Consider the following 55,320-nt stretch of genomic DNA (forward strand, 5'->3'; position numbering starts at 1 on the left):
GGGCGGTGGCGGTGCCGGACGGGCCGCAGGTGGCGGCGTAGGTGGCGGCGGAGCTGCTGGGCGCGGCGGTGCGGCAGCCGGCGGAGGTGCCGCGGGCGGATGGGGCGGTGCAGCTGCGGGCGGCGGTGCGGCCGGGCGCGCGGGCGCCGCAGGCGGCGCGGCCGCTGGCGGTCCCTTCGGCGGCTGCTTCGGTTTTCCGTCAGGGCCGGTCTCTTGTGGCTGCGCCTGCGCGACGACGAGCGGCGGCGCGCCTTGTGCATGCGATGCGGAGCTTGCGAATTGCATCGCGGTCAGAGCCGTGGTGGCAAGCAGCACGAAACGAAGGTTGGTCATGTGGTGAACTTCCCCGGAAGGTTCTTTGACGAAGTGTTGGGATGAACAGCTACGCGTTAGGCCGGATTGTGGCGGACGAAGCGGGCGCGGCCCGATTTATTTCTGCACGCAAATCACCTCACTATGGTGACGTTCATTGCGCATTCAGACGCAGGTTGCAATTGCCTCGGATGTGATGCGTCGCCTCATGCGCGATCCCGCGGCGGACTTGCATCCGTCGCGGGATTCGGCGTGAGCGGTCCGTTCGGTCCGCGTGATGGAATCTCTTCAGGCATGCGGCCCGGCAATTCGTCGGGCGGCGCTGGCGAGCCGGGCTCGCGCACTGGCGGCGCGATTTCAGGCTGCGGATTGCCCGGCGGAATCCCCGGCGGCGGCTCGGTGGGTGTGCCCGGCGTCGACGGCGGAATCTCGGGCGGCTCAATCGGCATTACATCGAGACCTTGCGGTTGTCGCCGAGATCGGGCCGCGTGTTGGTCACTGCCGCGGCCGCCATCTTCACATAGGAGATCACGGTGCCGGGCGAGTCCCAGAACTCGGCATCGTCGGGCGTGACCTTGAGCACGCGGATGTTGGGATCTTCCGCAGAGTCCCACCATGCCTTGGCCGGTGTCGAGAACAGCTCCTTGATCTTCGCACGGTCGTTGGAGACGACGGCGGTACCCGTCAGCGAGACGTATTTCTGGCTGCCCGCATCCGCGAACGACAGGTTGATGGACGGATTGCGCGCGATCTCCTCGTCCTTGTGACGCCGCGCGTCGGTGAGGAAATAAATCGTGTCCGCGTTGCGGTCGAGATAGGCGCTCATCGGCCGCGCGCGGAGCTTGTCGCCATCGCGCGTCACCAGCATCGCGAATCCGATCGTCTTCATCAGATCCCATACGCGATCGACGTCGCGGGCATTGTCGTTGGCCATGTCGTGCTCCTTCTTGCAAGGGACGACAACGGCGCGCGCGGAACGAGGTTCCGGCCGGAAGATGGAACTTATCTATTCCGGCGCATGGCAAACCGCCTCGATGTTGTGTCCATCAGGGTCGAGCACGAAAGCGCCGTAATAGGTCGGATGGTAATGCGCCCGAATGCCGGGCGGCCCGTTGTCGCGCCCACCCGCCGCGATCGCCGCCTTGTAGAACGCATCCACCGTGGCGCGGTCCTTTGCCAGGATCGCGACATGCACCGGCTTGTTCAGCGCGTCCTCGCCGCCGATCCAGAAATCCGGCTTGCCGTCGGCGCCGAAGCCGGCGGCCGGATCGTGTCCGGTCTGCTCCTGCGTGACCTCCATGATCAGGCTGTAGCCGAGCGGGGCCAATGCCTTGGCGTAGAACGCCTTGGCGCCCTCATAGTCGGAGACCGGGAATCCCATATGGTCGATCATCGTAACCTCGTCGTTCGTCGTCAACGCGACAGGAACGTATTGCTCCGCGTCTTGCGCGCAACCACAAAACCGCGCGCGACCATGTCAGCGATACAATCCTCCCGCCATTCCTTGCGTGACAAATGCTCGATCACCACCGCGCGCGGCCATAGCGATTGCGGCGCGTCGCGGAAGAAGCCGATCAGCACGCGATCCTCGAACCCCTCGACGTCGATCTTCAACGCGTCCACCTTGGTGACGCCGGCTTCGTCGAGAATGCGCGTCAACCGCAGCGAGGGCACTTTGATCGCCTCCGCGCTGGCCGTGCCGGTGACGACATGCGTAGCGCCGAGATTGCCGCCCCCGCTCTCGATCATCAGCTCGCCGTCGCTGTCGCCGGCGGCCGCCTGCACCAGGCGCACCTGCGTCGCTTTCGACGCGGCCTGGTTGAACGAGAGCCGTCCAAACGTCATCGGATGCGGCTCGATCGCGACCACTTTCCCCGATGGCCCGACCTGTCGCGCCATCACCAGTGCAAAGGTGCCGACATTGGCGCCGACGTCGACGAACACGCCGCCCGCCGGGGTGTGCTGGCGCAGGAAATCGAGCTCGTCGAGATTGTAATCGGGATTGAACAGCGCGCCGCGCTCGGTCGCGCTGCCCTGGTGATAGAAGCGGAACGATGCGCCTTGGTACTCCACGTCGACGGGACCACCGCGCAGCAGGTTCACCAATCGCGACAACCAGGGCCGGAACGCGCCGCGCTTCAGCCGCGATTGTGTCGCGAGGCGAATGATCGCGGCCTGCGCCGCGTTCGGCGTAAACGCGCCGAACGGCGCGGACGAAGGGGCATTGTCGGTCGCCAAGTCAAAGTCCTCGTTGCAAGCGGCGCATGCATAGCCGGTTTTGCCGGGGACTCCAACGCTCGATCCGGACGACAATCGCCGGGACGACGAAGAAAAGAGACCGAACCTCACGCCGCCTTTTTCGGCGGCTTGCGCTGCCTCAGGAAGCGGCCGAGCAGCTTGCGCTTGCCCTTGCGCGGGATCAGCTCGATGTCGCTGACGAGCTTTGCGCCGCCCTTGCGGCGCTCCAGCACGATCTTGCGGCTGTGGAAGGCTTCCAGCTCGACGCGATGCGCGACGCTGACGATGGTGGCCTTCGGCAGCTCGTCGGTGATCATCTTCATCATCTTGTCCTGGCTCTTCTCGTCGAGCGCCGAGGTCGCCTCGTCGAGCACGACGATGTCAGGGCTGTGCAGCAACAGTCGCGCGAAGGCCAGGCGCTGCTTCTCGCCGCCGGACAGCGTCTGGTCCCACGGTGCTTCTTCCTCGATCTTCTCCTTGAGATGGTCGAGACCGACCTTGTGCAGGGCCTCGCCGATCTCCTCCACGGTCCAGTCGTCTTCCGCGCCGGGATAGGCGACCGCGCGGCGCAAGGAGCCTGACGGCACGTAAGGTCGCTGCGGCAGCATGAACAGCCGCCGGTCGGGATGGAAATTGACGCTGCCGCCGCCCCACGGCCAGAGCCCGGCGATGGCGCGCACCAGCGTGCTCTTGCCGGTGCCGGATTCGCCGGCCACCAGCAGCCGCTCGCCAGCCTCGACCACCACCTCGGTCTCGCCGACCACGGCGGTGCCGTCGTCGAGCGTGACGGAGAGATCGTTCAGCTCCAGCATGGCGTCGTTGCTGGTCTCGCCGCGCTTGATGCGGCCGATTCCGTCGCCCTGCTCGGCGCGCTCGAGACCGTCGAGCGACATCATCAGCGATGCGATGCGGCGAGCGCAGGCATTCCAGTCGGCGAGCCGCGGATAATTGTCGACCAGCCAACCGAACGCGCTCTGCACGATGGTGAAGGCGGAAGCCGCCTGCATCACCTGACCCAGCGTCATGCTGCCGTCGAGGAATTTTGGCGCGCAGAGCAGAAGAGGGACCACGGGAGCAACGAGGCTCGATCCCTGCGACACCAGCGTGGTGCGCATGTGCTGACCCGCCAGCCGCGCCCATTGCCGCAGCACGTTGGTGAAATTGCGGTCGATGCCGTCGCGCTCTTCCTCCTCGCCACCGAGCAGCGCGATGCTCTCGCCGTTCTCGCGCACGCGCGTCAGCGTGTAGCGAAAATCGGCCTCGGCCTGGTTCTTGTCCTCGGAGACCTGCACGAATTGGCGGCCGATCACCAGGATCGAGCCCGAGGCGATTCCCGCATAAAGCATCGCGGCGATCACCAGGAAGCCGGGAATGGTGACCGACGATCCCGCAAGCGTGACGGTGAGCGCACCGCCGATGGTCCAGAGCACGACGATGAAGGTCACGGCCGACAGCAGCGCAGACGTCACGCCGGCGAGAAAATCCACCGGCGAATCGGTCGCGACGCGCAGATCCTCCGCGATCCGGTATTCCGGATTCTTGTGGTCGCCGCTGACGAGATTGAGCTGGTAATAGCGGCCATTGCCGAGCCAGCGCGTCAGCACGCTTGCCGTCAGCCAGGCTCGCCAGCGCCGCTGGATGCCCATGCGCGCGAACACTTGTGCCACGCCGAGCACGATGCTGCCGATCGCGAGCGGGAAGAACACCGCGGTGAGATGGAAGACGGTGGACGCCTCGCGCTTCTCGATCGCGTCGAAGATCGCCCGATTCCAGACGTTGATGCCGTATTGGAAACCGACGGTCAGGACGATCAGCACGCCGAGGCCGATGGAGTAGAGCCATGCCAGCCGGTCGCCGTTGCGGCCCCAGAAGCCGCGCGCGCTGATCCAGAAGCGGGTGAGGAGATAGTCCTTGCGGGCCTGCTCGGCCTCTTCGGGCGACAGCGCCGGGTCGGGCTCGACCAGCTCGGGCGGCGGCGGAGCCACTTCCTCGCCGGTCTCGCCGACGATTTCGACAATGGGCGGCTTCTTGCCCGATTCGCGCTTTCCGGCTAGCTTTTGCATGGCCGGATAACGCGAGCTAAATCAAAAGGTTCCCGCGAGTTCCAGGTGTCGGTTCATTCGGCGGCGCCGTTGCGGACCCGGCGGCGGCGTGCGAGCCGGTGCAGCACGCGCGATAGCTGATCGATCGCGTAGGGCTTTTGCACGAGCTCGAAATCGACCTTGCCGTCCTGGGACAGCGCCTCGCTGTAGCCGGTGGTCAGCACCACCGGCACGCCGATGCCGCGGTCGCGGACCGCCTGCGCGAGATCGAGCCCGGTCATGCCGGGCATCACGATGTCCGAGAAGACGACATCGAAGCGATCGGCATCCATGACCAGCTCGGCGAGTGCGTCGGTTGCATTGTCGACCAGCGTGATGCTGTAGCCGAGCTCGGTGAGGCCGTCGGCCGCGAAATTGGCGAGCTCGATATTGTCCTCGACCAGCAGCACCGATATGCCGCTGCCGGCCACGGCCGGAGCCGTGTTCGGTGCCTGCCGCTGCGGCAGCAAATGCGGCGCCACGCGCGGCAGATAGAGCGCGAAGGTGCTGCCGTGGCCTACCTCGCTGGTGACTGTCACCTCGCCGCCGGACTGGCGGGCGAAGCCGAACACCTGCGACAGGCCGAGACCGGTGCCGTGGCCGACCTGCTTGGTGGTGAAGAACGGCTCGAAGATGCGCTCGAGCCGCGCAGCCGGAATGCCGATGCCGGTGTCACTGACGGCAATACCGACGAAGCCATGTTTGCCAGGAAGCCCATGGTGACCTGAAAGATCAGGGTTGCCCGAGACGGGAGCCCGCGTGTCCGCAACGGTCGCCGCGGCCTCGACCTCGAAAACGATCCTGCCCTTGCCGTGCATCGCATCGCGCGCATTGGTCGCCATGTTGATCAACGCCGTCTCGAACTGGCTTGCATCGGCATTGACGAGACAGGGCTCGGCCGGCAGCCGCATCGCGATTTCGATCGCGGGCCCGAGCAGCGTCGCGAGCATGTCGTGCAGTGACTGCAGCCGCGCGCCGACGTCGAACACTTCCGGCTTCAAGGTCTGGCGCCGCGCGAAGGCGAGCAGCTGCGAGGTCAGCTTTGCTGCGCGCCCGACCGCGTCCGCGATGGCAGTGATGTAGCGCTGGCGCCGCTCCTCGCTCAGTTGCGGCCGGTTCAGCAGATCGACCGAGGCGCGAATCACGGTCAGGAGGTTGTTGAAGTCGTGCGCGACGCCGCCGGTGAGCTGGCCGAGCGCCTCCAGGCGCTGGCTGTGCTTGAGCGCCTCCTCGGCTTCGCGCCGCGCGGCGGCCTCGGCCTGGAGATGCTGGGTGCGCCGGAACGCGAACGCCAGCAGCAGAAACAGCAGCGCGGTGGCGGGAATGCCGAACACCAGATGCTGGCCCATGGTGGCGAACCAGCGTGCGCGGATTGCCGAGGTCTCCAACCCCGCGCTGACATAGATCGGATATTCGGCGATGCGTCGGTAGCCGATGCGCCGCTCGACCTCGTCCGATGGCCAGGCGATGGTGATGAGGCCATGCTCGGGATGAGCTGCGATGCTCCGGCCGACCGGCCCGTTAGGATCGAGCCTGAGGTCGCGGTCCAGCCGTGGAAGATGCGCCAGCACCACGCCGTCGGTGCGTCCCATGGCGAGGAAGCTGCCGGCATCGGAGCCGATCCTGGCGTAAAAGCTCTCGAAATATTCCGGCAGGACGGAGGCCTGGATCACGCCGATGAAGCTGCCGTCGTCGGAGCCGCGGCGGCGGCTGACCCCGAAGAAGCGCGCGCCCTGATAGGGCTGACGCGGGGTCAGGGGAACACCGATGTAGCTGCCGATGGTCTGATCGACATGGGCGGCAAAGTAGTCACGGTCCGCAAAGCTCTGCGCCTTCGGCGGCGAGGCCAGGCTGTTGACCAGCGACTTTCCGTCCGCATCGAAGATCCAAGCCGATTTCAGCTGCGGCAGCGAATCGGTCAGCTGCTTCAGGCGGCGGTGCAGGGCCGGCTCGCGCGAGCGGATGATGTCGTCGGGCATGCCGCGCACCACCTCGTTGATCTCGGCGAGGCTGCGGTCGATCGTCTCGAAGACCTTGAGCGCGTGCTCATGCGCGACATCGAGGGTGCGCTCGATCTCGCGGTCTGCGATGGCTTTTGTCGAGGTGTAGGAGATCGAGGCGGCGATCGCGAACAGCGCAATCGGCAGCGCCAGGGACGCAGCCATCATCCACTGCAGCAATCTCAGCGAATTGCGTTGTGCGCCCTGCACGGTCGCTCCGGTCCCACACCGGAGAGCTTACTTGAATTTCGCGCCGGGAAGGAAGCGGCTTGTGGCGGGAACCAGAGGTTGCAACCTGCCGGCCTGCTCGTGCAGGGGCGGAGGCAAAATCTGCTCGAATACGCGCCCGCCGTAGAATGCCCCGGCCATTTCGGCCGGGGATCGCAGCATAAGTGACGCCTAGATCTGGCGCTCGACCATCTTGAGCTTGAGCTCGGCGATGGCTTCCGCCGGGTTGAGGCCCTTCGGGCAGGCCTTGGCGCAGTTCATGATGGTGTGGCAGCGATAGAGGCGGAACGGATCCTCGAGATTGTCGAGCCGCTCGCCGGTGGCTTCATCCCGCGAATCCGACACCCAGCGGTTGGCCTGCAGCAGCGCGGCAGGACCGAGATAGCGCTCGCTGTTCCACCAATAGCTCGGGCAAGAGGTCGAGCAGCAGGCGCAGAGGATGCACTCGTAGAGCCCGTCGAGCTTCTCGCGGTCCTCGTGGCTTTGCTTCCATTCCTTCTGCGGCGTCGGCGAGGTCGTCTTCAGCCACGGCTCGACCGAAGCGTACTGCGCATAGAAATTGGTGAGGTCGGGGATGAGGTCCTTCACGACGGGCTGGTGCGGCAGCGGATTGATCTTCACCGCGCCGTCCTTCACGTCGTGCATCGAGCGGGTGCAGGCCAATGTGTTCTGGCCGTCGATGTTCATCGCGCAGGAGCCGCAGACGCCTTCGCGGCAGGAGCGGCGGAAGGTCAGAGACGGGTCGATGTTGTTCTTGATCCAGATCAGGCCGTCCAGCACCATCGGCCCGCAATCATGGGTGTCGATGTAATAGGTGTCGACGCTGGGATTCTTGCCGTCGTCCGGGTTCCAGCGATAGACGCGGAATTCGCGAGTTTCAGTCGCGCCCGCGGGCTTCGGCCAGGTCTTGCCGCCTGAAATCTTGGAGTTCTTCGGAAGTGCGAATTCAACCATTTCGATAAAGCTTTCGCTGTTCGCTCAGTACACGCGCGCCGTTTAGTAAACGCGAGCTTTCGGCGGGATGTACTGGACGTCGTTGGTCATGGTGTAGTCGTGAACCGGGCGGTACTCGATCTTGACCTTGCCGGAATCTTCCAGCCAGGCGAGCGTGTGCTTCATCCAGTTCTTGTCGTCGCGCTCGGAGAAGTCCTCGCGGGCATGTGCGCCGCGGCTCTCGGTGCGGTTGGCGGCCGAGTTCATCGTCACCACCGCCTGCGCGATCAGATTGTCGAATTCGAGCGTCTCGATCAGGTCGGAATTCCACACCAGCGAGCGGTCGGACACGGCGATGTCGGTGATGCCGCTGTGGACCTTCTCGATCAAATTCTGGCCTTCGCTCAGGATGTCGCCGGTGCGGAACACCGCGCAATTGTTCTGCATCACGTGCTGCATGCCTTCACGCAGCTTCGCGGTCGGCGTGCCGCCGGAGGCGTAGCGGTAGTGGTCGAGCCGGCCGAGCGCCAGGTCGGACGAGTTCGCCGGCAATTCCGGCTGGCTGGCGTTCGGCGTGAGCTTCTCTGCGAGGCGCAGCGCAGCGGCGCGGCCGAACACGACGAGGTCGATCAGCGAGTTGGAGCCGAGGCGGTTGGCGCCGTGCACGGAGACGCAAGCGGCCTCGCCGATCGCCATCAGGCCCGGGATGATGGCGTTGTCGTCGCCGTCCTTCTTGGTCAGGACCTCGCCGTGATAGTTCGTCGGGATACCGCCCATGTTGTAGTGCACGGTCGGCACGATCGGGATCGGCTCGCGCGTCACGTCGACATTGGCGAAGATCTTTGCGGATTCCGAGATGCCCGGCAGGCGTTCGGCCAGCACCGCGGGATCGAGATGGTCGAGATGAAGGAAGATGTGGTCCTTCTTCTTGCCGACGCCGCGCCCCTCCCTGATCTCGATGGTCATCGCGCGCGAGACTACGTCACGCGAAGCCAGATCCTTGGCGGAGGGCGCATAGCGCTCCATGAAGCGCTCGCCCTCGGAGTTGACGAGATAACCGCCTTCGCCGCGCGCGCCTTCAGTGACGAGACAGCCCGAGCCGTAGATGCCGGTCGGGTGGAATTGCACGAACTCCATGTCCTGCATCGGCAGGCCGGCGCGCAGCACCATGCCGCCGCCATCGCCGGTGCAGGTGTGCGCCGAGGTGCAGGACGCATAGGCGCGGCCATAGCCGCCGGTCGCCAGGATAACGGTCTGGGCGCGGAAGCGGTGCAGCGTGCCGTCGTCGAGCTTGAGCGCGATGACGCCGCGGCAGGTGCCCTGGTCGTCCATGATCAGGTCGATGGCGAAGAACTCGATGAAGAACTCGGCCGCGTGGCGCAGCGACTGGCCGTACATCGTATGCAGCATGGCATGGCCGGTGCGGTCGGCGGCGGCGCAGGTGCGCTGCGCCTGGCCCTTGCCGTAGTCCATCGTCATGCCGCCGAAGGGGCGCTGGTAGATCTTGCCGTCTTCGGTGCGCGAGAACGGCACGCCCCAATGCTCGAGCTCGTAGACCGCCTCGGGCGCGTTGCGCACCATGTATTCGATCGCGTCCTGGTCGCCCAGCCAGTCCGACCCCTTCACGGTGTCGTACATGTGCCAGCGCCAGTCGTCCTTGTGCATGTTGCCGAGCGACGCCGAGATGCCGCCCTGCGCCGCGACGGTGTGCGAGCGGGTCGGAAACACTTTGGTGATGCAGGCGGTCCGAAGACCGGCTTCGCTGCAGCCGACCACGGCGCGCAGGCCCGCGCCGCCGGCGCCGACCACGACGACATCATAGGTGTGGTCTTCAATCGGATAGGCTTTGCCGTTGGTGGCGGGAGCGCCGTTGCCCTTGCCATTGGTCTCTGTGGCCATGGGTTAGACTCCGGAGGAAAGTTTCAGGATCGCGTAGGTCGAGGCGAGCGCCACGGCGAACGAGAAGAAGTTGTTGAGCATGATCGAGATGAGCTTGAGCTTCTCGTTATGGATGTAGTCCTCGATCACGACCTGCATGCCGATCTTCATGTGCCAGGCACTGGCGAAGATGAAGAGCAGCAGGATCACCGCGATCGGCAGCGAGCCGAGGATCTGCGCGGCGCCGGCCTGGTTGCGGCCGAGCAGCATCATCACGATCACGATCACGGGGATCATCAGCAGCGTCATGGCGACGCCGGTGATGCGCTGGCGCCAGAAATCGGACGTGCCCGAATGCGCAGCGCCAAGATTGCGCACGCGGCCGAGCGGGGTGCGCATGGAGGAGCCCTTCGGAGCGCCGTGGGATTCGTCGAAACTCATCGGCCGCCTCCGATCGCGTAGGCGATGATCCAGACGAGGACCGTGAGCACGATGCCGCCGATCAACGCGCCCCAGGTCAACGCTTCGCGCTCATTGGCCTTGAAGCCGTAGCCGAGGTCCCAGACGAAATGCCGGATGCCGCTGAGCATGTGGTGCATCAGCGCCCAAGTGTAGCCGAACACGATCAGCCGGCCGATGATGCTGCCGGTGAAGGCCTGGACGTGGCCATAGGCGGCAGGGCCGGAGGCCGCCGCAATCAGCCACCAGGCCAGCAGCAGCGTTCCGGCGTAGAGGGCAATTCCGGTGGCGCGATGGATGATGGAAAGCGCCATCGTCAGCGTCCAGCGGTAGACTTGCATGTGCGGCGAAAGCGGTCGTTCGATCCGTGCGGTCATGGGCTTCGATTGCTTTATTGCGGCCCAGCATGGGCGCGCGGGGATCGCGAAAGGTCGGCTCTATTTACGGAGTCGATTTCACCTGCGCAATCACCAAATCGCCATAGATCGAACTTGGGTTCAGCTCTAGGCCCTTGATGTAACAAGGCCAATCGGCGGCTTGGTATACCAGGGCCATGGCGCACCGGCTAAAGAACGAACAGAAATTCATGCCTTGCCGCAGAGCTGCGGCGCATTGAAATTACTATTGGAACGGCTCTAAGCCGCCGCAGGCCAACCAGGGTTCGAACCAGTCATCCAAGACGTTCGAACCGGCAGGGATGATCGGCGAGCAATCTTCAATTTCCGCGAAGCGCACCGATTTTTCGCGAGACGGGCGGATATGCGCAGCCTGCATCCCACCCCAGACCGCCGATGCGGCGGTCGACCCGGCAAATCAGATCGCCTAGAGCATTGCGGGCAACTGTCCGAGCGATGCATCGGAGAAGTTGCGACCCACCGCCGGGGGCAGGTCAGGGGTGATTGCAGGACTCGATATCAAGGAGGTCGTCGAGCTCGCGCTGTTGCTGATCGCAACCGGCGCGCTCTCCGGATTTCTGGCCGGCGTGTTCGGCATCGGCGGCGGCGCAATTCTGGTGCCGGTGTTCTACGAGTGCTTCCGCATCGCCGGTGTGCCGCTCGAGGTGCGCATGCCGCTCTGCATCGGCACTTCGCTCGCCGTGATCATCCCGACCTCGATCCGTTCGTTCCAGGCGCACTACAGACGCGGCGCCGTCGATCTTGCGATCCTTCGGGTCTGGTGGCTGCCGATCCTGGTCGGCGTCGTCGCCGGCAGCGTGGTTGCGCGCTACGCACCGGAGCGGCTGTTCAAGATCGTGTTCGTCGCCGTCGCCTGGTCGGCCGCGGTACGGCTGATCTTCGCGCGCGAGAGCTGGAAGCTCGGCGATGATTTGCCGAAGGGGCCGCTGATGCGATTCTACGGCTTCTGCGTCGGCATCTTGTCGACGCTGATGGGCATCGGCGGTGGATTGTTTTCGAATCTGCTGATGACGTTCTACGGCCGCCCGATCCATCAGGCCGTGGCGACATCGTCGGCGCTCGCGGTGCTGATCTCGATCCCCGGCGCGCTCGGCTACATCTATGCCGGCTGGCCTGCGGCCGCGCACTATCCCGGCGTTGCAGCCCTGCAAGTCCCATTCGCGCTTGGCTACGTCTCCCTGATCGGCGCCGTGCTGGTGATGCCGATGAGCCTTGTGACAGCACCGCTCGGTGTGAAGGCTGCGCATGCAATGTCGAAGCGGACGCTGGAAGTCGCGTTCGGGTGCTATCTGTTCATCGTCGGCAGCAGGTTTGTGATGAGTTTGTTAGGCGGACAGTGACCGCCCCAAACTCTGTCATTGCGAGCGAAGCGAAGCAATCCAGGGTCTTTCCGCGGCGGCACTCTGGATTGCTTCGTCGCAAGAGCTCCTCGCAATGACGACAAGAGTGCTGCGAACCACAGCCCCTATTTCTTCGCGTAAAGATCCTTGTACGTATCGCGCAGCACGTTCTTCTGCACCTTGCCCATGGTGTTGCGCGGCAGCTCGTCGACGACGAAGACGCGCTTGGGCATCTTGAACTTCGCCAGCCGGCCGTCGAGCGCCTTCAGCACCGCGGCCTCGGTCACATCCGCGCCCTTGTTGCAGACCAGCACGGCCGTGACGCCCTCGCCGAAATCGGCGTGGGGCACGCCGATCACGGCGGATTCGATCACGCCGGGCATGGCGTCGATCTCGCTCTCGATTTCCTTCGGGTAGACGTTGAAGCCGCCGGAGATCACGAGATCCTTGCCGCGGCCGAGAATGTGGACGTAACCCTTGGCGTCGATCTTGCCGAGGTCGCCGGTGATGAAGAAGCCGTCGTCGCGGAATTCCGCCTTGGTCTTCTCCGGCATGCGCCAATAGCCCTTGAACACGTTCGGGCCCTTGACCTCGATCATGCCGATTTCATCACGGGGCAGTTCCTTGGCCGTCTCGGGGTCGGTGACGCGCACGGAGACGCCGGGGAGCGGAAAGCCGACTGCGCCGGGCACGCGCTCGCCGTCATAGGGATTCGACGTGTTCATGTTGGTCTCGGTCATGCCGTAGCGCTCGAGCACGGCATGCCCCGTGCGCGCCGACCATTCGCGATGGGTTTCGGCGAGCAGCGGCGCCGAGCCCGAGATGAACAGCCGCATGTGTTGTGTGGTTTCGCGCGACAGCGCGGCGTTCTGGAGCAGGCGGGTGTAGAACGTCGGCACGCCCATCAGCACCGTGGCGCGCGCCATCAGCTTGATGATGAGATCCGGGTCGAGCTTCGGCAGGAAGATCATCGACGCGCGCGCAAACAGCGTCACGTTGGTCGCCACGAACAGGCCGTGGGTGTGGTAGATCGGCAGCGCGTGGATCAGCACGTCCTTGTCGGTGAAGCGCCAGAAGCCGACGAGCGAGAGCGAGTTCGACGCCAGATTGTCGTGGGTCAGCATCGCGCCCTTAGAGCGGCCGGTGGTGCCCGACGTGTAGAGGATCGCGGCGAGATCGTCGTTTGCGCGCGACACCGTGGTGAATTCGCTGCTCGCCTTGTCGGCGGCGTCCGTCAGCGAGCCCTTGCCGTCAGGCCCGAGCGTCTCGATTTTCGCCTTCACCTTGGCGGCGATCGGGGCAAGCCCGTCCGCCTTGGAGGGATCGCAGACCACCAGCGAGGGTTCGGCATCGCCGATGAAATAGTCGAGCTCATTCAGCGTATAGGCGGTGTTGAGCGGCAGGTAGACCGCGCCGGCCCGCACCGTGGCCAGATACAGCACGATGTTGGCCACGGATTTCTCGATCTGAACCGCAACGCGGTCGCCGGGCTTCACGCCGCGCGCGACCAGCACATTGGCCATTTGCCCGGCCCGGGCGATCAGATCGCCATAGCTGATGCGCCCTCCGTCATGCGTCTCGATGGCGAGGCGCTTCGGATCATCCAGGCCGTCGAACAGGCGGGAAAACAAATTGGCGTTGGCAGCTTGGTTCATGCAAGATTTCCTCGACCGCAAGGCTTGACCACAAGGCTCGTCAGACAAGGCCGGTCAAAACCGAGGGCTGGATTAGCAAAAACCGCCCCGATGAAGCAACGGAGACAGTTTGCATGACCAAAAACGGGAAACGCGTGGCCTGGGTGACAGGCGGGGGCAGCGGGATCGGAGAGGCCGGCGCCGAGGCGCTGGCGGCCGACGGCTGGACGGTGGTGGTCTCGGGCCGGCGCAAGGACGCCCTGGATACCGTGGTCGCGAAAATCACTGGGGCGGGCGGAGCCGCTGAAGCCATCGCGCTGGACGTGTCGGTCGCCGCCGAAGTCCAGAAGGTGGCCGATCAAATCGTCGCGAAGCACGGCCGGATCGACCTGCTGGTGAACAATGCCGGCATCAACGTCCCCAAGCGCAGCTGGAAGGACATGGAGCTGGAGGGCTGGGACCAGCTGGTCCAGGTCAATCTCAACGGCGTGCTCTATTGCATGCGCGCGGTGCTGCCGACGATGCGCAAGCAGCAGGACGGCTCCATCATCAACGTCTCGTCCTGGGCCGGCCGCCACGTCTCGAAAATGCCGGGCCCTGCCTACACCACGACCAAGCATGCGGTGCTGGCGCTGACCCATTCCTTCAACATGGACGAATGCGTCAACGGCCTGCGCGCCTGCTGCCTGATGCCGGGCGAGGTGGCGACCCCGATCCTGAAGCTGCGCCCGGTGGTGCCAAGCGAGGAGGAGCAGGCCAGGATGCTGCAATCCGAAGATCTCGGCCGCACCATCGCGTTCATCGCGAGTATGCCGGCGCGAGTGTGCATCAACGAACTGCTGATCAGCCCGACGCATAACCGCGGGTTCATTCAGACGCCGCACAACAGGGATTGAGCGGCAGGTAGATCGTCGAGGCTCGTCATTGCGAGCGAAGCGATGCAATCCAGCGGTGCATCCGCGGTGGCAGCCTGGATTGCTTCGTCGCTTCGCTCCTCGCAATGACGCCCCTCACGAACACACCCGCACTTAGTTTCACCCATCACAAAGAAGTTTTGTTCGAAACCGCTTCGCAAACCCTCCCGTAATTCGAGCCAACGACGTCGCTGCTGCTTCACGCTCACAGGTCGCAGCCACCGTTGTTGCCCAACTCGAACGCCGGCAATCGCCGGTCACAATCCAATCGGGAGACCCTCCATGTCGAAGCGTATTGCCTATCTCACCGCTGCAGCTTTCAGCGCGCTGGCCATCACCGCGACCGTCGTCGCGCCCGCCCGCGCCGAGGAAAAGACCGTCATGGTCGGCGGCGCCGCGATGTTCCCGTCCAAGAACATCGTCCAGAACGCCGTCAACTCGAAGGACCACACCACGCTGGTGGCGGCGGTGAAGGCAGCCGGCCTGGTGCCGACGCTGGAAGGCAAGGGCCCGTTCACCGTGTTCGCGCCGACCAACGCCGCCTTCGGCAAGCTGCCGGCCGGCACCGTCGACACCCTGGTCAAGCCCGAGAACAAGGCGACGCTGACCAAGATCCTCACCTATCATGTGGTGCCCGGCAAGCTCGAGGCTTCCGACCTCACCGACGGCAAGAAGATGAAGACCGCCGAAGGCGAGGAGCTGACGGTCAAGAAGCAGGACGGCAAGGTCTGGATCGTCGATGCCAAGGGCGGCACCTCGATGGTGACGATCTCCAACGTCAACCAGTCGAACGGGGTGATCCATGTGGTCGACACCGTGCTGATGCCGGCGACCTAACACCGCGCTGCCCGGCTTCATCCCCGAACCGGATGCGACGAAATGGCGAGCCGGGGGTCCCCGGCTCGCTTTATTGTGACCATGATAGCCCGCCGGTATCGATTCGATGCCGGGCAGGGCGTAACGAAAGCGGAAGCATCGGCGTATAATTGCTGTCAGACGATGTTCAGGACGGAACCGCCATGTCGAGCCTCACAGTCACCGACGAGCAGGTCAGCACCACCCCGGCCAAAGTGATCCAACCGGCCTGGGTCCGGGTCATGCACTGGGTCAACGCCCTCGCCATGATCCTGATGATCCTGTCGGGCTGGCAGATCTACAACGCCTCGCCGCTGTTCGGTTTCAGCTTTCCGCGCGACTACACGCTCGGCGGCTGGCTCGGTGGCGGCCTGCTCTGGCACTTTGCGGCGATGTGGCTGTTGATGATCAACGGCCTTGCCTATCTCGTCACCGGTTTTGCCACCGGCCGCTTCCGGAAAAAACTGCTGCCGATCACCCCGTCCGGCGTGCTCCACGATGTCAGGGCTGCGCTGACCTTCAAGCTCGGCCATGCCGATCTCACCGTCTACAATTACGTCCAGCGCGTGCTCTATGCCGGCATCATCCTGGTCGGCGTGATCATCGTGCTGTCGGGCCTTGGGATGTGGAAGCCGGTGCAATTGCACTGGCTCGTGAGCCTGTTCGGCGACTATCCGACCGCGCGCTACATCCATTTCTTCTGCATGGCCGCGATCTGCGCGTTCCTCGTCATTCACGTTTTACTCGCGCTGCTGGTGCCGAAGAGCCTGCGCGCGATGATCATCGGCCGCTAGAGCGGAGTAAGAACCATGGCCAAGCGCTCATTCCTGGTTCCCGGCGTCGACAAGCGGCTGCTGATCAAGGATTCCATCAAGACGATGCCCGAGGTCAGCCGCCGCCGCTTCATCGCGGGCGGCGCCAGCCTCGGCGCACTGACGCTGCTCACCGGCTGCGACGTGATCGACTCGTCCTCCGCCGAGGAGATGCTGAAGTCGGTTTCGAAATTCAACGATGCCGTGCAGGCCTTTATCTTCAATCCCGACGCACTGGCGCCGACGTTTCCCGAGAGTGCGATCACAAAACCGTTTCCGTTCAACGCCTATTACGATCTCGACGACGCGCCTGACGTCGATGGTGCCGACTGGAAGCTCGAAGTCCGCGGCCTCGTCGACAACAAGAAGTCGTGGACGCTTCCGGAATTGTACAAGCTGCCGCAGGTCACGCAGATCACCCGTCACATCTGCGTCGAGGGCTGGAGCGCGATCGGCAGCTGGACCGGCACGCGGATGCGCGACTTCCTCAAGCTGATCGGCGCCGACACCCGTGCAAAGTACGTCTGGTTCCAGTGCGCCGACAAGGACGGCTACAATTCTCCGCTCGACATGCGCACCGCGCTGCATCCGCAGACCCAGATGACGTTCAAATACGCCGGCGAAATCCTGCCGCGCGCGTATGGGTTTCCAATGAAGATCCGGGTGCCGACCAAGCTCGGCTTCAAGAATCCGAAATACGTGGTGTCGATGGAAGTCACCAACGACTACAAGGGCGGCTATTGGGAAGACCAGGGCTACAATTCGTTCAGCGGGAGCTAGCTGTTGTCGTCCCGGCGAAGGCCGGGACCCATACGGCGAGGTCTATCGATTTTCGCTAGATGCCAATTCCGAACGACCAGTCTTCACCAAAGTGCTCCCTGTGGTTATGGGTCCCGGCCTGCGCCGGGACGACATTTGTTATGACGCCGGCCCCACCTTCCGCTGGCACAGCGCCGCTACTGCGCCCAGCGCCAGCAGCGCTGCGGACACGTTCAGCGCGTAACTCAAGCTCCCCAGCGCGTCCGTGATCGCGCCCACCACGATCGGGCCGAGCGTCTGGCCGACGCCGAACGAGATCGTCATCGCCGCGATTGCGGTCGGCCACACCTCGGGCGGATAGTTGAAGCGCACGAAGGCGGTGGTCGAGCCGACCACGGCGAAGAAGGCGACGCCGAAAACGATTGCGGAGACCGCGAGCCATGCCGGCGAATGCCCGAGCATCGGCAGGGCGGCGCCGAGCGCGTTGGTGCCGAGGATGATGGCGGTGGCCAGTCCGCCGCGATCGAGCGCGAGCACGCGGCGCCAGGCCCACGGCGTGACGAAGGCGCTCAGGCCGATCAGGCTCCAGAACGCGGCCTGCGCCGCGGCCCCGCCGCCGCCGTCGCGCACATAGGCGATCATGAAAGTCATGTAGGCGATGTAGCCCGCGCCAAAGAGGAAGTAGCCTGCGAGATAGACCAGCACCGGAAGAATCGGGAAGGCGCCGTGGCTTCCTTGCGAGAAACGCACGCCGCTCTCGATGCGGACCAGGAACAGCGGCACGGTCATGACGACGGACAGCAGTGTCATCGCCCACCACACGATCCACCACGAGCCCGGCCCGAAATATTGCAGCGTGAACGGGGCGATCAGTCCCGAGGCGAGAATGCCGATGCCGGGTCCGGCATAGAACAGGCTGAGCAGGAAATTCGCCCGCTCCGGGCGCGACTGCGCAATGGAAGCAGCCAGCGCGCCGCCGGCGACGAAGCCGGCCGCGGCGCCGACGCCCAGCACGAGACGCGCCAGGCTCAGCGCGACGAAATTCCCGGTCAGCGCGCAAGTCGCGAGCGCGGCGACGCAGGCCAGGGTTCCGCCGCGGATCGCGGCCGACCAGCCGACGCGCTGGATCAGCCGGGACGCCACAAGGGCGCCCGCGAGGTAGCCGACGGCGTTGATGGTGTTCATGAAACCGGCCGCCGAGTAGGACCAGCCGAGGTCCTCCCGCATGTCGGGGAGCACCAGCGAATAGGCGAAGCGGCCGATACCCAGCCCAACTGTCGCAGCCAGCGACAGGGTCAGGATCAACCGTGCGGGGTGGGCATCGGGTGGAGGGCGGTCAGGTGCGTGCAAGGGGTACTCCGGCATGCGCAGTGTGGCAGGCCCTGCCCGCCTTGCACAGAACCGAAGCGGCAATGGTGTCTTGCCAAGCACGCATCGCCGCTCTAGCACTCCGGCCGAAATCGACCTCAGAGGAAACGACCATGGCGACCCACAAACTGCTGCTGCTTCCCGGCGACGGTATCGGCCCCGAGGTGATGGGCGAGGTGAAGCGGCTGATCGACTGGCTCAGTTCGGCGGGGATCGCCAAGTTCGAGACCGACACCGGCCTCGTTGGCGGTTCGGCCTATGACGCACACAAGGTGTCGATCTCGGAAGGCGACATGGCCAAGGCCAAGGATGCCGACGCGATCATCTTCGGCGCGGTCGGCGGTCCCAAATGGGACGCGGTGCCCTACGAGGTGCGCCCCGAAGCCGGCCTGCTGCGCCTGCGCAAGGATCTCGGTCTGTTCGCCAACCTCCGTCCCGCCGTCTGCTACCCGGCGCTCGCGGAGGCCTCCAGCCTCAAGCGCGAGGCGGTCGAGGGCCTCGACATCATGATCGTGCGCGAGCTCACCGGCGGCGTCTATTTCGGCGAGCCCAAGACCATCACCGATCTCGGCAACGGCCAGAAGCGTGCCATCGATACCCAGGTCTACGATACCTACGAGATCGAGCGCATCGGCCGCGTCGCCTTCGAGCTTGCGAAGAAGCGCAAGAACAAGGTGACCTCGATGGAGAAGCGCAACGTCATGAAGTCGGGCGTGCTCTGGAACGAGGTCATGACCCAGGTCCACAAGCGCGAATATCCCGACGTCACGCTCGAGCATCAGCTCGCCGATTCCGGCGGCATGATGCTGGTGAAATGGCCGAAGCAGTTCGACGTCATCGTCACCGACAATCTGTTCGGTGACATGCTGTCCGACATCGCTGCGATGCTGACGGGATCGCTCGGCATGCTGCCCTCGGCCTCGCTCGGCGAGGTCGACGTCAAGAGCAAGAAGCGCAAGGCGCTGTACGAGCCCGTGCACGGCTCGGCTCCTGATATCGCAGGCCAGGGCCTCGCCAATCCGATCGCGATGATCTCGTCGTTCGGCATGGCGCTCCGCTACTCCTTCGACATGGGCGCGCTCGCCGACAAGGTTGACGCCGCGATCGCCGCGGTGCTGGCCAGCGGCCTGCGCACCGCCGACATCAAGTCGGAAGGCACCATTGCCGCCTCGACCACGCAGATGGGCGAAGCGATCCTGAAGGAATTGCAGAAGCTGCACGCCTGACGGCGAGCGCAGTGTTTGTAGGGTGGGCCAAGCGAAGCGTGCCCACCCTACAAGGTCTCTTCAAAACAAAAATGGCCGGGCGCGAGCCCGGCCATTTTGATTGGGTCGATAATTCCGCCTCAGTACAGCGGGAAATTCTGCGGATAGCCGCCAACATCCTGCGGCGTGCTCAGCGGCTGGCGATCGATCGGGCGGTTGAGATTTTCGCGCGCGAAGGTCGGATAGCCCACCGCCGGCGGAAAGGCATAGTCGGAGAACTTGCGGTCGCCCGGATTGACCTCGGTGCCGCCGTCGAGCCAGGAGCGCTTGCTCACATAGATGCGGGTGCGGCCCTGCTGGTAGCTCGCGTTGGGGCCGCTCGGGCCGTAATAGTGACGGCCGCTGTCATAGCGCTGCTTCTTGGTGTCGGCCGAGGCGGGTGTCGCGAAGGCTGAGGACATGGCAATCACGGCGCCGGCCGCAAGCCACATCGCCAGTTTGTTCGCGGCAGAGAAATTCGAGCTCATCACGTCCCCTTCAGGCGGCAAGCCGCCAATCAATTTCGCCCCCATACTAACCCGGCCGGGGCGGCTGCAACTAGGTCTATTGGGTCACACCAGCGCTGAATAATCGTGCGCGCCGGCAAAAGTTGCATGGATACAGCCACTTGAGCTTGATGCCGGTCAGAGCGCGCCGCGCAATTGCGCATTGGCGGCGCCGAGCAGCCAGTCCGACGTGCCCGGGAGCGTGCAGGGGCGGCGCTTCAGCTCCGCATGTGCGAACAATTCGGCCAGCCTCGGCTCGTTGCCCGAGGTCAGCAGCGTCAGCCGGTTCAGCGTGCAGGCGATCGCGGCGCGCCGGGCGGGCAGGCTGTCGCCCTGGCAGGAGAATCCGGAGATCTGGAGCGCCGGCTCCTCGCTGCGCTTGAGGTAGCCGAGGCAGGCCCGCGCGCCCTCCGCCGTGCCGGTCGGCTGGAATAGGGCGACGGGGCCGAATTTCGTGTCGATCAGGCCGGCTTGCTCCAGCGGGCTCGCGGTGCCCAGTCCCATCCGGACGGCCAGCTCGGCGGCGGCCGGACGGGTGACGTCGAATTCGCCGCCCTCGCGATAGATTTCGAGCTCGGCCATGGCCTTGTCCGCCTCGCCCGCCCAGCGCATCACGTCCCTGCGGCCGCCTTCGGGGTGCCTCAAGATAGTGTAAGAGGCTGTTTTTTCTGACGAATCGAGCCGGCTGAGGGCGAAGGCCGGAGGCGAGCGGTCGGCCACGGCCCAACCCGGCTTCAGCGCTGGCTCATCGTCGTCGCGCAAGGTTGGCAGCTGGCCGAGTGCCGCAAGGCCGAGGATGGCAAACAGCACCAAAGCCCCCACATAGGCGAACAGGCGCGCCAGCGTGCCGACGACCTCGTCGGCGAAGGCTGCAAGCGCCAGATGGATCTGGGTGGGGGTTGTGGCCGTGCTGGCCCCGGGCGACTGCATCCACGTCCCTAAGGCATGGTCCAACGTTGTCTTGAGGCCGGTTCTCGCATAGAAGCGCTGCTCTTCCTGTTTAAGCCTCAGCTTCAGGAAAGAGCTTTTTCGTCGGAGAGTGAACGATGGGTTACAAAGTCGCAGTCGTCGGCGCGACCGGCAATGTCGGACGGGAAATGCTCAACATTTTGGATGAGCGCAAATTCCCCGCGGACGAGGTGGTGGCCCTGGCCTCACGCCGCAGCATGGGCGTCGAGGTCTCCTACGGCGACCGCACGCTGAAGGTCAAAGCGCTCGAGCATTACGACTTCTCCGACGTCGACATCTGCCTGATGTCGGCCGGCGGCGAGGTGTCGAAGGAATGGTCGCCGAAGATCGGCGCCGCCGGCACCGTCGTGATCGACAATTCCTCGGCCTGGCGCATGGATCCGGACGTGCCGTTGATCGTGCCGGAAGTGAATGCGGACGCCACCGCGGGCTTCAAGAAGAAGAACATCATCGCTAACCCGAACTGCTCGACCGCGCAGCTCGTGGTCGCGCTCAAGCCCTTGCACGACAAGGCGACGATCAAGCGCGTCGTGGTCTCGACCTATCAATCGGTGTCGGGCGCCGGCAAGGACGCGATGGACGAATTGTTCTCGCAGACGAAGGCCGTCTACACCAACCAGGAGCTGGTCAATAAGAAGTTCCCCGCGCGCATCGCCTTCAACGTCATTCCTCAGATCGACGTCTTCATGGAGGACGGCTACACCAAGGAAGAGTGGAAGATGATGGCGGAGACCAAGAAGATTCTTGATCCCAAGATCAAGCTCTCCGCGACCTGCGTGCGCGTGCCTGTCTTCGTCGGCCATTCCGAGGCCGTCAACATCGAGTTCGAGAACCCGATCAGTGTGGACGAAGCGCGTGACATCCTGCGCAAGGCGCCGGGCTGCCTCGTCATCGACAAGCATGAGCCCGGCGGCTACGCCACGCCGTATGAAGCCGCCGGCGAGGACGCCACCTATATCAGCCGCATCCGCGAGGACGCGACGGTGGAGAATGGTCTCGTGCTGTGGTGCGTATCGGATAATCTACGCAAGGGCGCCGCGCTCAATGCGATCCAGATCGCGGAAGTCCTCATCAACCGCAAGCTGATCAGCGCGAAGAAGAAGGCGGCGTAAGCCGTGCTGCCGTAGGGTGGGCAAAGGCGCGAAGCGCCGTGCCCACCATCTCTCCACGATCGCGATAGAAGTGGTGGGCACGTTACGCTTTGCCCACCCTACAAGAGCTGCGGACCTACGCCACGCTTCGCGCGTTCCTGAATTCCTTCGCCGCCTTGTCCAGCACGAACAGCGATCCCTCCGCGACGCCGAAATAGGCGCCGTGGGTCTGCATCTGACCGCTCTCGACCGCCTTCTGCACGAACGGGAAGGTCATCAGGTTTTCCAGGCTGCGGAACACCGCGGCCTTCTCGATGCGCTCGACGAATTGCGCCATGGTCTCGTGGTCGCGCTGCTCCACCACTTCGCCAGGCTTGATGAACATCTGCATCCATTTGCCGATGAAGTCGCCGGGCGTGAGCGGCTCGATCTTGTCGACGAAAGCACGGATGCCGCCGCACTGGGCGTGCCCGAGCACCACGATGTGCTTCACCTTCAGCACCGTCACGGCATACTCCAGCGCCGCCGAGACGCCATGCGCGTTGCCGTCGGGCTGATACACCGGCACCAGATTGGCGATGTTGCGGACCACGAAGAGCTCGCCCGGCCCGACGTCGAAGATCACTTCGGGCGAGACGCGGCTGTCGCAGCAGCCGATCACCATCACTTCCGGGAACTGCCCCTTCACCGACAGCTCGCGGTAGCGGGTCTGCTCGGTCGGCAGCCGCTGGGTGGCGAAGGCCTTGTAGCCTTCCAGCAAATGCTCTGGGAATGTGTTCATGGCCTATGCCTAATCATATACCGCTGGGACGAACAAGCCTTTCGAATAGGCAGGCCAGGTGCTATCGGCTTCGGTCGGAAGTGAGACGAGGAAAACGGAAGGAACGCTTGCATGACCCGCCCGCGCCGCAGCCATCTGTTCATGCCCGGCTCCAACCCCCGCGCGCTGGAAAAGGCGCGTAATCTCGCTGCCGACGGCCTGATCCTCGATCTGGAAGACTCCGTCGCGCCCGACGCCAAGGCGGTGGCGCGCGACGGCATCGCGGCCGCAATCGCAGCCAAAGGTTTCGGCAAGCGCGAGATCCTGATCCGGACCAACGGCCTCGACACGCCCTGGTGGGCCGACGATGTCGCGATGGCGGCGAAGGCCTCCCCGGACGGCATTCTGGTTCCAAAGGTTTCAAGCGTCGAAGACCTCGACACGATCGGCCGCCGTCTCGCCGAGCTCGGCGCGGCGCCGACCGTAAAAGTCTGGGCCATGATCGAGACCGCACGCGCGGTGCTGCATGCCGAGGAACTGGCGGCCGAGGGGCGCGATCCAGCGCGGCGCCTGTCAGGCTTCGTGTTCGGCCCGAACGACATTTCGCGCGAGACGCGGATCAAGATGCTGCCGGGCCGCGCCGCGATGATCCCGATGATCACCCATTGCATCCTGGCAACGCGCGCCCACGGCCTCGAAATCCTCGACGGGCCCTACAGCGACATCGCCAATTCCGACGGGTTCGCCACCGAATGCGCGCAGGGCCGCGATCTCGGTTTTGACGGCAAGACGCTGATTCACCCCTCGCAGATCGAAGCCTGCAACGCGATCTTCACCCCGCCCGAAGAGGAAGTCGCGCGCGCGCGAAAGATCATCGCCGCGTTCGAGCTGCCGGAGAACGTCTCGCGCGGCGCGATCCGTCTCGATGGCGCCATGGTGGAGCGCCTGCACGCCGACATGGCGCGGCGCACGATCGAGATCGCGGATGCGATTGCGGCGATGGGCAAGGGCTGAGGGACGTCACCTGCGCGCTGCTGACTTCGACATGATGCTCGCGGCTTGCGGCCGCGCTTTGCTGTGAATCCAGGAACTGCGTCGTCGCGTCACTGTCTCCGTCTCGCATTCTTCAGGGTTTCGGATGGTAGCTCACCGACCGCTCGCCGATATTCCGATGCAAAGCGGCCAAGATTTTGAAAGCCACATTTGAACGCGACGGCAACGACGCTGGTCTGCTCATCCGGATGTCGCAAGAGCTCCGTCGCCCGCTGAAGCCGGAAGCGTCGCGCGCACTGGCCCGGTGATCCCCGCCCCGCCTCGGAGAATTCCCGATAAATCGTCCGCACGCTGACGTTGGCGATTGCGGCAATCTTCTCCAGATCGATTGGTTCGTCCCAATGAGCCTCGATGTAGGATTCGACGATGTCGATGACGGACCGGTTGGCGCCCGGCGCCGGGCCCTGAAGCCGATCGGTGAAATTGTGCCGGTGCGCCAGAAGGATTCGAACCATCAACGCCCGCTCAAGTTCGCCGATGGCTATGGGTGAGTAGTCCTGGCCGAACCTGTCCAACTCCTCCGCAAATCTGAAGACGTCCTGACGAACATAAGTCATCACCGCCGGATCGGATTCGCCCGGGGCGAAACGCAGCTCCATGTCGCTATCATCGCCCAGGATTGTCTTTAGCAACCGCTCGAGTGCGCCGGCATCGATCCTCAGCACCAATTGGCGATAGCCCGGCGCAAACTTGAGGTCCAGCCTGGCGTCTCCGGAGATGATCGGACTGAAGGCCCCAATTGGCCCGCTGCTCCCTTTGGTGCTGAAGCTCGCAGCCCCTTGGATGGAGAAGAGCTGGCGGAGAACTTGCGATTCAGGAAAGGAGAGCGACGCCGCACCTTCGTAGCCGCAGAAGGCGAGGCCGATTGATTGCAAGCGAGCAAAATTGGCCTGGATACCGAACTCGCGGCCATGCTTGTCGAAACGGTCTGCGCCATATTCGGCGAATAGGCGGTCGCGCGCGAACTCGCTGTCGCGGGACTTAAGCAACGGATACCGGTCGAGATAGGAGACGGCGCCCAAATCAGAATCCTCTAAGGCTCAAATTACTGTATCGCCATTCGGGCGCTACCAATTGGGATTCCGTGGCATGACCCGCGGACGTCGTTGACGCTTGCCGGAGCGTGAACCTGCACGCGAAGTTCGAGCCGCTGCGACAAATTGTCTGGAGAGCCGACGCAATGCCTAAACGTTTTTCTTGCGCCAACGGATCACCCCGAGCCGAGGCGAGGGCGATCGATGCCGGCCCGTTGCCGAATACCGATAACGATCTTGGGCCGGCGTCCGCAATTCAGGCGCGATGGCCTCCTCGGCGTCTGAACGAGGCTCGGGATGTCTCCGTCCGGCTATCGCTTTGGCAGAATCCGGCCATTGTGTCTTCGGTCGGACAAATGCCCTGATAATTCGATTCGTATACCTCCTTCATGTGCCGGGTCGCACAGCGGACACACAGTTGGTCCTCTCGAGATTCCGAGCGAAACCATGAATGCTGCAATCGTTTGGAAGCGCATGCGCTGCAGGCGAAGCATCAATTTCGGAGCGATGAAATGTTCGGTCGTAAATCCCGCGTCGATGCACAAGCTCAGATTGAGGCAATCGGCCGCTCGCAAGCCATGATCGAATTCAACCTTGATGGGACCATCATCACGGCCAACAAGAATTTTCTCGATGCGCTCGGCTATCGGCTCGACGAGCTCCAGGGCAAGCATCATTCCATGTTCGTGCCCGTCGACCAGCGCGACAGCACCGAGTACAAGGCGTTCTGGGCCGCATTGAACCGTGGCGAGTACCAGGCGCGCGAGTTCAAGCGGATCGCGAAGGGCGGCCGCGAGGTCTGGATCGAAGCATCCTACAATCCCGTGCTCGACGGCAACGGCAAGACAGTGATGGTCGCCAAGATTGCGACCGACATCACCGAGAAGAAGATCCGCAGCATGGCGGACGCTTCGAAGATCGCCGCCGTTGGCCGGGCCCAGGCCGTAGTCGAGTTCAAGCTCGACGGCACCATCGTCACTGCCAACGAGAATTTCTGCAAGGCGCTTGGCTATTCGTTGCCCGAAATCGAGGGCAAGCATCACAGCATGTTCATCGCCGAGGCCGAGCGCAACGGCACGGCCTATCGCGAGCTCTGGGCCAAGCTCAACCGCGGCGAATACCAGGCGGGCGAATTCAAGCGGATCGGCAAGGGCGGCCGCGAGGTCTGGATCCTCGCCTCCTACAATCCGCTACTCGACGAGAACGGCAAGCCGTTCGGTGTCGCCAAGTTCGCGACCGACGTCACGGCGGAGAAGCTGAAGAATGCCGACCTTGCGGGCCAGATCGCGGCCATCGAGAAGGCCCAGGCCGTGATCGAGTTCAACATGGACGGCACGATCGTCACCGCGAACGAGAACTTCCTCGGTGCGCTCGGCTATTCGCTGGCGGAGATCAAGGGCAAGCACCACAGCATGTTCGTCGAGCCCTCGGAGCGCGATGGCAACGGCTATCGCGAGTTCTGGGCGGCGCTCAACCGCGGTCAGTACCAGGCGGCTGAATACAAGCGCATCGGCAAGGGCGGCAAGGAGGTCTACATCCAGGCTTCCTACAACCCGATCATGGATCTCAACGGCAAGCCGTTCAAGGTCGTGAAATATGCGACCGACGTCACGAAGCAGGTGCTGGTCCGCATGGGCAACGAGCGCGTTCGCGGCATGATGGAGTCTGTTGCCGCAGGCTCCGAGGAGCTGAACGCCTCAGTGCGCGAAATTTCGGAAGCCATGACCAAATCCCGCGATACCGCGATGAGCGCGGTGGATCAGGTCGCCGCCGCCGACGCCCAGGCCCAGCGCCTCACCGAAGCAGCGCTGGCGATGAGCGGGATCGTCGAGCTCATCAACAACATCACCGGCCAGATCAACCTCCTGGCCCTTAACGCCACCATCGAATCCGCCCGCGCCGGCGAAGCCGGTCGGGGCTTTGCGGTGGTGGCCTCGGAGGTCAAGAGCCTCGCTAACCAGGCCAAGCAGGCCACTGACAAGATCGGCGCCGCGATCGGCAGCCTCAACGGCATCTCCGGCGACGTCGTCACCGCCCTTGCTTCGATCAAGACGGCCATCAACAACGTCAGCGAATATGTGACGTCGACGGCCGCGGCCATCGAAGAGCAAAGCACCGTGACAAACGAGATGTCGACCAGCATGCAGCGCGCCGCAGCGGAAGCCGCGGCGATGGCCACCAGTGCCTGATCTGCGCGGACCGCGTTGACGGTCTGTTACGGGATTTGCAAGGCCGGTAGTCGAACGCCAGTCGGAACGGCTGGCGGCCGAGGAGAGCGGCGCTAAGGCAGGAGATCCGCGTGCCTCAGCGCAACGCGTGATCGGCGCGATCGAGCGACTCCAGCGTCGACGCATTGGCGCAGAAGCCGTGGTAGTTCTGCACGGCGGTGCCGTGGGCTAGCTCGCGATCGCACTGACCCTTGTGGCTGCAAAGCGCGCAGACCCGCTCCATGTCGCGCAGCAGCAGCGGATGCGCGCGGCCGAGCCCTTCGGCGCTGATGCCGAGCTGCTCCAGCATCTTCGGCAATTCGTCGGCGGCGTGCTTGCCGTGGCGAACCAGCTCTTCGAGATCGTCAGGCGCGATCCGCAAGTCTTGCGCGATGCGATCGAAATCGGCGCGGTCGAGCTGCCGGATCTCGTTCAGCTCGCGGCGATGCTTCAGCCAGCTTGCAAAGGACTCGATGAGGTCCTGGACAATGGGATAAGGCCTGGTTGCGGTGCTCATGCGAAGCTCCATTCGAACGGCTGAATTGGAGCGAGATTAGGCACAATGGTGCAGGTGCGCGTTGCGCTGGATCAAATTGCGATGAGGGAGCCCCGAGCTCCGCTGCACCTCTCCCGCTTGCGGGAGAGGTCGGCGCGCCCGGGCGATGCGAAGCATCGTTCCGCGCGCCGGGTGAGGGCTCTCTCCTCTAGGAGATTGTCCCGTTGTGTAGACACACTCTCCCCAACCCTCTCCCGCAAGCGGGAGAGGGAGCGCACCCCTTGCGCGGCAGTCAGCCGAACCGCTCCGCCGCCCACGCATACAGGCTGCCCGGGATCGGTTTCTCGCCGCCGCGACCCTTGGGCGAGATGTGCAGGCCGATGACGTCGCGGTCGGTGACGAGGCCGAGATAGCTCGATGGATCGAAGAACAGCTTTGGTTCGGCATGCACGGCGTAGAACGATTGCTTCGGCAACGCGCAGTGCAGCTCGCCGGTGCGGCGCGCGAGCGCGGTGAGTGCCGCCGGCCCGAAGATCGCAACGCGGATGTCGGAGAGGCGGTTCGAGCCGCCGCACAGGCGGCGCATCGCAAACGTGACGCGATGGCGCAGCGACAGCCAGTACGGCGTCAGCTCGTCCTGCTCCATCAGCTCTTCGAAAGCGGCAACGATGCCGTGTTCGGGTGGAAGGTAGATCACGGAATTGCCGAGCTGGCGTGGCCGCTCCCACGCAAAGTAGGGCTTTGCCGGATTGATCTCGACGGACTTGAGCAGCAGCACATCGGCGTCGAGCCAGAGGCCGAGGCCTTTTGCCATCAGCTTCATGCGGAAGAAGTCGCTGAACTGAAGCGTGGTCCAGTCGCGCCAGCTGCCGTCCGGCTGCGGCGGTCGCAATCGTTCGGAGAACGCATGCGGGAGGATCGCCTCGGCATCCGCGTTGCCGACGCCGGCGGGCAGGCCGGGAATGGTGTCGAAACCGTAGACCGTGACCTTGTGGCCGGCAGCCAGCTGCGAGCGCAGACAGGTCTGGCGCAGGGCGTCCATTGGGCCGTGCCAGAAGGTGACGATGTCGGGCAGCATGGGCGCAAGCTATAGAGGACAACGCTGGCAAAGAAAAAGCTCCGGCGCTGTCAGCACCGGGGCTCAAACAAAAACTCGAGATCAGGCCCAGGCGCGTTCGCGCTTGAGCTTGTCCTCATAGGTGTCGATCGAGGCCTTCTTCTCCATCGTCAGGCCGATGTCGTCGAGGCCGTTGATCAGGCAGTGCTTGCGGAACGGGTCGATCTCGAACTTGACCTTGCCGCCGTCGGGACCGCGGATCTCCTGGTTCGGCAGGTCGATCGTCAGCGTCGCGTTGGCGCCACGCTCGGCGTCGTCGAACAGCTTGTCGAGGTCTTCCTGGGCCACCCGGATCGGCAGAATGCCGTTCTTGAAGCAGTTGTTGTAGAAGATGTCGCCGAACGAGGTCGAGATCACGCAGCGGATGCCGAAGTCGAGCAGCGCCCAGGGCGCGTGCTCGCGGCTCGAGCCGCAGCCGAAATTGTCGCCGGCGACCAGCACCTTCGCATTGCGATAGGCGGGCTGGTTGAGGACGAAATCCGGATTCTCGCTGCCGTCGTCCTTGTAGCGCTGCTCGGAGAAGAGCCCCTTGCCAAGGCCGGTGCGCTTGATGGTCTTGAGGTACTGCTTCGGAATGATCATGTCGGTGTCGACATTGATGATCTTCAGCGGCGCCGCGACGCCTTCCAGCGTGGTGAACTTGTCCATGGTTGCGATTTCCCGGGATGGTCTAGGGAACCGGTATTTATCGCGATTGGCGCGGAAATCCTAGGCCGAATTCGGCAGATCTCGTCTGCCTAACCGGGCTCTTGAGCCTCGATCGCGGCCATATCGTCGTCCGACAGGCCGAAATGATGGCCGATCTCGTGGATCAGGACGTGGCGGACGATATGGCCGAGGCTTTCATCGTGCTCGGCCCAATAGTCCAGGATCGGCCGGCGGTAGAGCCAGACCATGTTGGGCAGCCGCGCCACGTCGCCAAAACTCTGCTGCGGCAGGCCGACGCCCTGGAACAGGCCGAGCAGGTCGAACTCGCTCTCGCATGCCATCTCGTCCAGGACCTCCTCGGTCGGGAAGTCGTCGACGCGGATGATCACGCCCTCGCACAGCCTTCGAAACTCCGCCGGCAGGCGTTCGAACACTTCGCGCGCCATCGCTTCCATCTCGGCCAGCGAGGGCGCTTTCAATTCCGTCCACATGGGCTTGTCATAGCGTGGGTTTCGCGGCGATGCATCCGGCTTTATAAGCGCGACGAGGTTGACGGGCGCCGTCAAAACGGGGAGCGTAGGGCCTCGAAGTGGACGTTCAAATGGGCGGAAAAATGCGAGCGAAAACAGCGCTGACGCTACTGTGCATGGGGTTGTTTTCGCAGTTTTGCGTTGGCGCGGAGGCCCAGACCGCGGCTCCCGGGATCAGGCTCGCCCAGGCGGCCTCACGAAACGATCTCCCGCCGCCGCGCAAGCGGGCCCCGGCGCGCCTGCGCGTCACGCCCTATTACAGTCCGGATGGCGTCTATCCCCGTTACAATCCCGGTCCCGATGCGGTCCGCGAGTGCAACGCCACCTATGTGCAGGAATATCGCCCCAGCGGCACGGTGATCGTGCCGCATATGAGCTGCTACTGGCGCCGGGGCTGATACGAGCGCGATGCCGTCGCGCGCCTGAGGCGGAGGTCGTCATGACGAGATGGTTCGCATTGGCGGTTGCCGTCGGGCTTGCCGCAGGCCTGTCTCACGCGTCCGCTGCGCACAGGGTGACGAAGCTGCCTGATGCGTCGGCCGGGCGCGCGGTGTTCGACGGGCGCCGACATGTGCGGTCCGACGTCGCGCGATACGCCCCGCGTCCTGATCCGCATTACTACGCGCGGCCTGTCTACTACCGTCCTTATCCTTACGGCGTGCCGGCACCGTTCGTGCTCGGCTTCGGGCCCTGGTGACGACGTCGCGGCGCGACGCCGGGCCCGTCGTTCATTCATGAGGCATTCACGTCGCTGTCCCTAATTTAATCTTGGGAGCGACTGCCAATGAACAGGGATGACGCGCGCCGGGAGCGAGCGTCGCAACTCCGCTGTCCAGATTCAGGGAGAAGTCGATGCTGAGAATATTGGGTCTCACGGCAAGCCCGATGCGCTTGCTCGGGATTGCGGCTGCTGCCACGCTGATGCTGTCGGCCGGGACCACGCGTCCTGCCGAGGCGATGACCCCGATCAATCCGACGGCGTTGCCTGCGGCGAAGGCCGCAAGTGGCGATGTGATCCCGGTTCGCCACGGCGGCGGCGGCGGTGGACATGGTGGTGGCGGTCATGGCGGCGGCTTCCATGGTGGCGGCGGCTTCCACGGTGGAGGCGGCTTCCACGGCGGCGGAGGGCATATCGGTGGCTTCCGCGGCGGTGGTTTCCACGCGGGTGGCTTCCGCGCCGCGCCCGCCTTTCATGGCGGCGGCTATCGCTACGGCGGAGTTCGCCACTATGGCGGAGGCGGATTCCATCGCTACGGCATCTATCGCCCCGCCTATTACGGCCATCGCCATTTCCACCGGCGCTACTATGGCGGCTACTATCCCTATTACAGCCATCCGCGCCGCTGTCGGGTCATCTGGACCTATTACGGTCCGCGCCGCGTCTGCCGCTGGCATCGCTGGCACCATCCGTACCGCTATTGGTGATTTGAGTGCTGCTAGCTCCGCACGCGTCATGGCCGGGCTTGTCCCGGCCATCCACGTTATTGGGCTTGTGCAGAAAGTTCGTGGATGCCCGGGACAAGCAAGGGCATGACGGAGGATGTGGCCTAAATCCAATCCTTCAGTTTCCACGTCGCCGACGTCCAGCGCGTGAGGTTCTCCAGCTTCCATTGCTTGAACATCGCCGGCGGCCAGCGGCTGAGCTTTGAGGCCTCCTCGACCTCGGGCTTGGCGACCATGCGCAGCGGTGCCGCGCGCCGCCGGTGCTGGGGCGTCGCCGCGCTGATCAGATCGACATATTCAGGCTTGCCGGCCATGAGCTCCTGTCCTCGCAAAACCCTCGCGAGGACGCAGTGTCGGCGCTGCCGATTAACGGCGGTTTGCCGCGATCGCTCAAATTGCAGGGAGCGGCTTACCGCCACTCCCTGATGTCGACGAAGTGACCGGCGATCGCCGCGGCTGCGGCCATCGCCGGCGACACCAGATGGGTCCGGCCCTTGAAGCCCTGGCGGCCCTCGAAGTTGCGGTTCGAGGTCGAGGCGCAGCGCTCTTCGGGAGCCAGCTTGTCGGGGTTCATCGCGAGGCACATCGAGCAACCGGGCTCGCGCCATTCGAAGCCGGCCTTGATGAAGATCTTGTCCAGACCTTCAGCCTCGGCCTGCTCCTTCACGAGGCCGGAGCCCGGCACGACCATGGCGTTGACGCCGCCTGCGACCTGCTTGCCTTCCGCGATCTTGGCGGCGGCGCGCAGATCCTCGATCCGGCCGTTGGTGCAGGAGCCGATGAAGATGCGGTCGAGCTTGATGTCGGTGATCTTCGTCCCCGCGGTCAGGCCCATGTATTTCAAGGCACGGTGCTTGGAGAGACGCTTGGCCTCGTCCGCGATCTTGTCGGGATCGGGCACGCTGCCGGTGACCGAGATGACGTCCTCAGGCGAAGTGCCCCAGGTCACGATCGGCGGCAGCTTCGCTGCATCGAGCCGCAGCTCGTGGTCGAAATGCGCGCCCTCGTCCGAGCGCAACTTCTCCCAGTAACGCATCGCGGCGTCCCAATCCGCGCCCTTCGGTGCCTTCGGGCGGCCGCGCAAGAAGTCGAACGCCTTCTGGTCCGGCGCGACCAGGCCGGCGCGCGCACCGCCTTCGATCGACATGTTGCAGACCGTCATGCGGCCTTCCATGCTGAGCGCACGGATCGCGTCGCCGGCGTATTCGAGCACGTAGCCGGTGCCGCCCGCGGTGCCGATCTCGCCGATGATCGCGAGGATGATGTCCTTGCCCGTCACGCCGTCAGGCAATTTGCCATCGACGGTGACGCGCATGTTCTTCGCCTTCTTCTGGATCAGCGTCTGCGTCGCCAGCACATGCTCGACTTCCGACGTGCCGATGCCGTGCGCGAGCGCGCCGAACGCACCATGCGTCGAGGTGTGGCTGTCACCGCAGACGATGGTGGTGCCGGGCAGCGTGAAGCCCTGCTCGGGACCGATGACGTGGACGACGCCCTGACGCTTGTCGAACTCGTCGTAATATTCGATGCCGAATTCCTTGGCGTTGTCGGCCAGTGCCTTGATCTGCTCGATGCTTTCAGGGTCGGGGTTCGGCTTGGTGCGGTCGGTGGTCGGCACGTTGTGATCGACGACGGCCAACGTCTTCTCCGGCGCGTGGACCTTGCGGCCGGTGGCGCGCAGGCCTTCGAACGCCTGCGGTGAAGTGACCTCGTGCACCAGATGGCGATCGATATAGAGCAGGCAGGTGCCGTCCTCGGCTTCGTGCACCAGATGGTCGTTCCAGATCTTGTCGTACAATGTGGTCGGCTTGGACATGAGCGTCAGCTCCAGGAATGTTGTGTAGAGCGGGTTGCGCGGCTGGCGCGCGGGGCAACAAAATCGTCAGCGCAGCTTTCAGGCTGCGCGCGTAAGCTCTGACGTTGCCGAGGTCGCGAAGCGTCCGAAGAACCGGCCGGGCAGCCGCGAGCGATCGTCGATGACGACGCGCTTGACGGGCGAGAGGCTGGTCAAATCTGGAAACATTCCAAGAATATATAGCAGGCCGAATTGAAATCGCGAGGGCTTTGACGCGCACGGCTGACGCAACAAAAAAGCGCGGGGTTTGGCCCCGCGCTCTCGATAACTCGCCTGTAAGCCGAGCTTACTCGTTGACGGCAGCAGCCGGGCGGTCCTGCTTCTTCTCGACGATGCGGGCCGACTTGCCGCGAAGGTTGCGGAGGTAATAGAGCTTGGCACGACGCACCTTGCCGCGGCGCACCACCTTGATCGAGTCGATCATCGGCGACATCACCGGGAACACGCGCTCCACGCCTTCGCCGTACGAAATCTTGCGCACCGTGAAGCTCTCGTTGAGACCGCCGCCGGAACGGCCGATGCAAACGCCTTCATAGGCCTGCACGCGGGTGCGGTCGCCTTCGACGACCTTCACGTTGACGATCACGGTGTCGCCGGGGCCGAATTCCGGAATCTCCTTGTTGGCGGAGAGCTTGTCGAATTGCTCTTTTTCGAGCTGTTGGATCAGGTTCATGGGTAAATCTCCATCGGCGCGCCCAGCCTTGGAAAACGGGGGCTGCGCGAAATTCGTTTATCCAGCCATTGCGGATGTGGCCGCTGCTATAAGGCAAGCCGGAGCGTTTGTCACCCGTCTGTCTTGTTTTTTGGCGTTTTTTGGCGTCCGGCCCGATTCGGGACTTTGCTCGGGATCTGGGCCCACAAATCCGGTCGCCGGGCCGCCGTCAGGGCCTCGGATTCCGCCCGCCGCCAGCTGGCGACTTTGGCATGGTCGCCGGAGGTCAGGATCTCCGGGATCGGGGTTCCCTCGAACAGCTGCGGCCGGGTGTACTGGGGGTATTCGAGGAGACCGTCCGAAAAGCTTTCCTCGGTTCCCGAGGCTTCCTTGCCCATCACGCCCGGCAGCAGCCGAACACAGGCGTCGATCAGGGCCAGGGCTGCGATTTCACCACCCGAGAGCACGTAATCGCCGATCGAGACCTCCTCCAGACCCCGCCCGTCGATCACCCGCTGGTCCACTCCCTCGAACCGCCCGCAGACGATCAGGGGACCCGGACCCTTGGCGAGCTCCAGGACGCGGGCCTGGGTCAATGGCCGACCCCTCGGGCTCATCAGCAGTTTCGGCCGGTTCGGGCCAATCCCGGCGGCATCGATGGCTGCCGCCAAAACATCGGCCCGTAGCACCATGCCCGGCCCGCCGCCGGCCGGGGTGTCATCGACGCTGCGGTGGCGGTCGGTGGCCGAGGCCCGGATGTCCCGCGCCTCCAGCTCCCAGAGCCCGCCAGCCAGCGCCCGGCCGGCCAGGCTCACGCCCAGCGGCCCCGGAAACATTTCCGGAAACAGCGTCAGCACCGTCGCGCGCCAGGGTGAGGAGGTGGTCATTGGATCTCAATTATTGTCGTCCCGGACAAGCAGAGCGCAGATCCGGGACCCATAACCACCGCACTTCGTTTTGCGACGGCTGGAGCGATCAGCTTAGCCAAAAATTCTGGCCTGTGGTTATGGGTCCCGGCCTTCGCCCGGACGACTCGGGGAGGAATCCTCCTCCGTGTCCTCTGCCTCGATTTCCTGCGGCAGCGCGATCACGACGCGGCCGCCTGCGATGTCGACCTCCGGCACCGCCGCGTCCGTGAACGGCAGCAGCATCGTAGTGCCTGTGGGCGGCGCGATCTCGATAATGTCGCCGGCGCCGAAATTGTGGATCGCGAGCACGCGGCCGAGCGCATCGCCGGCAGTAGTGACGGCGGCGAGCCCGATCAGATCGGTGTGGTAATATTCGCCCTCGTCCGTCGCGGGCAGTTTTTCGCGCGCGACGTAGAGCTCGATGCCGTTGAGGCGCTCGGCGTCATCGCGGGTCGTGACGCCCTTGAATGTCGCAACCAGATGATCCTTGGCCGCGCGCGCCGTTGCGACCTCGAACTGGCGCTTGCCGTCCTTGGACGAGAGCAGGCCGTAGCTCCGCACGGCAAAGGGATCTTCGGTGAAGGTCCACAGTTTGACCGCGCCGCGCACGCCATGCACGGCGCCGATCCGCGCGACGCAGACCAGCGCCGGCATGATCTGGCCTTAACCCTTCGCGGCGGCTTCGGCCTGCGCCTTGCGCTCCTTGCGCGGCACGGCCTTCTCCGGATTGTTGCGCACTTCGCGCTTCTTGACGCCGGCGGCGTCGAGGAAGCGCGACACACGGTCCGACGGCTGCGCGCCCTTGGCGAGCCAGGCCTTCACCTTGTCCATGTCGAGCTTCAGACGGGTCTCGTTGTCCTTCGGCAGCAGCGGGTTGAAATAGCCGAGACGCTCGATGAAGCGGCCATCGCGGGGGAAGCGCGAATCGGCGACGACGACGTGATAGACGGGGCGCTTCTTGGTGCCGGCGCGGGCGAGACGGATAACGACGGACATCTAAGTTCTCCTTCAAAGTACGTTTTGTTCGGTTGATTGGTATTCCGCGTTGCGCGAGACCGTTGCGATCTCCCGCGACGAATTCCTCATTTCTTCTTGCCGGGGAAACCGCCGAGACCCGGCAGCATCGGCTTGCCGCTCAGCCCGGTCAGGCCCGGAACGTTCGGCAGACCCTGGCGCAGCCCGGCAGGTAAATCCTTCGGCAGGCTGGGCAGACCTTGTCCGCCGCCACCCTGCATCTTTTCCTGCAGCGCCTTCATCTCTTCCGGCGAAGGCGGCTTCATACCGCCGCCAAAGCCCATCGCCTGCGCGATGCCGGCGAGCGGACCGCGCTTGCCGGAGCCCATGGCCTTCATCATGTCGGCCATGTTCCGGTGCATCTTGAGCAGCTTGTTGACCTGCTCGACACTCTGGCCGGAACCTGCGGCGATGCGCTTCTTGCGGCTGGCCTTGAGCAAATCGGGATGACGTCGCTCGTCGCGTGTCATGGAATCGATCACCGCGACCTGGCGCTTCAAGATCTTGTCGTCGATGCCGGCGGCCGCGATCTGGTTCTTCATCTTGGCGATGCCGGGCATCATGCCCATCAGGCCGCTGATGCCGCCCATATTGGCCATCTGCGACAGCTGCTCGCGCATGTCGTTGAGGTCGAACTGACCCTTGCGCATCCGCTCGGCGGTGCGCGCAGCCTTTTCGGCATCGATGTTGGCGGCAGCGCGTTCGACCAGCGACACCACGTCGCCCATGCCGAGGATGCGGCCGGCGATACGGTCGGGATGGAAATCCTCCAGCGCGTCCGTCTTTTCACCGGTGCCGAGCAGCTTAATCGGCTTGCCGGTCACCGCGCGCATCGACAGCGCGGCGCCGCCCCGGCCGTCGCCGTCGACTCGTGTCAGTACGATGCCGGTGAGGCCGACGCGCTCGTCGAAGGCGCGCGCGAGGTTGACGGCGTCCTGGCCGGTGAGGCTGTCCGCCACCAGCAGCACTTCATGCGGATTTGCGGCGGCTTTGATCGCGGCTGCTTCCGCCATCATCTCTTCGTCGAGCGTGGTGCGGCCGGCCGTGTCGAGCAGCACGACGTCGTAGCCGCCGAGCTTGCCGGCCTCGAGCGCGCGCTTCGCGATCTGCGCCGGCTGCTGGCCGGCGACGATCGGCAGCGTCGGAATGTCGAGGTCGCGGCCCAGGACGGCCAGCTGCTCCATCGCCGCGGGACGGTAGATGTCGAGCGATGCCATCAGCACCTTGCGCTTGTCGCGCTGGACCATGCGACGGGCGAGCTTTGCGGTGGTGGTGGTCTTGCCGGAGCCTTGCAGGCCGACCATCATGATCGGCACCGGCGGCACGGAATTGATGTCGATGGTCTGGCTTTCGGCGCCGAGCGTGTTGATCAGCTCGTCGTGGACGATCTTGACCACCATCTGGCCTGGGGTCACCGACTTGACGACGGTGGCGCCGATCGCCTGCTCGCGGACCCGCTCGGTGAAGCTGCGCACCACTTCGAGAGCCACGTCGGCTTCCAGCAGCGCGCGGCGCACCTCGCGCATGGCCGCGTCGACGTCCTTTTCGGTCAGCGCACCGCGCCCCGTCAGACGATCGAGAATGCCGCCAAGCCGTTCCGACAGATTGTCGAACAATGCCGTTGTCCTTTTTCACCTCTGCCCGCATGCGCGGAGGAGGGAGCAGAAAATCCAAACACCTTTACGCCCGAGGGCGCACAGCGCTGTCGGGCGTTGGCCTCTGGCCTCTGGGGCCAGTGGGCGGGTCGAAAAGAAAGCCTTTCCGAGAAAGTGGCCGGGTTAAACGCCGCTGCCGCCCGAAAGTCAAGGAAAGTTAGGGGCGCGGAGCGCCATTGCCAGAGCAAACTACTGAAAACAAAGTTCTTTCGGCCGTGGGTTCCTTTTCATCGGGGCCGGCCCATATGACAGCTTGATGTCCCGCCCCTCCGACCGTCCCTGAAGCCAGAACCGTGCCGATCACCCGCCGCCGCCTTTTCGGACTGCTCGCCGGTGCCGGCGCATTGGTCGGCGTGCCCTCCCTTTGGATGTCCCGCATGAAAACCTATGACGGCCCGGTCTCCGACCATTTCGACGGCCTGAACTTCTTCGATCCGGACGGCGTGCCGCCGAAATCGCTTCGGGAGGTCCTGCGCTGGCAATTCGGCGGCAAGCGGCAGCGCGCGAGCTGGCCGGATTGGGCGCCGAGCCCCCATGCCGACACCCCGCCGGACCGCGTCGACGGCGACAAGGTGCGGCTCTCTTTCGTCGGCCACGCCAGCTGGCTGATCCAGACCGGCGGCCTCAATATTCTCGTCGATCCCGTCTGGTCGACGCGGGTCTCGCCCGTCAGCTTCGCCGGGCCGAAGCGGCACAACGATCCCGGCATTGCGTTCGACAAGCTGCCGAAGATCGATGTCGTGCTGGTCTCGCATGGCCATTACGATCATCTCGACATGGCGACGCTGTCGCGGCTCGCCAAGAATTTCGCGCCGCGTGTGGTGACCCCGCTCGGCAATGACGTCACGATGCGCAGCACCGATGCGACGATCAAGGTGGAAGCGTTCGACTGGCACGATCGCGTCGAGCTCGGCGGCGGCATCGCCGTGACGCTGGTGCCGACCCGGCACTGGTCGGCGCGCGGCATGTTCGATCGCAACAAGGCGCTGTGGGCGAGTTTCGTACTGGAGACGCCTGCGGGGAAAATCTACGTCGTCTGCGATTCCGGCTATGGCGATGGCGGGCATTTCCGCCGAGCCGCCGAGAAGCACGGCCCGCTACGCCTGGCGATCCTCCCGATCGGCGCCTACGAGCCGCGCTGGTTCATGCGCGACCAGCACATGAACCCGGAAGATGCGGTGAAGGCGCTCGCGGATTGCGGCGCGCAAGCCGCACTCGGGCATCATCACGGCACGTTTCAGCTGACCGATGAAGCCATCGATGCGCCGGCGAAGGCCTTGGTCGAGGCGCTCGACGCCGCAAAGGTGCCGCAGGAGCGGTTTGTCGCGATGAAGCCGGGGCAGGTGGTGGAGATTTAGCTTCACCGGGACAGACAATGGAGTCTGTCGCGGCAGCTGCGCCTACTGCTCTTTCGCCTTGATCGCCCAACTCACATTCACCGTCACCGCCAGCGTTTCCTCGCCGGGCGCAACGGCCGCGCCGCCTGCGGCCATCGGCGCTGCGGCCATGCGTCCCTTGAACAGCGGCATCGGGGCGCCGCCTTCGGACACGCTGAGCGGCGCGCCGAGCGTGACGCCGGTGGCCTTGGCGTAGATCTCCGCTTTGCGGCGGGCGTCTGCGACAGCCTTCTCGCGGGCATCGTCGAGTAGTTTCGAGGCCTGCGTCACCTCGAAGGAGATGTTGCCGATATCGTTGGCGCCGGCGCCGACCAGCGTGTCGATGATGGCGGCGACCTTGGTCACGTCGCGGATCTTCACGGTGACGCGGTTTGACGCGCGGAAGCCGACCACGGGCGAGGCGCCGGTGGATTTGTTCTGGCCGTATTGCGGCTGCAGCGACAGCCGCGAGGTCTGGTAATCCTTCTCGTCAATGCCTGCGCCCTTCAGCGCCAGCAGCACCTTGCCCATCGCGGCGTTGTTGGCGTCGGACGCTTCCTTCGCAGACTTGGCGTCGTTGGCGACGCCGGCGTCGATCTGCGCGAGATCAGGCGCGGCGGAGATCGTGGCTTCGCCGCTCACCGAAATCGCGGACGGAAAATCGTCGGCAAGCGCAGGCGTTGCCAGCATCGCGGCGGCAAAGGACGTAACAAGGGAGGTCAAAAGGATGGCAGGCTTTTTCATCGGTCTCACTTCAGCGGCACGAATACATTGATCACGAGCTTGTCCTCGGCCGTCTTCAGGGGATCGGTGAGGTATTCCTCGATGAAGGTGTCCTTGGCTTCCAGCTTCTTGTCGTCGAGGTGATTGGTGATCGCCTCATAGGTGTTGTCCATGTTGTCGTAGGAGCCGCGATGAACGAATTTCAGCGCCTTGCCCTCCGGCGATTTGCCGACGCTCATATCCTTGGGCAGGTTCTTCGGGTCCTGCTCGACCGGGATCTCGGCAAGGAAGGTGAAGCCGGTATCGTCGGTCGAGGTGTAGACGATCATCGAATTGCCGGCGTGCTTGATGCCCTGCTTGTCCAGCAGCGTGTTCAGCGCCTTGAAGGCGTCGATCAGCGTGTCGAAGGCCGAGTCCCAATTGGCAGTGCCCTTGACCATCACGACCTTCCTGGGCTCGAGCGTGGTCTCCTGTCCGAACGGATCAGCCGTCTGCACGGGAGCCGGCGTCGCGGCTGCAGCGGGCGGCGGGGCGGGGCTCGGTGAGGCACTGGCTGCGGGCGAGGGCGAGGTTGCAGGGGACGCTGCAGGCGACGTTGAAGGGCTTGGCGAGGCGCCGGCCGCCGGCGAGGGCGTGGCCACGGGTGCAGCGCTCGCGGCCGGGGAGGGCGAAGCCGACGGGGCCGGCGAGGGGCTCGCCGATGCGGCCGGCGCCGGGCTCGGCGTTTGGGCCAGCGTGGCCGACAGACCAAACGACAAGGCCGCTGCCGGAATCAGCGCGGCCAAAGCGAGACGACGAAACCTGAACATTTTTATTCTCCCCAATAGCTTATCCGCCAAGGCCTTACGTCCCCGAGGCCTTAATCCGGCCGCATGTCCCGGTTGCGCGAATTTCGCCGTTCTAACACGCGAGCGCCGAATTCGTCCCATGACAGATGCGTCATGGCAGCGTCCTGGCTCTTGTCGGCAAATCACTGGCCAAGAGGGCCAAGGATCGCCATATAAGGCAGGCGAAATTCGGGAATTTTCATGAGCGCGCTGGCCAACCACGCATTTGCCAAGATGAACGGCATCGGCAACGAGATCGTCGTTGTCGACATGCGCGATTCCGCCACCACGGTCACCCCGGACGACGCCCGTGCGGTGGCATCGGCGCGAGGCGGTGTGCCCTACGACCAGCTCATGGTGCTGCAGAAGCCGCGCTTCGACGGCACCGAAGCTTTCATCAGCATCTACAACTGTGACGGCTCCGAGGCCGGCGCCTGCGGCAACGGCATGCGCTGCGTGGTGCGGCGCGTCTTCGAGAAGACCGGCCAGACCAATGTGACGTTCGAGACGGCCGCGGGCCTGCTCAATGCCTGGCAGGGTCCGGCGCCGGATCTTTATACGGTGGACATGGGCGCGCCGAAATTCGGCTGGCAGGACATTCCGCTCGACCAGGAATTCCGCGACACCCGCTACATCGAATTGCAGATCGGCCCGATCGACAATCCGATCCTGCATTCGCCCTCGGTCGTCAGCATGGGCAATCCGCATGCGATCTTCTGGGTCGATGACGTCAACGCCTACGATCTCGAGCGTTTCGGTCCGCTGCTGGAGAACCATCCGATCTTTCCGGAGCGCGCCAACATCACGCTCGCCCATATCGTCGATCCCCAGCAGATCACGATCCGCACCTGGGAGCGCGGCGCCGGCCTGACCAGGGCCTGCGGCTCGGCCGCATGTGCCACGGCGGTTGCGGCGGCGCGGCTGAAGCGCGCCGAGCGCAATGTCGAGATCGCGCTGCCCGGCGGCAAGCTCGGGATCGAATGGCGCGAGCGCGACGATCACGTGCTGATGACGGGCACAGCGACTTTCGAATATGAAGGCCGTTTCGATCCGGCGCTGTTCGCGCCGGTCGGGTGATGAGCGTCGACATCGTCACCTTCGGCTGCCGCCTCAACGCCTTTGAGGCCGAGGTGATCCGCCGCGAGGCCGAGGGCGCAGGCCTTTCAGATACCATCGTCATCAACAGCTGCGCTGTCACCAACGAAGCGGTGGCGCAGGCGCGCCAGTCGATCCGCAAGCTGAAACGCGAGCGGCCGGCAGCGCGCATCGTCGTCACCGGTTGCGCGGCGCAGACGCAAAGCGGCATGTTCGCCGAGATGGCCGAGGTAGATCGCGTCGTCGGCAATGACGACAAGATGCGGTCGTCCGCATGGCGCGAGGCGCGTGCGGCGTTCGATCTCGGTGCGAGCGAAAAAATCGCCGTCAGCGACATCATGGCGGTGAAGGAGATGGCGCCGCATCTCATCGACGGCTTCGCGAGCGGCCTGCCGCGCGTGTTCGTGCAGGTGCAGAACGGCTGCGACCATCGCTGCACTTTCTGCATCATTCCGTTCGGGCGCGGCAATTCGCGCTCGGTGCCGATGGGCGCGGTGGTCGATCAGGTCCAGGCGTTGGTCGCGCGCGGCCATGCCGAGATCGTGCTTACCGGCGTCGATCTCACCAGCTACGGCGCCGACCTGCCGGGTACGCCGAAACTCGGCCTGCTGACGAAGCAGATTTTGCGGCACGTGCCGGAGCTGAGGCGCCTGCGCATCTCCTCGATCGATTCGATCGAGGCTGACAGCGATCTGTTGGATGCCATCGCTGAGGATTCGCGGCTGATGCCGCATCTGCACCTGTCGCTGCAATCCGGCGACGACATGATCTTGAAGCGCATGAAGCGGCGGCATACGCGCGGCGACGCCATCGCGTTCTGCGACCAGGTCCGTCGCCTGCGCCCGGACATCGCGCTGGGCGCCGACATCATTGCGGGCTTTCCGACCGAGACCGAGGAGATGTTCTCGCGCTCGCTCGACCTGGTCGAGGAATGCGGCCTGACGTTCCTCCACGTCTTCCCCTATTCGCCGCGTCCCGGCACGCCGGCCGCGCGGATGCCGCAGGTTGCGGGCGGCGCAATCAAGGAGCGGTCGAAGCGGCTGCGCTCGGCCGGTGAGGCTGCGCTTCTGCAGCGGCTGCAAGCCGAGATCGGGGCCACGCGTGAGGTGCTGATCGAGAGCGACGGTCAGGGACGGACGGAGCATTATCTGCCAGTCGCGATTGCGGGCGAGCGTGTGGGCCGCATCGTGCCGCTGCGGATCGCCGGTCGTGATGGCGCGCGGCTGACTGCTTAGCCTCGTTGCGGCGAGTGACGACGCGCTGTACCTCCAGCGTCGTCCCGGCGAAGGCCGGGACCCATACCGCGTGATCTATCGGTGATCCGCGGTGCTTGTCCCAACCAAGCAGAGTAACGGACCGTCGTCGCCAAACTTCTCCCTGTGGTTATGGGTCCCGGCCTTCGCCGGGACGACACCGAGGGTGGAGAAGCAGCGCGCCCCAAACAGCCTACAACGCCCGCACCTGCCAGAACCGCAGCGTCCGCCGCGCATTCTCCGGGGTCATGCGCGCGTAGTGGCTTTGAGCCCTTGCGATGTCGGCCGGTTTCATCGCGCCGCTCGCAAAGCGGCTTTGGAGCACGGCGGCGGTGGTTTCCCAGCTGAGCTGCGCCGCCTTGCACGGCACCAGCAGGCCGTCCTCGCGCAGGCTTTGCATCAGCGGGCGAATCACTTCGACGGTCGATCCCGACAATGCGGCCAATGCGGCCACCGCTTCTTCATAACGCCGCTGCGTTGCGAAGCCGAGCAGCGTCGCTTCGCCGAGCTGGCCGGTCGCCTTCAGGCCTGCGACGGCGCGCTTGGCACCTTCGAAATCGCGGACCCCCGACATCTCGCGCTCGACACCGACGGTGACGGCTGCGATCGCGGTCTGGATCTCCTCGAACAGATGCGGCGGCGCGCGCGACAACAGCCGGGTCCGCACGGCGTCCGTTGCCGAGCGCAGCAATTGACGACGCAGGTCTGACGGCAGATCGACGCGGACGCCGACGCTGACCGCGAGCTCGGGGTCGGCCTCGGCCTGTCCGACGATGACGGCGAATCCGTTGCCGGACACGCGCGCGCCGGGATTGGCGGCGAGCCGCCGGCTGACGTTGGGATAGCGCCGCGCCAGCAATGCATCGGTGACGATCTCCTTCAGCCACCAGCGTCCGGCGACCGCGAGCAGATGCGGCTCGCCCTTGCTCGAGGCGATCTGCACCAGCGCGCCGTCATCGAGGCGCGCGGATTCCTGCAGCACGGGACCAGCGATGCGGATTTCGTCATTGTTGGCGAGCCGGCGAATGACCGATGGCGGCGCCTGCGCGATCGGCGCGAGCTGCGCGCTGATCTCGGCGAGCGCTACGCGCGCGCCCATGTCGGCGATGGCGCGGAGCTCGATGGTGCCGATCAGGCGATCGAGCACGTCGTCGAACAGTGCGATCTGCTCGTCGTCGAAACTGCCGGCGGAGGACAGGAACAGGTCGGTGACGCGGCGGGCTGTTGCCAGGCCCTTTTCCGCCGAGCCAGTCCGAAGCGCGGACTCGACCTCGTCGATGATCGATAACTCGGCCGTGGACATGACGCGCAGCTCGTCCTGAGCAGATTGACGGAAGCTTGTTCTAAGCAACCGCTATCATTAGCGACGAGCACTGAACGTTTCGTAAACTATAGGGAGCGCTACGCGGCCTCCTCACCATGAGGGGCGAGCAGCTGGGCTACTCCCCGTTCCACCCGCAGGCGCGGAGCCGCTCGTGCATGTGGGGTGGGGCCGGCGCCACCACGCGGACCGGCTCCTTGTTGCGGGAGATCGGTACCACGATCTCGCGGGAATGCAGGTGCAGCTTCGGCTCGCCGAAGCGCGGGCCGTTGCCGTAAATGTTATCGCCGAAGATCGGCCAGCCGGTCGCGGACGCATGCACCCGCAATTGATGGGTCCGTCCGGTGACCGGTTCCATGGCGAGCCAGGTCAGGCCGTCGCCCCGGCCCATCACCTTCCAGTTGGTGATGGCCTTCTGGCCCTCGGGATCGGGCTTCTGCCACCAGCCGCGTTCGGCGTTCAGCCGGCCGAGCGGCATATCGATGGTGCCTTCGTCTTCGGTGGGGCCGCCCTCGACGATGGTCCAGTAGGTCTTGCCGATCTTCCCATGCTTGAACAGCAGACCGAGCGAGGCCGTCGCCTTGCGATGGCGGCCGAGCACGAGGCAACCCGAGGTGTCCTTGTCCAGCCGGTGGGCCAGCACCGGCGGCCGCGGCAGGCCGAAACGAAGCGCGTCGAAGGACGTTTCCAGATTGGCACCGCCCTTGGGTCCGCGATGCACCGGCAGGCCGGCCGGCTTGTCGATGACCAGCATCAATCCGTCGCGATGGAGCACGCGCGCCAGGATTTCTTCGGCGGTCAATTCGGGAACATCGAGCAATTGCAGGACTTTCGGTCAAGACTTTCGTTTGCGAGCGGGAACGGCTAACACACCGCCATCATGAACGATACCACCCCCGAGACCCCCAAGCTGAGCTGGTGGCGCCGCCTGTCCGACGGGCTGAAGCGCACCTCGTCCTCGCTCGGGACCGCGGTCGCCGATCTCGTCACCAAGCGCAAGCTCGACCGCGCCATGCTCGACGACATCGAGGACGTGCTGCTGCGCGCCGACCTCGGCACGTCGGTCGCGGTGCGGATCGCGGATGCGGTTGGCACGGGACGCTACGACAAGGCGATCTCGGCGGACGAGGTCAAGGACGTCGTCGCGACCGAGGTCGAGAAGGTGCTGGCGGCGGTGGCGAAGCCGCTCGAGATCGACGCCGGCAGGAAGCCGTTCGTCATCCTCGTGGTCGGCGTCAACGGCTCCGGCAAGACCACCACCATCGGAAAACTCTCGCAAAAATTCGCGTCCGAAGGCCGCAAGGTGATGCTGGCCGCCGGCGACACGTTTCGCGCAGCAGCGATCGAGCAGCTCAAGGTCTGGGGCGAACGCACGAAGACGCCCGTCATATCAGGTGCGCAGGGCTCGGATTCGGCGAGCCTCGCCTTCAATGCGCTGACGGCGGCGAAGGAGCAGGCCATCGACGTGCTCCTGATCGACACGGCCGGGCGGCTTCAGAACAAGGCCGAGCTGATGAACGAGCTCGAAAAGGTCGTGCGCGTCATCCGCAAGGTGGACGCGACTGCGCCGCATGCGGTGCTGCTCGTGCTGGACGCCACCGTCGGCCAGAACGCGCTGTCGCAGGTCGAGGCCTTCCATCGCACCGCCGGGGTGACCGGTCTCGTGATGACAAAGCTCGACGGCACCGCTCGTGGCGGCATCCTGGTGGCGCTCGCGGAGAAATTCAAACTGCCGGTGCATTTCATCGGCGTCGGCGAAGGCGTCGACGATCTCGCGCCGTTCACCGCGCGTGATTTCGCCCGCGCGATTGCCGGAATCGAAAGCTGAAGAATGGACAAGACCCAGCCGCACCCCCTGTTCAAGCTTGCGACCGAGCTCGGCCCGCTGCTCGTGTTCTTCTTCGTCAATGCGAAGTTCAACCTGTTCGCCGCGACCGGCGCCTTCATGGTCGCGATCGTGGCGGCGATGATCGCCTCCTATGTGGTGACGCGGCACATCCCGATCATGGCGATCGTAACCGGTGTCATCGTGCTGGTGTTCGGCACGCTGACCCTGGTGCTGCACGACGAGACCTTCATCAAGCTCAAGCCGACCATCATCTACGCTTTGTTCGCTGCGATCCTCGGCGGCGGCCTGTTGTTCGGCCGCTCCTTCATCGCCGTCATGTTCGACCAGATGTTCAATTTGACGCCGCAGGGCTGGCGCATCCTCACCTTACGCTGGGCGCTGTTCTTCGCCGGCATGGCGGTCTTGAACGAGATCGTCTGGCGCACCCAGAGCACGGATTTCTGGGTCAACTTCAAGGTGTTCGGCGTCACGCCGATCACCATGATCTTCGCCATCGCCCAGATGCCGCTGACCAAGCGCTACCACCTCGAGCCGGCGTCGCTGGAAGCGAGCGAGGCCGAGGCGGGCGATGTGAGGAAGGGGTAAGGTCTCTCAAATCGTCATTGCGAGCCCAGCGCAGCTACATACTCGACTGTCATCGCCCGGCTTGACCGGGCGATCCAGTATTCCAGAGACAGTCGTGAGGTACGGAGGAGCTGCGGCGTACTGGATGCCCCGGTCAAGCCGGGGCATGACAGCGGTGTTTGGGGTTGGGTCCTTCTCACACTGACGACAGAGCTAGCTCCCGGCCGCCTTCAACGCCTTCTCCATCTGCGGCAACAGCACCGTGCGCAAGTTCTCCGGCGTGATCGGCCCGACCAGCTTGTAGACGATGGTGCCTTCGCGACCGACGACGAAAGTCTCGGGCACGCCATAGACGCCCCATTCGATCGAGGCGCGGCCATTGGCATCGACGCCGACGTGGCCGAACGGGTTGCCGTAGCGCCCCAGGAAGCGCCGCGCATTGTCGGTGGCATCCTTGTAGTTGATGCCGACAAGCTGGAAGCGCTTGTCTTTTGCCAATTCGGTCAGCAGCGGCGCCTCGTCGTGGCACGGCACGCACCAGGACGCCCAGACATTGACGAGGCTGACCTTGCCCTTGAACGCAGCGGGATCGAGGCCGGGGATCTGCGTGTTGTCAGCCTGCAATCCCTCGAGCGGCGGCAGCATGGTTTGCGGCACGGGCCGTCCGATCAGCGCGGAAGGGATCCGCGAGGGATCGCCGCTGCCGAGCCGGAACCAGAACAGCAGCGCCAGGCCGATGAACGCAATCAGCGGCAGCACCATCAGGAAGGTGCGGCGCTGCGGCGGAGCGGACGTCGATTGCTCGCTCATGATTGATCTCTCATGCTCGATCTCTCATGGCCGATCCGTCGCGCTACGGCCGGAGCGGCGGGTCACGCCGCTGCGCTCGAGCTCGCGCAGGCGCTGTGTCTGGCTACGATAATCGAGCACGATCCAGCCGATCAGGATCACGACCACAAGGGCGGCCGCGACATAGGACGTCACGATGAAAGACGCATAGGGACCGAGCGACATGATCATGCAGCCCCGACTTCTTTTGACGTGCTGCCCTCGCGCGAGCCGGTGCCGACTTCTGAAAACGCCACACGGCTCGCCTGCATCATCTGCAGGGACCGCACGCGCCGACGCAAGATCTCGTTGCGCATCGCCGCCAGATGCAGCGTGACGAACAGCAGGGTGAACGCGACCGCCATCACCAGCAGCGGAATCAAAAAGGATTTGTCGAGCGACGAGCCGCCCATCCGCATCACCGAGGCCGGCTGGTGCAGCGTGTTCCACCAATCGACCGAGAACTTGATGATGGGCAGGTTGATGGCGCCGACCAGCGTCAGCACGGCGGCGGCGCGCGCCGCGCGGGAGGGCTCGTCGACCGCGCGCCACAGCGCCATCAGGCCGAGATACATCAGGAACAGGATCAGCACCGAGGTCAGCCGCGCGTCCCATTCCCAATAGGTGCCCCACATCGGCCGGCCCCACAGCGAGCCCGTCAGCAGCGCAAGGAAGGTGAAGCTGGCACCGATCGGAGCAGCCGCTTTGGCGGCGACGTCGGCGAGCGGATGCCGCCACACCAGCGTGCCCAGCGAGGCGATGCTCATCACGCCCCACACGAACATCGACAGCCAGGCATTGGGCACGTGGATGAACATGATCTTCACGGTCGCGCCCTGCTGATAGTCGTCGGGCGCGGTGGCGGACTGATAGAGCCCGATCGCGAGCAGGATGATTGTCGCAGCCGCAAGCCACGGCAGCAGCCGCGCCGTCAGCGCGAGGAACCGTGTGGGGTTGGCGAGGTCGATCAGCGTCATGGTATCCTGATAATCACAGGTAAGCGCTCACGCAATCAGCACGAAAGTCCGCAGCGAAAGTTGATCGGGGTCAAGGTCAGTCCAGTCCATCTCAATCCAGCCCATGCTTCAGGCTCGCCGCAGCCGCGAAGGGCCCGATCACGAGGCTGACCAGCGACAGCGCGCACAGGATCGAGAACGGCGCGCCGAATGTCATGGGGCCGACGATTACCGCCTGCGAGGCCGCGACGCCGAAGATCAGCACCGGTATCGACAGCGGCAGCACCAGGACCGCCATCAGCAAGCCGCCTCGATGCAGCGTCACCGCCAGCGCCGCCCCGATCATTCCGGTAAACGTCAGCGCCGGGGTGCCGGCGAGCAGCGTCAGCGCCACCGCGCCGGTCGCGACCATGTCGAGGTTGAGCAGCAGGCCGAGCACGGGGGTTGCGACGATCAGCGGCAGGCCGGCGGCCAGCCAATGCGCCAGCGCCTTCGCCGCGCAGGCGAGTTCCAGCGGGGTCCGGCTCATCGTGATCAGGTCGAGCGAGCCGTCCTCGTGGTCGGCCATGAACAGCCGGTCCAGGGTCAGCAGGCTCGCCAGCAGTGCCCCCAGCCACAGGATCGCCGGCCCGAGCCGCGACAGCAGTGCCAGATCCGGCCCCACCGCAAACGGCATCAGCACCACCACGGTCAGGAAGAACAGCACGCCAATCAACGCCCCGCCGCCGACGCGGAGCGCGATCCGGATGTCCCGGCGAATGAGGGCAGACAGGGCGGTCATGGGGGGCTCCCATCGTGCCTGAGGCACGGTGCGATCCCTCCCCCGCTTGCGGGGGAGGGTTGGGGAGAGGGTGTCTCGACAACGAAGATTCCCCCAGCGGAGAGAACCCTCACCCGGCGCTGCGCGCCGACCTCTCCCGCAAGCGGGAGAGGCGAGGGAGCCCGCGGCGACGACTGCGTCCCGGGTGCGAGAGCGGCGACCGGCCGCTCGAAAAGCTGAGGGTCCACGGGAATCATGCCGTCCCCCCGATCCGCAGCTCCCGCGAATCGATCCCGAGCGGGGCGTGGGTGGCGGCGATGATCAGGCCGCCGCGGCCGAGGTGCTCGCGCATCAATCCGGAAAACATGTCCTGTCCCGCGACATCCAGCGCCGTGGTCGGCTCGTCCAATAGCCAGACCGGTCGGCGGACGGTCAGGAGGCGGGCCAGCGAGAGCCGGCGGCGCTGGCCGGCGGACAGGAAGGCGGCAGGCAGATCGGCGGCATGGTCGAGCCCGACGGTGGCGAGGCTCTCGCCGGCGTCGAAACGCTCCCCGCCGAGAAAATCGGCCCAGAATGTCAGATTCTCCGCCACGCTCAGCGCCGGCTTCAGGGCGTCGCGATGGCCGAGATAGTGGCATTGCTCCGGCAATGTCAGCTCGGAATCGCCTCCGTCCAGCGCGATCGTGCCGCCCGCCGGAATGAGCAGGCCCGCGATCAGCCGCAGCAGCGAGGTCTTGCCCGATCCGTTGCGGCCGACGACCGCCACGGCTTCGCCGGAGACGGCCCCGAAGTCGAGCCTGGCAAACACCTCGCGGCCGCCCCGCACGCATGTGACCCCGCGTCCGGAAAGCTGCATCTTGCCTCGTATCGATCCGCTCAAAGCCAGGCCTCAGGAAAACTTGGGGTAGCGTATGGGAATTTTTGGCTCGCGGATTGCCGCGGCACGTTTGTGGCTGTGGCGGCGCGGTTAGAAAGCTTCTATAAGCCCGGAACTACTTGATGCAGCAACTCAACCTGCCCCTGCAAGCGACTCAGCCTGCCTACGCTGACGGTGTTAAAATACCCTGCCGGGTATAACTAACAATTGGGATTTCCTACATGACCTCGCTCGACAGCTTCAAATGCAAAAAGACCCTCAAGGTCGGCGCCAAGACCTATGTCTATTACAGCCTGCCCACGGCCGAGAAGAATGGTCTGAAGGGAATTTCGAAACTCCCCTATTCGATGAAGGTCCTGCTCGAGAACCTGCTCCGCAACGAGGACGGCCGCTCGGTCAAGAAGGAAGACATCGTCGCGGTGTCGAAATGGCTGCGCAAGAAGTCGCTGGAGCATGAGATCGCCTTCCGCCCGGCGCGCGTGCTGATGCAGGACTTCACCGGCGTGCCCGCCGTGGTCGATCTCGCCGCGATGCGCAATGCGATGCAGAAGCTCGGCGGCGATGCCGAGAAGATCAATCCGCTGGTGCCGGTCGACCTCGTCATCGACCACTCCGTGATCGTGAACTTCTTCGGTGACAACAAGGCCTTCGGCAAGAACGTCACCGAGGAGTACAAGCAGAACCAGGAGCGCTACGAGTTCCTGAAATGGGGCCAGAAGGCGTTCTCGAACTTCTCCGTCGTGCCGCCCGGCACCGGCATCTGCCACCAGGTCAATCTCGAATATCTCTCCCAGACGGTCTGGACCAAGAAGGAGAAGATGACGGTCGGCAAGAAGACCGGCACCTTCGAGGTCGCCTATCCCGACTCGCTGGTCGGCACCGATTCCCACACCACCATGGTCAACGGTCTCGCCGTGCTCGGCTGGGGCGTCGGCGGCATCGAGGCGGAAGCCTGCATGCTCGGCCAGCCGCTGTCGATGCTGTTGCCCAACGTCGTCGGCTTCAAGCTGAAGGGCGCGATGAAGGAAGGCGTCACCGCGACCGATCTCGTGCTGACGGTGACGCAGATGCTGCGCAAGCTCGGCGTCGTCGGCAAGTTCGTCGAGTTCTTCGGCCCCGGCCTCGACCATCTCTCGGTCGCCGACAAGGCGACGATCGCCAACATGGCGCCCGAATATGGCGCGACCTGCGGCTTCTTCCCGGTCGATGCCGCGGCACTCGATTATCTCAAGACCTCCGGCCGCGCCTCGGCGCGCGTCGCGCTGGTGCAGGCCTATGCGAAGGCGCAAGGGCTGTTCCGCACCGCCAAGTCGCCCGATCCGGTGTTCACGGAGACGCTGACGCTCGACCTCGGTGATGTCGTTCCGTCGATGGCCGGTCCGAAGCGCCCCGAAGGCCGCATTGCGCTGCCGTCCGTGCCCGAGGGTTTCTCGCTCGCGCTCGCCAGCGAATACAAGAAGGCCGAGGAGCCGGGCAAGCGCTTCGCCGTTGACGGCAAGAAGTTCGACATCGGCCATGGCGACGTCGTGATCGCCGCAATCACCTCCTGCACCAACACCTCGAACCCGAGCGTGCTGATCGGCGCCGGTCTGCTGGCGCGCAACGCCGCCGCGAAGGGCCTCAAGGCAAAGCCGTGGGTGAAGACCTCGCTGGCACCCGGCAGCCAGGTGGTGGCGGCCTATCTCGCCGATTCCGGTCTCCAGGCCGATCTCGACAAGGTCGGATTCAACCTGGTCGGCTTCGGCTGCACCACCTGCATCGGTAATTCCGGTCCGCTGCCCGAGGAGATCTCGAAGTCGATCAACGACAACGGCATCGTCGCGGCTGCGGTGCTCTCCGGCAATCGCAACTTCGAAGGCCGTGTCTCGCCGGACGTGCAGGCGAACTACCTCGCCTCGCCGCCGCTCGTGGTCGCTCATGCGCTCGCGGGCACCGTCACCAAGAACCTCGCCATCGAGCCGCTCGGTGAAGGCAAGGACGGCAAGCCGGTGTACCTCAAGGACATCTGGCCTACGACGAAGGAGATCAACGCCTTCATGAAGAAGTTCGTGACCGCGTCGATCTTCAAGAAGAAGTATGCCGACGTGTTCAAGGGCGACACCAACTGGCGCAAGATCAAGACGGTCGAGAGCGAGACCTATCGCTGGAACATGAGCTCGACCTATGTGCAGAACCCGCCCTATTTCGAAGGCATGAAGAAGGAGCCGGAGCCGGTCACCGACATCGTCGAGGCCCGCATCCTTGCCATGTTCGGCGACAAGATCACCACCGACCACATCTCGCCGGCCGGTTCGATCAAGCTCACCTCGCCCGCCGGCAAATATCTCAGCGAGCACCAGGTGCGTCCGGCCGACTTCAACCAGTACGGCACGCGCCGCGGCAACCACGAAGTCATGATGCGCGGCACCTTCGCCAATATCCGCATCAAGAATTTTATGCTCAAGGGCGCGGATGGAAATATCCCCGAGGGCGGTCTGACAAAACACTGGCCAGACGGCGAGCAGATGTCGATCTACGACGCCGCGATGAAGTACCAGCAGGAGCAGGTGCCGCTGGTGGTGTTCGCCGGCGCCGAATACGGCAATGGCTCCTCGCGCGACTGGGCCGCGAAGGGCACGCGTCTGCTCGGCGTGCGTGCCGTGATCTGCCAGAGCTTCGAGCGCATCCACCGCTCCAACCTGGTCGGCATGGGCGTGCTGCCGCTGACCTTCGAGGACGGCACCTCCTGGTCGTCGCTCGGTCTGAAGGGCGACGAGAAGGTCACGCTGCGCGGCCTCATCGGCGACCTCAAGCCGCGCCAGAAGCTGACCGCGGAGATCGTCTCCGGCGACGGTTCGCTGCAGCGCGTTTCGCTGCTCTGCCGCATCGATACGCTGGACGAGCTCGAATACTACCGCAACGGCGGCATCCTGCACTACGTGCTGCGCAAGCTCGCGGCGTAAGCGCGGATTTGTGAACGGTGGCTCACTGCGAAGTGAGTAGTAGGTTACACGAAGGCGGCCTATCACAAGGCCGCCTTCACGCGTTTGCGGCAGGCTTCGGATGGCCCGCCCGGCGGACAACCTCACGCCCTGGACGGCTGCTGTGGCGGATGAATGTGTGAGGCCCGTAAGACTACGGTGACCATCCGGCGGTAAGGTTTCCCTCTCGCGAGCAATGGTGTGCGGCGTTCGACATGACAACAATGACGGCTTCTCATCTGGCTTCACGTTGGTCCGGCGCCCTCTGGTCGGGTGCACTTGGTCTCTGTGCGATCGTCGCCGTCATTCGTCCTGCCGAGGCTGATCCCCGCGCCGTTGTCGAATTGTTTACCTCGCAGGGCTGCTCGTCCTGCCCGCCGGCCGACAAGATCATCGGCGACCTCGCCCGCGATCCCTCGATCATCGCGCTGAGCATGCCGATCGACTATTGGGACTATCTCGGCTGGAAGGACACATTGGCCGATTCGCGCTTCTCTGCACGGCAGCGTGCCTATTCGCGCATGCGCGGCGACCGCGAAGTCTACACGCCGCAGGTCGTGGTCAACGGCTCCACGCATGTCGTCGGCAGCGATCGCACTGGCATCGAAAGCGCGATCGGCAAAACCGACGCCGGCACTGGTGTGATGAGCGTACCGGTGACGATGTCGCTCGCGGGCAAGCAGATCAACGTCTCGGTGGCCGCGAGCAAGGAGCCGACGGCGTCCCACGGCGAGGTCTGGATCTGCTCGATTGCGAAGTCGGTGCCGATCGCGATCAGCCGCGGTGAAAATCGCGGACAGCAGGTCATCTATCATAACGTGGTGCGCAACCTGCTCAAGGTCGGCGACTGGACCGGCCGTCCGGAAAGCTGGACGGTGCCGATCGAGAACCTCACGCGCGACGGCGTCGACGGTGCTGTGGTCTACGTCCAGGACGGCAGCCGGGAAAAGCCGGGCCCGATGCTGGGCGCGGCGTACACGTCGCTGCACTAACGCGCACACTTCGAATTTTCCGATTCAAGCACAGTCTCAATCCTCATGGTGAGGAGCGCGCTCTTGCGCGCGTCTCGAACCACGCAGGCCCTGCTGAGGCAGCTCGGCCTCGATCCTTCGAGACGCCGCTTCGCGGCTCCTCAGGATGAGGGGAGGGAGTGTTCTCGCTGATGAGGAAGAGATCCGTCGAGGCGGAAGCATCCCGACACAAACAAAACCGGCCCAAACAAAAAAGGACCAACTCGCGTTGGCCCTCCTTGTCGTGCGAACAGACCCGATCCTGACGGCCCCGGGGGGCTGGGGGCTGAGGAATCCGGAACCGAAAGGACCGGGTCAACGCACACAGGTCTTTTCGCAATGCAGGGCGGCAGTCGCTTGGCGGAAAAGCGGCGACACTATGATTCCTGCTAACGATCCCGTGACGGTTTGCCGCGACAGAGTTCCACCGCTACGTGTGGGCGGTTTGCTCCGGTCCAACGTCCTTACAGGGCCCCTTGCAGTGGGGAACAGTTGGCGCGATCATGCAACTGTCATGATCCGCGGTTCCGGGGACGGTCTTCGCGGACGCGGTCATGCTGATACGACAGGAGGCAGCCTATGAGTCTGTCGGAGGATGCCGATCCGAGCGAACAGCGCGCGGCGGCGCGCCCCGCCGCTTCGAATGCGCAACCGAGCCGCGTAACGTTCAACCGGCTCGAGCTGCACCGTATTCTCAATCTCTACGGCCGGATGGTCGCCGACGGCGAGTGGCGCGACTACGCCATCGACTTCCTCAAGGATCGCGCCGTGTTCTCGGTCTTTCGCCGCGCTTCGGAAGTGCCGATCTATCGCATCGAGAAGGATCCGCGCCTCGCGCGCAAGCAGGGCATGTACAGCGTGATCTCGGCGACGGGCCTGATCCTGCGCCGCGGCCACGAGCTGGAGCGCGTGCTCCTGGTGATCGATCGCAAGCTGGCGGTGGTGTAGCGTTTCGTAGCCCGGATGGAGCGCAGCGCAATCCGGGGCAGTCGTATCCGCGGATGAACCTTTCCCGGATTTCGCTTCGCTCCATCCGGGCTACAAGAGCTGAACCCTACTTCTCCGGCACCGTAGTCGCGCCCTCGCCGAGGTCGCGCTGCATCATCACCGTGTCCAGCCAGCGGCCAAATTTCAGCCCGACGCTGGGATGCGTGCCGATCATCCTGAAGCCGCCCTTGGTGTGCACGCCGATCGAGCCGGCATTGGCGGAATCGCCGATCACGGCGATCATCTGGCGGAAGCCGCGCGCCTCGCATTCGACGATCAGCCGCTCCAGCAGGAGCGCTCCGATGCCGCGGCGGTGAAAGGACGGATCGAGATAGATCGAGTTCTCGACCGTGAAGCGGTAGGCCGGCCGCGGCCGGTAGGCGCCGGCATAGGCGTAGCCGGCAACGCGCCCGTCCAGGATGGCGACGAAATAGGGGTAGCCGCCGTCGATCAGCGTGCGGTAGCGGCGCGTCATCTCGGTGAGGTCGGGCGGCTGCAGCTCGAACGTCGCGGTGCCCTCGCGGA

57 protein-coding genes and 1 pseudogene (1 of these 58 only partly in view) are annotated in these 55,320 nt (G+C 64.6%); 20 read left to right on the plus strand and 38 right to left on the minus strand.

Features of this window, described 5'->3' with window-relative positions:
* The 11 genes and pseudogenes from IVB48_RS15035 to sdhC form a co-directional block, all read right to left on the minus strand.
* Window positions 1-333: pseudogene (locus IVB48_RS15035) on the minus strand (OmpA family protein); the annotation flags it as partial.
* Window positions 334-518: 185 nt separating this feature from the next.
* Window positions 519-761, minus strand: a complete 243-nt coding sequence (locus tag IVB48_RS15040) for a hypothetical protein (RefSeq protein ID WP_007604217.1) — start codon at window positions 759-761, stop codon at window positions 519-521.
* Window positions 761-1,246, minus strand: a complete 486-nt coding sequence (locus tag IVB48_RS15045) for a pyridoxamine 5'-phosphate oxidase family protein (protein WP_027566347.1) — start codon at window positions 1,244-1,246, stop codon at window positions 761-763. Before IVB48_RS15045 ends, IVB48_RS15040 begins: the two co-directional genes overlap by 1 nt.
* A gap of 72 nt (window positions 1,247-1,318) precedes the next feature.
* The gene (locus IVB48_RS15050; protein ID WP_247400584.1) at window positions 1,319-1,705 is read right to left on the minus strand and encodes a VOC family protein; all 387 of its coding nucleotides are present in this window, start codon (window positions 1,703-1,705) and stop codon (window positions 1,319-1,321) included.
* Between the two features lie 20 nt (window positions 1,706-1,725).
* Window positions 1,726-2,550, minus strand: a complete 825-nt coding sequence (locus IVB48_RS15055; RefSeq protein ID WP_247400585.1) for an FkbM family methyltransferase — start codon at window positions 2,548-2,550, stop codon at window positions 1,726-1,728.
* A 107-nt stretch (window positions 2,551-2,657) separates the two neighbouring features.
* A complete protein-coding gene (locus tag IVB48_RS15060; RefSeq protein ID WP_247400586.1) occupies window positions 2,658-4,613 on the minus strand; it encodes an ABC transporter ATP-binding protein/permease in 1,956 nt (651 codons plus the stop codon).
* Between the two features lie 53 nt (window positions 4,614-4,666).
* Window positions 4,667-6,841 carry a hybrid sensor histidine kinase/response regulator gene (locus tag IVB48_RS15065; RefSeq protein WP_247400587.1) on the minus strand — a complete coding sequence of 725 codons (2,175 nt, stop codon included), beginning with the start codon at window positions 6,839-6,841 and terminating at the stop codon, window positions 4,667-4,669.
* Between the two features lie 189 nt (window positions 6,842-7,030).
* Complete coding sequence (locus IVB48_RS15070) at window positions 7,031-7,813, minus strand: succinate dehydrogenase iron-sulfur subunit (RefSeq protein ID WP_247400589.1); 783 nt, start codon at window positions 7,811-7,813, stop codon at window positions 7,031-7,033.
* A 42-nt stretch (window positions 7,814-7,855) separates the two neighbouring features.
* Window positions 7,856-9,691: a succinate dehydrogenase flavoprotein subunit gene (gene sdhA / locus IVB48_RS15075; protein WP_247400591.1), complete on the minus strand. Its 1,836-nt coding sequence runs from the start codon at window positions 9,689-9,691 to the stop codon at window positions 7,856-7,858.
* Window positions 9,692-9,694: 3 nt separating this feature from the next.
* Window positions 9,695-10,111, minus strand: coding sequence for a succinate dehydrogenase, hydrophobic membrane anchor protein (gene sdhD / locus IVB48_RS15080; RefSeq protein ID WP_007598776.1), 417 nt, complete (start codon window positions 10,109-10,111; stop codon window positions 9,695-9,697).
* Window positions 10,108-10,506, minus strand: a complete 399-nt coding sequence (gene sdhC / locus IVB48_RS15085; RefSeq protein WP_247400593.1) for a succinate dehydrogenase, cytochrome b556 subunit — start codon at window positions 10,504-10,506, stop codon at window positions 10,108-10,110. The genes sdhD and sdhC overlap by 4 nt, the downstream gene beginning before the upstream one ends.
* Before the next feature lie 518 nt (window positions 10,507-11,024).
* On the opposite strand from sdhC, the gene IVB48_RS15090 reads away from it, so the two are divergent.
* Entirely contained in the window at window positions 11,025-11,885 is an 861-nt protein-coding gene (locus tag IVB48_RS15090) for a sulfite exporter TauE/SafE family protein (RefSeq protein WP_247358201.1), read from the plus strand.
* Between the two features lie 125 nt (window positions 11,886-12,010).
* Here the strand turns inward: IVB48_RS15090 and IVB48_RS15095 are convergent, their stop codons facing one another.
* Complete coding sequence (locus tag IVB48_RS15095) at window positions 12,011-13,540, minus strand: malonyl-CoA synthase (protein WP_247400595.1); 1,530 nt, start codon at window positions 13,538-13,540, stop codon at window positions 12,011-12,013.
* A 113-nt stretch (window positions 13,541-13,653) separates the two neighbouring features.
* Here IVB48_RS15095 and IVB48_RS15100 point away from each other — a divergent pair, with 113 nt between their 5' ends.
* The 4 genes from IVB48_RS15100 (at window position 13,654) to IVB48_RS15115 (ending at window position 16,880) form a co-directional block, all read left to right on the plus strand.
* The gene (locus IVB48_RS15100) at window positions 13,654-14,415 is read left to right on the plus strand and encodes an SDR family NAD(P)-dependent oxidoreductase (protein WP_247358200.1); all 762 of its coding nucleotides are present in this window, start codon (window positions 13,654-13,656) and stop codon (window positions 14,413-14,415) included.
* Between the two features lie 300 nt (window positions 14,416-14,715).
* Window positions 14,716-15,270: a fasciclin domain-containing protein gene (locus tag IVB48_RS15105; RefSeq protein WP_027566357.1), complete on the plus strand. Its 555-nt coding sequence runs from the start codon at window positions 14,716-14,718 to the stop codon at window positions 15,268-15,270.
* 182 nt (window positions 15,271-15,452) lie between these two features.
* Window positions 15,453-16,082 carry a cytochrome b/b6 domain-containing protein gene (locus tag IVB48_RS15110; protein ID WP_247358199.1) on the plus strand — a complete coding sequence of 210 codons (630 nt, stop codon included), beginning with the start codon at window positions 15,453-15,455 and terminating at the stop codon, window positions 16,080-16,082.
* Window positions 16,083-16,097: 15 nt separating this feature from the next.
* A complete protein-coding gene (locus tag IVB48_RS15115; RefSeq protein ID WP_247400596.1) occupies window positions 16,098-16,880 on the plus strand; it encodes a molybdopterin-dependent oxidoreductase in 783 nt (260 codons plus the stop codon).
* A 138-nt stretch (window positions 16,881-17,018) separates the two neighbouring features.
* Here IVB48_RS15115 and IVB48_RS15120 read toward each other — a convergent pair whose 3' ends face one another.
* Entirely contained in the window at window positions 17,019-18,209 is a 1,191-nt protein-coding gene (locus IVB48_RS15120) for a YbfB/YjiJ family MFS transporter (protein WP_247400597.1), read from the minus strand.
* 131 nt (window positions 18,210-18,340) lie between these two features.
* On the opposite strand from IVB48_RS15120, the gene leuB reads away from it, so the two are divergent.
* Window positions 18,341-19,453, plus strand: a complete 1,113-nt coding sequence (leuB, locus tag IVB48_RS15125; protein WP_247358197.1) for a 3-isopropylmalate dehydrogenase — start codon at window positions 18,341-18,343, stop codon at window positions 19,451-19,453.
* Between the two features lie 119 nt (window positions 19,454-19,572).
* Here the strand turns inward: leuB and IVB48_RS15130 are convergent, their stop codons facing one another.
* Both IVB48_RS15130 and IVB48_RS15135 read right to left on the minus strand, forming a co-directional pair.
* Complete coding sequence (locus tag IVB48_RS15130; protein ID WP_027566362.1) at window positions 19,573-19,959, minus strand: hypothetical protein; 387 nt, start codon at window positions 19,957-19,959, stop codon at window positions 19,573-19,575.
* Between the two features lie 156 nt (window positions 19,960-20,115).
* Window positions 20,116-20,907: a hypothetical protein gene (locus tag IVB48_RS15135; RefSeq protein WP_247400598.1), complete on the minus strand. Its 792-nt coding sequence runs from the start codon at window positions 20,905-20,907 to the stop codon at window positions 20,116-20,118.
* A 116-nt stretch (window positions 20,908-21,023) separates the two neighbouring features.
* On the opposite strand from IVB48_RS15135, the gene IVB48_RS15140 reads away from it, so the two are divergent.
* Entirely contained in the window at window positions 21,024-22,058 is a 1,035-nt protein-coding gene (locus IVB48_RS15140) for an aspartate-semialdehyde dehydrogenase (RefSeq protein WP_247284948.1), read from the plus strand.
* A 115-nt stretch (window positions 22,059-22,173) separates the two neighbouring features.
* Here IVB48_RS15140 and IVB48_RS15145 read toward each other — a convergent pair whose 3' ends face one another.
* Window positions 22,174-22,818, minus strand: coding sequence for a carbonic anhydrase (locus IVB48_RS15145; RefSeq protein WP_247284947.1), 645 nt, complete (start codon window positions 22,816-22,818; stop codon window positions 22,174-22,176).
* A 111-nt stretch (window positions 22,819-22,929) separates the two neighbouring features.
* On the opposite strand from IVB48_RS15145, the gene IVB48_RS15150 reads away from it, so the two are divergent.
* A complete protein-coding gene (locus IVB48_RS15150; protein WP_247400599.1) occupies window positions 22,930-23,811 on the plus strand; it encodes a CoA ester lyase in 882 nt (293 codons plus the stop codon).
* 89 nt (window positions 23,812-23,900) lie between these two features.
* Here the strand turns inward: IVB48_RS15150 and IVB48_RS15155 are convergent, their stop codons facing one another.
* A complete protein-coding gene (locus IVB48_RS15155) occupies window positions 23,901-24,872 on the minus strand; it encodes an AraC family transcriptional regulator (RefSeq protein WP_247400600.1) in 972 nt (323 codons plus the stop codon).
* Window positions 24,873-25,396: 524 nt separating this feature from the next.
* Here IVB48_RS15155 and IVB48_RS15160 point away from each other — a divergent pair.
* Complete coding sequence (locus tag IVB48_RS15160; protein ID WP_247400601.1) at window positions 25,397-27,073, plus strand: PAS domain-containing methyl-accepting chemotaxis protein; 1,677 nt, start codon at window positions 25,397-25,399, stop codon at window positions 27,071-27,073.
* Between the two features lie 115 nt (window positions 27,074-27,188).
* Here the strand turns inward: IVB48_RS15160 and IVB48_RS15165 are convergent, their stop codons facing one another.
* The 4 genes from IVB48_RS15165 to IVB48_RS15180 form a co-directional block, all read right to left on the minus strand.
* Window positions 27,189-27,608 carry a hypothetical protein gene (locus tag IVB48_RS15165; RefSeq protein ID WP_247400602.1) on the minus strand — a complete coding sequence of 140 codons (420 nt, stop codon included), beginning with the start codon at window positions 27,606-27,608 and terminating at the stop codon, window positions 27,189-27,191.
* Between the two features lie 271 nt (window positions 27,609-27,879).
* A complete protein-coding gene (locus IVB48_RS15170) occupies window positions 27,880-28,665 on the minus strand; it encodes a capsular polysaccharide synthesis protein (protein WP_247400603.1) in 786 nt (261 codons plus the stop codon).
* An 81-nt stretch (window positions 28,666-28,746) separates the two neighbouring features.
* Window positions 28,747-29,352: a 3-isopropylmalate dehydratase small subunit gene (gene leuD, locus IVB48_RS15175; RefSeq protein WP_018459795.1), complete on the minus strand. Its 606-nt coding sequence runs from the start codon at window positions 29,350-29,352 to the stop codon at window positions 28,747-28,749.
* Between the two features lie 89 nt (window positions 29,353-29,441).
* Window positions 29,442-29,843: a metallopeptidase family protein gene (locus tag IVB48_RS15180; RefSeq protein WP_247400604.1), complete on the minus strand. Its 402-nt coding sequence runs from the start codon at window positions 29,841-29,843 to the stop codon at window positions 29,442-29,444.
* A 155-nt stretch (window positions 29,844-29,998) separates the two neighbouring features.
* Here IVB48_RS15180 and IVB48_RS15185 point away from each other — a divergent pair, with 155 nt between their 5' ends.
* The 3 genes from IVB48_RS15185 (at window position 29,999) to IVB48_RS15195 (ending at window position 31,307) form a co-directional block, all read left to right on the plus strand.
* Complete coding sequence (locus IVB48_RS15185; protein ID WP_027566372.1) at window positions 29,999-30,280, plus strand: hypothetical protein; 282 nt, start codon at window positions 29,999-30,001, stop codon at window positions 30,278-30,280.
* Between the two features lie 41 nt (window positions 30,281-30,321).
* Window positions 30,322-30,579: a hypothetical protein gene (locus IVB48_RS15190; protein WP_247400606.1), complete on the plus strand. Its 258-nt coding sequence runs from the start codon at window positions 30,322-30,324 to the stop codon at window positions 30,577-30,579.
* 155 nt (window positions 30,580-30,734) lie between these two features.
* Complete coding sequence (locus tag IVB48_RS15195; RefSeq protein WP_247400608.1) at window positions 30,735-31,307, plus strand: hypothetical protein; 573 nt, start codon at window positions 30,735-30,737, stop codon at window positions 31,305-31,307.
* Window positions 31,308-31,429: 122 nt separating this feature from the next.
* Here the strand turns inward: IVB48_RS15195 and IVB48_RS15200 are convergent, their stop codons facing one another.
* The 7 genes from IVB48_RS15200 to ffh all read right to left on the minus strand — a co-directional run bounded on the left by IVB48_RS15200 (window position 31,430) and on the right by ffh (window position 37,370).
* A complete protein-coding gene (locus IVB48_RS15200) occupies window positions 31,430-31,639 on the minus strand; it encodes a hypothetical protein (RefSeq protein ID WP_247284939.1) in 210 nt (69 codons plus the stop codon).
* A gap of 95 nt (window positions 31,640-31,734) precedes the next feature.
* The gene (gene leuC, locus IVB48_RS15205; protein WP_027566375.1) at window positions 31,735-33,141 is read right to left on the minus strand and encodes a 3-isopropylmalate dehydratase large subunit; all 1,407 of its coding nucleotides are present in this window, start codon (window positions 33,139-33,141) and stop codon (window positions 31,735-31,737) included.
* A 325-nt stretch (window positions 33,142-33,466) separates the two neighbouring features.
* Window positions 33,467-33,853 (minus strand): 50S ribosomal protein L19, encoded by a 387-nt coding sequence (rplS, locus tag IVB48_RS15210; RefSeq protein ID WP_007598824.1) that lies wholly within the window; start codon window positions 33,851-33,853, stop codon window positions 33,467-33,469.
* Window positions 33,854-33,963: 110 nt separating this feature from the next.
* Entirely contained in the window at window positions 33,964-34,719 is a 756-nt protein-coding gene (trmD, locus tag IVB48_RS15215; RefSeq protein WP_247400610.1) for a tRNA (guanosine(37)-N1)-methyltransferase TrmD, read from the minus strand.
* A gap of 117 nt (window positions 34,720-34,836) precedes the next feature.
* Window positions 34,837-35,394, minus strand: a complete 558-nt coding sequence (gene rimM, locus IVB48_RS15220; protein ID WP_247400612.1) for a ribosome maturation factor RimM — start codon at window positions 35,392-35,394, stop codon at window positions 34,837-34,839.
* Window positions 35,395-35,403: 9 nt separating this feature from the next.
* Window positions 35,404-35,736, minus strand: coding sequence for a 30S ribosomal protein S16 (gene rpsP, locus IVB48_RS15225; protein ID WP_007598827.1), 333 nt, complete (start codon window positions 35,734-35,736; stop codon window positions 35,404-35,406).
* A gap of 86 nt (window positions 35,737-35,822) precedes the next feature.
* Complete coding sequence (gene ffh / locus IVB48_RS15230; RefSeq protein ID WP_027566378.1) at window positions 35,823-37,370, minus strand: signal recognition particle protein; 1,548 nt, start codon at window positions 37,368-37,370, stop codon at window positions 35,823-35,825.
* A gap of 332 nt (window positions 37,371-37,702) precedes the next feature.
* Here ffh and IVB48_RS15235 point away from each other — a divergent pair, with 332 nt between their 5' ends.
* On the plus strand, window positions 37,703-38,767 hold the full coding sequence (locus tag IVB48_RS15235) for an MBL fold metallo-hydrolase (protein WP_247400613.1): 1,065 nt from the start codon (window positions 37,703-37,705) through the stop codon (window positions 38,765-38,767).
* A 42-nt stretch (window positions 38,768-38,809) separates the two neighbouring features.
* Here IVB48_RS15235 and IVB48_RS15240 read toward each other — a convergent pair whose 3' ends face one another.
* Window positions 38,810-39,529, minus strand: coding sequence for an SIMPL domain-containing protein (locus tag IVB48_RS15240; RefSeq protein ID WP_247400614.1), 720 nt, complete (start codon window positions 39,527-39,529; stop codon window positions 38,810-38,812).
* A 5-nt stretch (window positions 39,530-39,534) separates the two neighbouring features.
* The gene (locus IVB48_RS15245; RefSeq protein WP_247400615.1) at window positions 39,535-40,317 is read right to left on the minus strand and encodes a GyrI-like domain-containing protein; all 783 of its coding nucleotides are present in this window, start codon (window positions 40,315-40,317) and stop codon (window positions 39,535-39,537) included.
* 219 nt (window positions 40,318-40,536) lie between these two features.
* Between IVB48_RS15245 and dapF the strand changes: the two genes are divergently transcribed.
* Window positions 40,537-41,412, plus strand: coding sequence for a diaminopimelate epimerase (gene dapF, locus IVB48_RS15250; protein WP_247284932.1), 876 nt, complete (start codon window positions 40,537-40,539; stop codon window positions 41,410-41,412).
* On the plus strand, window positions 41,412-42,665 hold the full coding sequence (mtaB, locus tag IVB48_RS15255) for a tRNA (N(6)-L-threonylcarbamoyladenosine(37)-C(2))-methylthiotransferase MtaB (protein ID WP_247284931.1): 1,254 nt from the start codon (window positions 41,412-41,414) through the stop codon (window positions 42,663-42,665). The genes dapF and mtaB overlap by 1 nt, the downstream gene beginning before the upstream one ends.
* A 211-nt stretch (window positions 42,666-42,876) precedes the next feature.
* On the opposite strand, the gene IVB48_RS15260 is transcribed toward mtaB, so the two are convergent.
* Both IVB48_RS15260 and IVB48_RS15265 read right to left on the minus strand, forming a co-directional pair.
* Complete coding sequence (locus IVB48_RS15260; protein WP_247400616.1) at window positions 42,877-43,986, minus strand: DUF2336 domain-containing protein; 1,110 nt, start codon at window positions 43,984-43,986, stop codon at window positions 42,877-42,879.
* A gap of 136 nt (window positions 43,987-44,122) precedes the next feature.
* Window positions 44,123-44,824: an RNA pseudouridine synthase gene (locus IVB48_RS15265; RefSeq protein WP_247400617.1), complete on the minus strand. Its 702-nt coding sequence runs from the start codon at window positions 44,822-44,824 to the stop codon at window positions 44,123-44,125.
* Window positions 44,825-44,884: 60 nt separating this feature from the next.
* On the opposite strand from IVB48_RS15265, the gene ftsY reads away from it, so the two are divergent.
* On the plus strand, window positions 44,885-45,832 hold the full coding sequence (gene ftsY, locus IVB48_RS15270) for a signal recognition particle-docking protein FtsY (RefSeq protein ID WP_027566386.1): 948 nt from the start codon (window positions 44,885-44,887) through the stop codon (window positions 45,830-45,832).
* 3 nt (window positions 45,833-45,835) lie between these two features.
* Entirely contained in the window at window positions 45,836-46,438 is a 603-nt protein-coding gene (locus tag IVB48_RS15275) for a septation protein A (RefSeq protein WP_007598838.1), read from the plus strand.
* 192 nt (window positions 46,439-46,630) lie between these two features.
* On the opposite strand, the gene IVB48_RS15280 is transcribed toward IVB48_RS15275, so the two are convergent.
* The 5 genes from IVB48_RS15280 to ccmA form a co-directional block, all read right to left on the minus strand.
* Window positions 46,631-47,227: a DsbE family thiol:disulfide interchange protein gene (locus tag IVB48_RS15280; protein WP_247400618.1), complete on the minus strand. Its 597-nt coding sequence runs from the start codon at window positions 47,225-47,227 to the stop codon at window positions 46,631-46,633.
* Between the two features lie 24 nt (window positions 47,228-47,251).
* Window positions 47,252-47,437 carry a heme exporter protein CcmD gene (gene ccmD / locus IVB48_RS15285; RefSeq protein ID WP_247400619.1) on the minus strand — a complete coding sequence of 62 codons (186 nt, stop codon included), beginning with the start codon at window positions 47,435-47,437 and terminating at the stop codon, window positions 47,252-47,254.
* On the minus strand, window positions 47,434-48,222 hold the full coding sequence (locus tag IVB48_RS15290) for a heme ABC transporter permease (protein ID WP_247400620.1): 789 nt from the start codon (window positions 48,220-48,222) through the stop codon (window positions 47,434-47,436). Before IVB48_RS15290 ends, ccmD begins: the two co-directional genes overlap by 4 nt.
* 91 nt (window positions 48,223-48,313) lie before the next feature.
* The gene (gene ccmB / locus IVB48_RS15295) at window positions 48,314-48,982 is read right to left on the minus strand and encodes a heme exporter protein CcmB (protein WP_007598845.1); all 669 of its coding nucleotides are present in this window, start codon (window positions 48,980-48,982) and stop codon (window positions 48,314-48,316) included.
* 232 nt (window positions 48,983-49,214) lie between these two features.
* Entirely contained in the window at window positions 49,215-49,817 is a 603-nt protein-coding gene (gene ccmA / locus IVB48_RS15300; protein ID WP_247400622.1) for a heme ABC exporter ATP-binding protein CcmA, read from the minus strand.
* Between the two features lie 242 nt (window positions 49,818-50,059).
* Here ccmA and acnA point away from each other — a divergent pair, with 242 nt between their 5' ends.
* The 3 genes from acnA (at window position 50,060) to IVB48_RS15315 (ending at window position 54,756) form a co-directional block, all read left to right on the plus strand.
* Complete coding sequence (gene acnA / locus IVB48_RS15305) at window positions 50,060-52,780, plus strand: aconitate hydratase AcnA (RefSeq protein WP_027566391.1); 2,721 nt, start codon at window positions 50,060-50,062, stop codon at window positions 52,778-52,780.
* A 233-nt stretch (window positions 52,781-53,013) separates the two neighbouring features.
* Window positions 53,014-53,790, plus strand: coding sequence for a DUF1223 domain-containing protein (locus tag IVB48_RS15310; protein WP_247400624.1), 777 nt, complete (start codon window positions 53,014-53,016; stop codon window positions 53,788-53,790).
* Window positions 53,791-54,387: 597 nt separating this feature from the next.
* The gene (locus tag IVB48_RS15315; protein ID WP_027566393.1) at window positions 54,388-54,756 is read left to right on the plus strand and encodes a DUF2794 domain-containing protein; all 369 of its coding nucleotides are present in this window, start codon (window positions 54,388-54,390) and stop codon (window positions 54,754-54,756) included.
* A 106-nt stretch (window positions 54,757-54,862) separates the two neighbouring features.
* Here IVB48_RS15315 and IVB48_RS15320 read toward each other — a convergent pair whose 3' ends face one another.
* Window positions 54,863-55,320, minus strand: partial view of a GNAT family N-acetyltransferase gene (locus tag IVB48_RS15320; protein ID WP_247400626.1) — the 3' portion only. Its footprint extends 73 nt past the window's final position; the window shows 458 of its 531 coding nt (coding positions 74-531); its start codon lies beyond the right edge, outside the window; the stop codon is at window positions 54,863-54,865.

Origin of the sequence: Bradyrhizobium sp. 76 (assembly GCF_023073025.1) — a bacterium.
GTDB lineage: Bacteria > Pseudomonadota > Alphaproteobacteria > Rhizobiales > Xanthobacteraceae > Bradyrhizobium.

Coding starts and splice junctions, on each gene's coding strand:
- IVB48_RS15040 (WP_007604217.1), bottom strand. CDS start 761: ATGCCGATTGAGCCGCCCGAGATTCCGCCGTCGACGCCGGGCACACCC.
- IVB48_RS15045 (WP_027566347.1), bottom strand. CDS start 1,246: ATGGCCAACGACAATGCCCGCGACGTCGATCGCGTATGGGATCTGATG.
- IVB48_RS15050 (WP_247400584.1), bottom strand. CDS start 1,705: ATGATCGACCATATGGGATTCCCGGTCTCCGACTATGAGGGCGCCAAG.
- IVB48_RS15060 (WP_247400586.1), bottom strand. CDS start 4,613: ATGCAAAAGCTAGCCGGAAAGCGCGAATCGGGCAAGAAGCCGCCCATT.
- IVB48_RS15070 (WP_247400589.1), bottom strand. CDS start 7,813: ATGGTTGAATTCGCACTTCCGAAGAACTCCAAGATTTCAGGCGGCAAG.
- sdhA (WP_247400591.1), bottom strand. CDS start 9,691: ATGGCCACAGAGACCAATGGCAAGGGCAACGGCGCTCCCGCCACCAAC.
- sdhD (WP_007598776.1), bottom strand. CDS start 10,111: ATGAGTTTCGACGAATCCCACGGCGCTCCGAAGGGCTCCTCCATGCGC.
- sdhC (WP_247400593.1), bottom strand. CDS start 10,506: ATGACCGCACGGATCGAACGACCGCTTTCGCCGCACATGCAAGTCTAC.
- IVB48_RS15095 (WP_247400595.1), bottom strand. CDS start 13,540: ATGAACCAAGCTGCCAACGCCAATTTGTTTTCCCGCCTGTTCGACGGC.
- IVB48_RS15100 (WP_247358200.1), top strand. CDS start 13,654: ATGACCAAAAACGGGAAACGCGTGGCCTGGGTGACAGGCGGGGGCAGC.
- IVB48_RS15105 (WP_027566357.1), top strand. CDS start 14,716: ATGTCGAAGCGTATTGCCTATCTCACCGCTGCAGCTTTCAGCGCGCTG.
- IVB48_RS15110 (WP_247358199.1), top strand. CDS start 15,453: ATGTCGAGCCTCACAGTCACCGACGAGCAGGTCAGCACCACCCCGGCC.
- IVB48_RS15115 (WP_247400596.1), top strand. CDS start 16,098: ATGGCCAAGCGCTCATTCCTGGTTCCCGGCGTCGACAAGCGGCTGCTG.
- leuB (WP_247358197.1), top strand. CDS start 18,341: ATGGCGACCCACAAACTGCTGCTGCTTCCCGGCGACGGTATCGGCCCC.
- IVB48_RS15130 (WP_027566362.1), bottom strand. CDS start 19,959: ATGAGCTCGAATTTCTCTGCCGCGAACAAACTGGCGATGTGGCTTGCG.
- IVB48_RS15135 (WP_247400598.1), bottom strand. CDS start 20,907: ATGCAGTCGCCCGGGGCCAGCACGGCCACAACCCCCACCCAGATCCAT.
- IVB48_RS15140 (WP_247284948.1), top strand. CDS start 21,024: ATGGGTTACAAAGTCGCAGTCGTCGGCGCGACCGGCAATGTCGGACGG.
- IVB48_RS15145 (WP_247284947.1), bottom strand. CDS start 22,818: ATGAACACATTCCCAGAGCATTTGCTGGAAGGCTACAAGGCCTTCGCC.
- IVB48_RS15150 (WP_247400599.1), top strand. CDS start 22,930: ATGACCCGCCCGCGCCGCAGCCATCTGTTCATGCCCGGCTCCAACCCC.
- IVB48_RS15160 (WP_247400601.1), top strand. CDS start 25,397: ATGTTCGGTCGTAAATCCCGCGTCGATGCACAAGCTCAGATTGAGGCA.
- IVB48_RS15165 (WP_247400602.1), bottom strand. CDS start 27,608: ATGAGCACCGCAACCAGGCCTTATCCCATTGTCCAGGACCTCATCGAG.
- IVB48_RS15170 (WP_247400603.1), bottom strand. CDS start 28,665: ATGCTGCCCGACATCGTCACCTTCTGGCACGGCCCAATGGACGCCCTG.
- leuD (WP_018459795.1), bottom strand. CDS start 29,352: ATGGACAAGTTCACCACGCTGGAAGGCGTCGCGGCGCCGCTGAAGATC.
- IVB48_RS15180 (WP_247400604.1), bottom strand. CDS start 29,843: ATGTGGACGGAATTGAAAGCGCCCTCGCTGGCCGAGATGGAAGCGATG.
- IVB48_RS15185 (WP_027566372.1), top strand. CDS start 29,999: ATGGGGTTGTTTTCGCAGTTTTGCGTTGGCGCGGAGGCCCAGACCGCG.
- IVB48_RS15190 (WP_247400606.1), top strand. CDS start 30,322: ATGACGAGATGGTTCGCATTGGCGGTTGCCGTCGGGCTTGCCGCAGGC.
- IVB48_RS15195 (WP_247400608.1), top strand. CDS start 30,735: ATGCTGAGAATATTGGGTCTCACGGCAAGCCCGATGCGCTTGCTCGGG.
- IVB48_RS15200 (WP_247284939.1), bottom strand. CDS start 31,639: ATGGCCGGCAAGCCTGAATATGTCGATCTGATCAGCGCGGCGACGCCC.
- leuC (WP_027566375.1), bottom strand. CDS start 33,141: ATGTCCAAGCCGACCACATTGTACGACAAGATCTGGAACGACCATCTG.
- rplS (WP_007598824.1), bottom strand. CDS start 33,853: ATGAACCTGATCCAACAGCTCGAAAAAGAGCAATTCGACAAGCTCTCC.
- trmD (WP_247400610.1), bottom strand. CDS start 34,719: ATGACCACCTCCTCACCCTGGCGCGCGACGGTGCTGACGCTGTTTCCG.
- rimM (WP_247400612.1), bottom strand. CDS start 35,394: ATGCCGGCGCTGGTCTGCGTCGCGCGGATCGGCGCCGTGCATGGCGTG.
- rpsP (WP_007598827.1), bottom strand. CDS start 35,736: ATGTCCGTCGTTATCCGTCTCGCCCGCGCCGGCACCAAGAAGCGCCCC.
- IVB48_RS15240 (WP_247400614.1), bottom strand. CDS start 39,529: ATGAAAAAGCCTGCCATCCTTTTGACCTCCCTTGTTACGTCCTTTGCC.
- IVB48_RS15245 (WP_247400615.1), bottom strand. CDS start 40,317: ATGTTCAGGTTTCGTCGTCTCGCTTTGGCCGCGCTGATTCCGGCAGCG.
- dapF (WP_247284932.1), top strand. CDS start 40,537: ATGAGCGCGCTGGCCAACCACGCATTTGCCAAGATGAACGGCATCGGC.
- mtaB (WP_247284931.1), top strand. CDS start 41,412: ATGAGCGTCGACATCGTCACCTTCGGCTGCCGCCTCAACGCCTTTGAG.
- IVB48_RS15260 (WP_247400616.1), bottom strand. CDS start 43,986: ATGTCCACGGCCGAGTTATCGATCATCGACGAGGTCGAGTCCGCGCTT.
- ftsY (WP_027566386.1), top strand. CDS start 44,885: ATGAACGATACCACCCCCGAGACCCCCAAGCTGAGCTGGTGGCGCCGC.
- IVB48_RS15275 (WP_007598838.1), top strand. CDS start 45,836: ATGGACAAGACCCAGCCGCACCCCCTGTTCAAGCTTGCGACCGAGCTC.
- IVB48_RS15280 (WP_247400618.1), bottom strand. CDS start 47,227: ATGAGCGAGCAATCGACGTCCGCTCCGCCGCAGCGCCGCACCTTCCTG.
- ccmD (WP_247400619.1), bottom strand. CDS start 47,437: ATGATCATGTCGCTCGGTCCCTATGCGTCTTTCATCGTGACGTCCTAT.
- IVB48_RS15290 (WP_247400620.1), bottom strand. CDS start 48,222: ATGACGCTGATCGACCTCGCCAACCCCACACGGTTCCTCGCGCTGACG.
- ccmB (WP_007598845.1), bottom strand. CDS start 48,982: ATGACCGCCCTGTCTGCCCTCATTCGCCGGGACATCCGGATCGCGCTC.
- ccmA (WP_247400622.1), bottom strand. CDS start 49,817: ATGCAGCTTTCCGGACGCGGGGTCACATGCGTGCGGGGCGGCCGCGAG.
- acnA (WP_027566391.1), top strand. CDS start 50,060: ATGACCTCGCTCGACAGCTTCAAATGCAAAAAGACCCTCAAGGTCGGC.
- IVB48_RS15310 (WP_247400624.1), top strand. CDS start 53,014: ATGACAACAATGACGGCTTCTCATCTGGCTTCACGTTGGTCCGGCGCC.
- IVB48_RS15315 (WP_027566393.1), top strand. CDS start 54,388: ATGAGTCTGTCGGAGGATGCCGATCCGAGCGAACAGCGCGCGGCGGCG.